Consider the following 47,817-nt stretch of genomic DNA (forward strand, 5'->3'; position numbering starts at 1 on the left):
CCGCCCACAACGCCCGAAACGGCGACCCCCGAACCCTCCACGCCCTCACCCAGGCCGGACACCGCCTCGGCCAAGGCTGCGCCATCCTCGCCAACCTCCTCGACCCCGCCGCCATCATCCTCGGCGGCTACTACACCGACCTCGCCCCCTGGCTCCTCCCACCCGCACGCACCACCGCCCGCGCCCACACCCACGCCCCACCCGAACACGACCTCATCCACCCCTCCACCCTCGGCCTCACCGCCGCCGCCAAAGGCGGAGCCGCCGCCGTCCTCACCGCACTCGAAGAAGGCCGCATCCCCCTCACCCCCGCCTGACCCCGCACACAAAAAACCCCGGGGCCACCACCCCGGGGAAACACACCACGCCCCCACCACAGCCGCCGCCGCGGCCCTCACCACACCACCATCAACCGGCCCCGGCGCTCACACCCCGCCACCCTCCCCCGAAGCCGCCGAACCCCCCTCCGCCCCACCGGCCACCAGCTCACACCACACCGTGTGCCCCCGCGGATGCGGCGGCACCGTCCCACCCATCCGCCCACCGCACAACGCACTCACGAACCCCAGCCCCCGCCCCGACTCCGCCTCGACCCCCAACGCCGCCCCCGACGCGATATGCGGCGCCGAACGCACCCCCGGCCGCGGACCCATGTCCCGCACCTCCAGGCACACACCCTCCACCGCCTGCCACAACGACGCCGTGAACACCCCGCCCGGCAACCCCGACCGCGAATGCCGTACCGCATTGGTGCCCAACTCGCTCGCACACAGCAACAGCGCCTCGGTCAGCGCCTCCGGATACCCGAAACCCCCCATCCGCAGATGCTGCGCCACCCAGTCACGCAACACCCCGATGCTCGCCGCCTGCCCCGCGAACGTCAGCTGATGGTCCGGCTCCCGCCGCCACACACCCGGACCCCCCGAATCCGAACGGGCCGTCAGCTCGTGCACGGTGTCGACTCCCCGGGGTTCATCAGGCGAGCGGGACGAACGGCCCCAGCGCGCGGCGGCGGAGGGCGGCCCACGGGCACACGGCCCCGCCGATCCCCGGAAACGCACGTCGACGCGGGGCTCGGGCACCAATATCGTCCAGCCACGAGGGCCGCGCAACCGGAATCGCGGAACTCGCGCCCCCCCGGGCCGCGACGGCCGCCCACAGGCCCGCTCCGCCCGGTGGACTACCCTCGTCCCCACACGGACGCGCACGGCGCAGGGAGGCGGCACGTGGCCCAGGAGGCCTGGAAGCGCAAGGAGTTGACCGTCGGCCAGGTGGCCGAGCGCAGCGGCGTGGCGGTGTCGGCCCTGCACTACTACGAGCGCGAGGGGCTGATCCACAGCCGGCGCACCGCGGGCAACCAGCGCCGCTACGCCCGCGACACGCTGCGCCGCCTCGCCTTCATCAAGGTCAGCCAGCGCGTGGGCATCCCGCTGGCACGGATCCGCACCGCCCTGGAGAGCCTGCCCGACGAGCGCACCCCCACTGTCGATGACTGGGCGCGCCTGTCCCAGCGGTGGCGCTCGGAACTCGACACACGCATCGACCAGCTGGTGCGCCTGCGCGACGACCTGAGCGACTGCATCGGCTGCGGCTGCCTGTCGCTGAGCAGGTGCGTCCTGTCCAACCCGCGCGACGAACTCGCCGAGGAGGGGCCGGGGCCGCGGCGCCTGCTCGCCCCGGGACTCAAGCACGACGAGGACGGCGAGCGCCAGGCCTGCTGATAGGGGAGGGGAACGGGCCCTCCACCCGGGGACGGACGGGACCACCAGGAACCCGGGACGCAGTGGGGTTACCGGGCTGGCCGCTTACCGGCCCGACCGATTCGATGGGCCCCCTAAGGCGGTACCGCCCTGTACGGCTCTGAGTCGGACTCTCGCGGGGGTTGTCGAGCGCTCTTCACAGGGTGAGGCGGGGCGCCCCGCGAAGCCCTGACCGAGGCCAGGAGGGCAGGCAGGGGGCACCTCCCGTCGCCACACCGACGGTATGTCCGCTATATCCGTTACACGCTCGGGAGCGCGCGCTTCAGAAGATGAGTGCGGCGTTAGCCGCACGATCTGGTTTTCGTTGTTGAGCGGAGTGGTTCTTTAAACCAACGCTGTCTTTACGACGTAGATTTTAGAGGGGGGAAGCGGCTCACGCCCCCTCCGATCCCCCCGACACGGCATCCCTGCGCACCCTCAGCGGGTGGTCGGCCGGCACCTCCACGATGTGCACCACCAGGCCGTCCGGGTCGCTCACCCGCATCTCGATCAGCCCCCACGGCTCCCGCCGCGGCTCGCGCATGATCACGCACCCGTGCTCCGACAGCTCCTGCTGAGTCCTGGTCGCGTCCTCCACCTGCAGCCACAGCTGCACCGCCTCCGGCTCCGGCCGCACCCGGGAACCCCCCGACAGCTCCAGGAACCCGCCGCCCAGGAAGAAGACCGTCCCCCACTCCCCTTCCCCGGTGGCGAACTCCCGGTAGACCGCCAGCCCCAGCACGTCCCGGTAGAACGCCAGGCTGCGCTCCATGTCGGTCGGCCTGATCACGAACCTGCTGCTCAGAACGTTCACCATGGACGCGACTCTAGGCCCCGTCCCCTCCTGGGCCCAGCGGCCACGGCGGCGTTCCCGGGCGGCGCCAATCTCCCCCGGCTAGCCGCGGCCGCGCATCGGCTCCAGCTTCGCCGCGTCCCGCACGCGCACCAGGCGCGTCGGACCCGGTCCCGGCGCCGGGGTGTACACGCGCACCAGGACGCCCGGCTCGGCCTCGGCCGCCGCCACCCAGCACATCCCGGTGGCCAGCACCACCGCCTCCACCGGGCGGCCGTCGACGGACAGCTCCGCCCGGGACCAGCGCGCGTCCTCGCCCAGCGACAGGGCGTCCCCGCCCTGCGGGTCGCGCATCCGGCGCTCCATCAGCGCCCGCTCGGCGCACAGTCCGCGCAGCGCGCGCTCCCCGGCCGCCTCCGGCCCGCCCCAGAGCCTCGTGGCGACCTCGACGTCCGGGCCGGTGTCCACCCCTTCGGGTGTGGAGCCGAAGTCGACCACCGCGCGCAGCGGCGTCCCGGCCACCGGGTCGGCCGTCACCGAGCTGACCCGCCCGGCCCGCTTCTCCCCCTCGGGCACGTACAGCGCGATCGCCGCGACCAGCCCCGCCGTGCCCTCGCCCTGACCGTCCGCACCGTCCGCCGTCTCCATCACCGGCGCATCCTACGGCGCCCGCCCGCGGCGCCGCCAATCCCCGGCACCGGCGCGGCCGCCCCTGCCCCCGCGGTACGCGGCGGGGACGCCGGGAGCCCACCGGAATCCGGCAAACTCTTCCAATGGCCATTGTCATGGTCTACGCTCGGGCGGCACACCGACCGACTCGTCGGTAACAAACCGTGCACCCCGACCCGCGCCCTCCCGCGGACGCCACCGAGGAGCCGACATGACCCCCCAACGGCACCAGCGCACCGTCGAATCCGCCGACGGCACCCTCCTCAACGTGGAGACCACCGGCCCCGACGACGGCCCCGTCCTCGTCCTGGTCCACGGCTGGACCTGCGCCACCCCCTTCTGGGCCCCCGTCGTCAACCGCCTCCCCCGCCACCTGCGCACCGTCATGTACGACCAGCGCGGCCACGGCGCCAGCGCCCGCCCCGCCACCGCGGCCGGGTACTCCGCCACCGCCCTCGCCGACGACCTGTGCGCCGTCCTGGAGGCCACCGTCCCCGCCGGCACCCCGGCCGTCCTCGCCGGGCACAGCATGGGCGGCATGACCATCATGTCGGCCTCCCGCCGCCCCGCCGTGCGCGACCGCGCCGCGGCCGCCGCCCTCATCAGCACCGGGAGCAGCCGCCTGCCCCACACCGCCACCGTGCTGCCCCTGGGCCCAGACGACAGCGCCCTCCGCGCCGCCGTCCACCGCGCCGCCCTCGGCGCCCCCCTGCCGCTGGGCCCACACACCCCCCTCACCCGCGCCGCCATCCGCTACATCACCATGGCCCCCGGCACCGACCGCCGCATGAAGCACTTCACCGCCCGCCTCGTCCACGCCATGCACCCCGCGGCCCGCGCCGGCTGGGGCAAGGTCCTGGGCACCCTCGAAGCCGACGAGGGCCTACGCGCCCTCGACGTGCCCACCACCGTCGTCCACGGCACCCACGACCGCCTCATCCCCTTCCCCCACGCCCCCCGCACCGCCGCACTCCTGCCCGACTGCCGCGCCCTCGTCGAGATCCCCGGCACCGGCCACATGACGCCCCTGGAGGCACCCGACCGCGTCGCCGACGTCCTCACCGACCTCGTCCGGACCCACCTGCCCGGCACCGCCGCCCCGGGCACCGGCGACGGCAAGGCGCCCCGCGGCACCAAGGCCGCCAAGGCCAAGCGCGCCCAGGAGGCCGGAGCATGAGCCGCACCCACCGCACCCTGCACGGCCGCACCGCCGTGGTCACCGGCGCCGCACGCGGCCTCGGCGCCCTCCTCGCCCGCAAGCTGGCCGACCAGGGCGTCCGCGTGGCCCTGGTCGGCCTCGAACCCGACGGGCTCAAGGCCGTCGCCGCCGACTGCGGCCCGCACGCCACCCACTGGGAGGCCGACGTCACCGACCGCGCGGCCCTCGCCGAGACCGCCCGCGCCGTCGAAGACCACCACGGCCGCGTCGACATCGTCGTCGCCAACGCAGGAATCGCCACCGGCGGCCCCTTCGGCGACACCGACCCCGACGCCTTCGACCGCGTCATCGAGGTCAACCTGATGGGAAGCATCGCCACCGCGCGCGCGTTCCTGCCCGCCCTGCGCCGCTCCAAGGGCCACCTGCTCCAGGTCGCCTCCCTGGCAGCACTCACCCCCGCCCCGCTCATGGCCGCCTACTGCACCGGCAAGGCCGGGGTCGAGGCCTTCATCCACTGCGTGCGCCCCGAGGAGTCCCTGCACGGCGTCACCGCGGGCGTGGCCTACCTCTCCTGGACCGACACCGACATGGTGCGCGGCGCCGACTCCGACCCGGCCCTGCGCGAACTGCGCTCCCGGCTCCCCTGGCCGCTCAACCTCACCCACCCCCTGGAGCCGGCCGCCGACCGGATCGTCGCCGGGATCGCCCGCCGGTCACCTCACGTCTACGGACAGGCGTGGCTGCGCGCCCTCCAAGGCGCCCGCGGCGCACTCCCCTCGGTGGTCGCCGCGTTCGGCCCCCGCGAGCTGCGCCGCCTCCAGGACCGCCTGGCCGCCGGAGCCGCCGACCGCGCCCACGCCGTCGGCGCCGGGGGCCGGGCCGACCTGGAGGCCCGCCGACGGCGCGCCGAACGCACCGGCTGAGCACCCGGCGCCCCACCGGCCGCGGGGTCCGGCCGGCCGCCCGCACCGCGTCCGGACCCCGCGCCTCACACCCCGGCGGCCTCGTCGCGCCCCTGGCAGGCCAGCGCGTCGGCCCGCTCGTTGCCCTCGTCGCCGGCGTGCCCCTTGACCCACCGCCAGTCCACCTCGAGCCGCCCCGCCGCCTCGTCCAGCCGCCGCCACAGGTCGGCGTTCTTCACCGGCTCCTTGGCGGAGGTGAGCCACCCGTTGCGCTTCCAGCCGTGCACCCACTTCGTGATCCCGTTGCGCACGTACGTACTGTCGGTGTGCAGCACCACCGGAACCGTCCGGGTCAGGCTCTCCAGCGCCATGATCGCCCCCATCAGCTCCATCCGGTTGTTCGTGGTCTCCCCCTCACCCCCGTACAGCTCCTTCACGTGGCGCCCGTACCGCAGCACCACGCCCCACCCTCCCGGCCCCGGATTGCCCTTGCACGCCCCGTCGGTGTAGGCCACCACCGCGCCGGGCATCTCGTTCATCGGCATGCCGCGCAATCTACCGCCGCGGCCGGAACGCCCCCAGGAGCACCATGCACCCCACCCCCCGATACCTCCCCGGCGAGATCCTCGGCGCCCTCTACCGCCGCAAGGGCCCCGTCATCATGGCGACCGCCGGGACCGCCCGCTACGCCTACCTCCTCGGCCCCGAGGCCAACCGCTTCGTCTTCGCCAACTCGCACCTGTTCCGATGGCGCGACGCCTTCGCCGCCCTCGTCCCCGTCGACGGCCCCACCTCGCTCATCGTCAGCGACGGCCCCGACCACCGGCGGCGCCGCCGCCTCGTCCAACCCGCCCTGAACCACCGCACCGTCCCCGCCTACATCCCCCGCATGGCCGCCGAGGCCGACCGCGCCATCGACGCCTGGCACCCGGGCGCGCACCGCGACGTCCACCGCGACATGCGCGCCGCCGTCCGCGCCTCCACGCTGCACTCCCTGTTCGGGCCGCGCCTGGCCGACGACGCCGACTTCTTCGGCGACCGCCTGCAGCCCCTCCTCGACCACGTCGACCGCCTCCCCCAGGCCGCCGAGCTCCACCGCCGCCTGGGCTCCCCCTCCTGGCGCCGCGCCCGCGCCGCCCGCGGCGAGGTCGACGCCCGCATCCACGCCGAGATCGCCCGCGCGCGCACCCGCGGCCCCGACCAGGACCCCGACGTCCTCTCCCGACTGGTCCACGGCCGCGACGCCGACGGCGCCGGCCTGTCCGACACCGAGGTCCGCGACCAGGTCGTCTCCCTGATCGCCGCGGGGTACGAGACGACCAGCGCCGCGATGGCGTGGGCCGTGCACGCCACCGCCACCGTGCCGGGCCTCTGGGACCGGGCCCGCGACGAGGCCCACGAGGTGCTCGGAGACGCTCCCCCGGACGCCGACACCCTCCCCCGCCTGGGGCTGCTGCGCGGAATCGTCGACGAGACGCTGCGCCTGTTCCCGCCCGCCGTCATCAGCGCGCGCTCGGTCGCCGAGGACTTCACCTTCCACGGGCGCCGCATCCGTGCCGGGACCATCCTGCTCTACAGCCCCTACGTCACCCACCGCCTGGGAGAGCTGTGGCCCCGGCCGCTGGAGTTCCTGCCCCGCCGGTGGGACCCGGCCGACCCGCTGTACCGGGCCCCCGCCCCCGACACCTACCTGCCGTTCTCCGCGGGGCCGCACCGCTGCATCGGCGCCCAGATGGCCACCACCGAGCTCACGGTGATGCTCACCCGGCTGGTGCAGCGCACACGGCTGCGCCCGCTCGTCGCGGACCCGCGTCCGGCCGGCTTCGCCTCCATGCGCCCCCGCGGCGGCCTCCCCGCCCGCATCATCGAGGTCAGGGCCCCGGCCACGGAGCACGCCCCGGCCTGAGCAGGGCCCGAGAGCGGCCTGAGACAGGCGCGCAGCGCGAGTGGCCGTCGGCGGAAGGGGTCGCCGACGGCCACAGGGGCCACAGGGGCTTCAGGGCCGCGCGGCGGCCGGGGCCGAAGCGGTGCCCGAGGGTGCCTCCATGGCCTGCACGGCGCGGAGCCGCCGTGCGCGCTCAGGCCCGCCGGAGATCTTGTGCAGCCGGTAGGACCCGGGGGCGCGGGCCTCGTCGGCCATGTGCCTGACGGTGCCCAGGCACACCTTCTCCTTGACCGTCGCCCCGAGGCGGCCGCGGATGTGGAGGCCGACCGCCACGTCGTGCCGGCGGGAGAACTGGAAGATCCCGCCCTGCCGCCCCAGGCTGATGCACTGCCCGGCGAACGCCTGGTTGAGCGGGGCGGGCCGCTCCCCGTCGATCCTGCCGAGCACCGTGTCGGCGGCGCGCGCCCCCAGCGGGAGCGCGGCCTGGCAGCTCATCCGCAGCGGCATCCCCGACGGCGCCGCGGAGTCCCCCGCGGCGACGATGCGCTCGTCGTCCACGCTCGTCAGGGTCTCGTCGGTGAGCAGGCGCCCGTCCTCGTCGGTGCTCAGCCCGCTGCGCGCGGCCAAGTCCGGCACGGCGAACCCGGCGGTCCAGACGGTCACCCGGCTCGGGACCTCCCGGCCGTCGTCGAGCCGGACGGCGTCGGCGGCGACCTCCACCACGGTGGCGCCGGGGCCCTGCAGCACCGTCACGCCGAGCTCGGCCATCCTCCGGGCGACCGTGCGGCGGCCGCGGCGGTGCAGGTAGGGGCCCATCACCTTGCCGCACACCAGGGTGACGCGCCGCCCCTGCTCGGCGAGTTCGGTGGCGGCCTCGATCCCGGTCGGGCCCGCCCCCACCACCGTCACCGGCGCGGACTCGGGCGCGTCCTGGAGCGCGGTGCGCAGCCGCTGCGCCTCCTCCAGGCTCGCCAGGGGGAGCGCGTACTCGGCGGCCCCAGGGACGTCCGGGGCGGCGCTGCCGCTGCCCACCGCGTACACCAGGCGGTCGTAGTCGACGGCGGCGCCGCCCGCCAGGGTGAGGCGGCACTCGGCGGCGTCGATCCTCTCGACGGTGCCGACCACCGTGCGCACGCCGGGGGCGAGGACGTCGCGGTAGTCCCGGAAGGCGTCGTACCCGCCCCCGGCGTGCTGGTGCAGGCGGATCCTCTCGACAAAGCCCGGACGCGGGTTGACCAGGGTCACGGCCACATCTTTCCGCCCGGCCAGCCGGTTGGCGGCCATGACGCCGGCATAGCCGCCGCCGATCACGACGGCCTGGGTCGTCTCGGTCATGGTGTCCTCCCTGTGCCTTAGGGGTTCGACCTCAAGACGCCGGGTGCCCGCCCCCTGTGACACCGCTGTGGGGCGCGCCACGTCCACGGTGAGCCGTCGCCGGACGCCTCTTCCCGAACGGGCCATGGAGGTGAGGGCGGCGTAGCCGCTCCATATGAATTGAACAGACGGAGGCCATTCCACCTACCGGCGGCCTTATAACGTAGATTCACGCCTGTCCCCCGCGCGCTGCACACCCCCGCCGGATGGGCGGTGTCCGCCATGGACCACATGGTCCAGGATGCTCCTGCGAACCTTTGGAAAGGCGGCAGTAATGCGCGTGCTGACATGGAACGTGTGGTGGCGTTTCGGCCCATGGGAGGAACGGCGCGAGGCCATCCTCGCGGTGTTGGGAGATCTGCGCCCCGATGTCATCGGCCTTCAGGAGATGTGGGCCCGCGGCGGGGAGAACCTCGCGGAATGGCTCGCGTCCCGGCTCGGCATGTACTGGACGTGGGCGGCATCCCGCGCGCCGGAGCGGTGGCAGGCCCGGATCGGGGACTCGACGGTGGACATCGGCAACGCCGTCCTGAGCCGCTGGCCCATCGCGGAGCAGGACAGGATGGAGCTTCCGGCGCACGAGGAGGACGATGACGGCCGCCTGGCGCTCTGCGCACGCATCGACGCCCCCGCACACCGGGTGCCGTTCTTCACCACCCACCTCACCTCGGCCATCGGCGCCTCCGCGACACGTTGCCGACAGGTCGAAGCGCTCGCCGCATTCGTCGCGGAGCACAGCCGTGGAACCGACTTCCCGCCCGTCGTCACGGGCGACTTCAACGCGTTCCCCGACTCCGACGAGGTACGACGGTTCGGCGGCTACAAGACGGCCCCCGCGGTCCCCGGCCAGGTCCTCCTCGACGCGTGGGAGTACGCGGATCCGGCACAGCCCTCAGCGACGTGGAACACGGCCAACCCGTTCGTCGCCTCCGGATTCGGACCCAGTGTCCGCATCGACTACATCCACACCGGCCCACCGGGCCCTCAAGGCCTCGGCTCCGTGAGCTCCGTCCGTCGCGTGGGCGACGAGCCCGTGGACGGCGTGTGGCCCTCCGATCACGCCGCCGTCCTCGCGGACCTGCGAGCACGCGGCCCGCGCCTTCCGTCGTGACGGACACCGCCCCCTAGGCTTGGGGGTCCTGGCCTCCCAGCACCGTTAGGACGCCCCCGTGCCCGCCCCGGCATCGCAGCCCACCGTGCGCCGCATGCGCACGCTCGCCCTCCTGGAATGGCTCAACGCCCTCGTCATCTTCCCCGCCGTGGCCTGGATCTGGCACATGCCCCCGTCGGCGCCCAACCTCGCCGGATTCGGGCTGCTGGTGCTGCTCCTCGTCGAAGGCGGCGCCTACTGGTGGCTCAAGTACCGCCAGCTCCTCACCGGCCGCCGCCTCCCCCACGGGCTTCCCGCCTTCCGCATGCTGCGCACCGCCAACCCCCTCCTCCTGGCCGCCGGGGCCGTCACGGTCGCCGCGGGGTCCGCCTCCGGCGCCCCGTGGACGCACACCTGGCCGGGCGCCGCGCTGTGGGTGTTCGCGGCCGTCGAGCACGCCAACTACTTCCATTGGCAGCTCTCCCAGGGCACCCGCGCCGACTGGAGGCGTCTGCGCCGCGCGAAACGGCTCCGCCCCTCCCACCTCGCCCTCGACCTGGCCCGGGACCGCGCCCGCCGGTGATCGCGGCACCGCCGGCCGTCACGGCAGCAGCAGCACCTTGCCCTTGCCGCCGCGCTCCTGGGCGGCCAGGACCGCCTCGCGCACCCGCTCCAATGGGAACGACGCCTGCACCCGGGACGCCGCCGCCCCCTCCAGGACCAGCCGCCCCGCCTCGTCCAGCGAATCCTGCACCTCGTCGCGCGGCGCGGTGTGCACCCAGTCGCGCAGGCGGAACAGCGCGATGCGCACGTCGGGACGCCTGCGGGCCAGGTCGCCCGCCAGCGGCAGGCCCGACAGCAGCCCGTAGTGCACCAGGCGCCCTCCCGACCGCAGGGACAGGGCGAGCCGCCCGCCCTCCTCTCCCCCGACCGCGTCGAAGGCCGCCTGGGGCCCACCCCCGGTGAGCCGCGCCAGCTCCTCCGTCCAGCCCGGCCGGTCGGTGGCCACGGCCCCCGCCCACTCCGGGCCCGAGACGGCCGGGCGCGAGGCGTCGCCGCGCACCAGCGCCACCGGCCGCACCCCGCGCCGGTGCAGCAGCCGCGCCAGCATGCCGCCGATCGCCGACCCGGCCGCGTTCACCGCGACCGGCCCCGCCCCCGGCCCCGCGGCGTAGGCCCGGACCATGCGCACCGCGGTCAGCGGGTTGATGTAGGACAGCGCCGCCTGCTCGTCGGTCAGCTCCGGCAGCGGGCGGAAGCACCAGCGGGCCTCGGCGGTCTTGACCTGCTGCCAGGCGCCGGGGCTCCCGATGGGCAGCACCCGCTCCCCCTCCCGCAGCCCCTCCACGCCGGGCCCCACGGCGCACACCCGTCCCACGCCCTCGAAGCCGGGGATGTGCGGCAGGGGCGTGCGGGAGGGGTAGGCCCCGGCGATGGTCACCAGGTCGGAGGGGTTGACAGCGGCCGCCGCCATGCGCACCTGCACCTCCCCCTCCCCCGGCGGGCGGGGGGTGTAGTCCTCCACTCCGACCGCCTCGGCGGCCGGGCCGAAGCGGGTGACGACGGCTCTGCGCACGCGATTCCCCTCCCCGGGGGCCCAGTGCCCCCCGGTGCTCGTAGTCCGCACCCCAACGTAACGACGGCCAAGGCCGATCGGGTACACAGGGAGTGGCCCCGCCGGTGCGCGGCCGGGCCGCGACCACGAACAGGGCGCCCCGGCCGGGCGCCCGGCCGGAGGATCCCGACCATGCGCCTACGCGTCCCCTTCTCCGACGTCGACATGCACGGCAACATGCACAACGGCCGGTACGTCGCCTACGCCGAGGACGCGGTCAACGAGTTCCTGCGCGAGGCCGGGCTCAGCGCCCTGTTCGACCCGGCGTCGTCCCGGGCGGCCTACCACGTCAAGAAGGTCGAGGTGGTCTACGAGCGGCCGCTGCGCTTCGGCGACCCCGCCGAGATCGCCGCGCACGTGGCGCGCATCGGGCGCACCAGCCTGACCTTCGCGGTGGTCGCCCGCAACGAGGAGGCCCCCGAGGGGGCGGCCGCCGCCCGCGCCGAGGTGGTGTGGGTGTGCGTCGACCCGAACACCCGGCGCCCGGTCCCGGTGCCCGAGCCCACCGCCGCCGCGCTGCGCGCCGCCTCCCGGCCGGAGGACGGCGGGGACGGCGCGCACGGCCGACCGGACTCCGCCACCGCCCAGGACGGGCAGGGGCGGCCGTGACGGCGCCCGCCGGCCCCGCGCCGGGCGCCGCGCCCGGAGAGCGGCCGAGCGCCGCCGAGGCGCCCGCCCCGGTGATCGAGCTGCACGGTGTCAGTGTCGGCTACGACGGGCGGACGGTGCTCAGCGGGCTCGACCTGCGCCTGGCCGAGCGGCGCATCGGCGTGATCGGGCAGAACGGGTCGGGCAAGAGCACGCTCGCACGGCTGCTGAACGGGCTGGTCGTGCCCGACGAGGGACGGGTGCTGGTCGACGGCCGCGACACCCGCACCGACGGGCGGCGGGTGCGCTCCGAGGTCGGCTTCGTCTTCCAGAACCCCGACAACCAGATCGTCTTCCCCATCGTCGCCGAGGACATGGCCTTCGGGCTGAAGAACCTGGGGCTGCCCAAGAAGGAGATCCCCGGGCGGGTGGCCGAGGCGCTGGAGTCCTTCGGCATCGGGCACCTGGCCGAGCGGCACAGCCACCTGCTCAGCGGCGGGGAGAAGCAGCTGGTGGCGCTGGCGTCGGTGATGGTGATGCGCCCGCGCACGGTGGTGTTCGACGAGCCCACCACGCTGCTGGACCTGAGGAACCGCAACCGCATCCGCGACGCGGTGGACGCCATGGCGCCCGCGGCCGTGGTGGTCACCCACGACCTGGAGCTGGTGTCCGGCTACGACCGCGTGCTGGTGGTGCATGAGGGCGGGATCGCCTTCGACGGGGCGCCCGGCGAGGCGGTGGCCTGGTACAGGGAGCACTGCTCGTGAACACCTCCCTGTACGTCCCGGGGGACACGCCCCTGCACCGGCTGCCCGCCGGGGCCAAGTTCGGCGTGCTGTTCGCCGCCGGGATCGGCCTGTTCCTGCTCGCGCACCCGGCGGTGCTGGGGGCGGCCGCGGCGGTGGCCGCCGCCCTGGTGCTGTCGGCGCGGGCCCCGCTGGGGGCGCTGCGGGCGCGGCTGCTGCCGGTCGGGGTGATGCTGGCGGTCCTGTTCGCCGCCACGGCGCTGCTGCAGGACGCGGGCACGGCGGTGGCCATGCTGCTGCGGCTCGCGGCGCTGATCCTGCTGGCGCTGGCGGTCACGCTGACCACCCGGCCGGCCGACCTGCTGGAGTTCTTCGAGCGGCTGACCGCCCCGCTGGCACGCGTGGGGGTGGCGAACCCCGAGCGCATCAGCCTGGGCGTGTCGCTGGTGCTGCGGTTCGTCCCCGAGGTCTTCCGCCGCTTCCAGGAGATCCGGGAGGCCCAGGCCGCCCGGGGCTTGAAGGCCAACCCCGTCGCGCTGCTCGTCCCGCTGATCGTGCGCACGCTCAAGGCCGCCGACGACGTGGCCGACGCGATCGACGCGCGCTGCTATCCGCCCCCGCGCCGCCCCTCGGGCGGCGCCCGCACCGAGGAGAACGCCACGTGAACCGCCGCCAGGAACGCGGGATCACCACCCGGGACGTCGTGCTGGTCGCCCTGTTCGCCGCGATCATCGTGGCGCTGGGCCTGGTCCCGCCGATCACCGTCGGCATCGTGCCGGTGCCCATCACCCTGCAGACGCTGGGGGTGATGCTGGCCGGGGCGGTGCTGGGGCCGGTGCGGGGCGCGCTGGCCTGCGGCCTGGTGGTGCTGCTGACCGCGGTCGGGCTGCCGGTGCTGGCCGGGGGCCGGGGCGGGCTGGGCGTGTTCGCCGGCCCGACCGGCGGCTACCTGGTGGGGTGGATCCCCGGGGCGCTGGTGACCGGGCTGATGGTGAAGTACTGGGCGGCGAAGCTGACCCGCGGGTGGGCCAAGGCCGGCGCGGTGCTGGCGGCGTGCGTGGCCGGCGGGATCGTCGTGGTGTACGCGCTGGGGATCCCGTGGCTGTCGGTGAGCAGCGGCCTGCCGCTGCGGGAGGCGGCGCTGGGCGGCATGGTGTTCGTGCCGGGCGACCTGATCAAGGCGGTGGCGGCGGCGCTGGTGGCGCACGGCGTGGCCCGGTCGTACAGCATGGAGCTGAAGTGAGCCGGGGCGCCCGCGCCCTGTCGGGGGCCGCGCCGTGCCGTTGAGTGCGCGCCTGCTGGAGCACGCCCGGTCGCGTCCTGAGCGGGAGGCCCTGGTCGTGGCCGGGGAGCGCGGCGGCTCCATCGGCTACGGCGAGCTCGCGCGTCGGGCGGTGGCCGTCTCCGCGGTGCTTCGCGAGGTGTCCGGCCGCCGCGACGGGCTGCTCGCCGTCGGCGTGGGGAATTCCCCGCTCTTCGCCGAGCTGTTCGCCGGGGCCACCGCCGGGCGCGGGCGCTGCGCGGTGCTCGATCCGGCGTGGCCGCGCGCACAGGCCGAGGAGGTGCTGCGGCGGCTGCGCCCGGACGCTGTGGCCGCGGACGGGGCGGGGGCGATCGCCGAGGCCGCCCGCGCGCTCGGGGTGCCGGTGCTGTCGGCACCGGGCGGCGGGGACGGGCGCGACCCGCGCCTGGAGGAGGCGCTCGGAGCCGCCCCGGAGGACGAACTGGTCCCCGGACCCGGCGAGGCGCCGTTCCTGGTCGGGTTCACCTCCGGCACCTCCGGGCCGCCCAAGGCGTTCCACCGGACGCGGGGGTCGTGGCGGGCGAGCCTGCGCCACGGGGGCGAGGTGTTCGGCGCCCACGCCGACGACCGCACGCTGGTCCCGGGCCCCCTCTCCCACGGGCTGGGGCTGTACGCCCTCACCGAGGCCCTGTACGAGGGCGCGTGCTGCATCACGCTTCCCGGGTTCGACGCCGACGCGGCCCGGCGGGCGCTCACCGGTCACCGCGCCACGCGGCTGGTGGTGGTGCCGACCATGCTGCGTGGTCTGGCCGACGGCGCCCCCGACGACGCCCCGGACAGGGGCGTGTTCACCGACGTCGAGTGCGTGGTCAGCAGCGGCGCCCGCCTGGACCCCTCGACCATGCGCCGGTCCATGTCCCTGTTCCCGCGCGCGCATGTGCGCGAGTACTACGGCGCTTCGGAGCTGAGCTTCGTCACCGTGCGCCACACGCCGCCCGGGGCCGACCCGGCCGCAGAGCCCGGGGCGGTGGGGCACCCCTTCCCCGGCGTCGATGTCCAGGTACGCGCGGACGACGGCACTCCCCTGCCTCCCGGCCGGACGGGCACGGTCTTCGTACGGGGACCGCTGGCCTCGTCCGGCTACCTCTGGGGCGACGACGGCCGCGCCTTCCGAACGGACGGCGCGTGGGCCACCGTCGGTGACCTGGGGCGGCTGTCCGAGGACGGGGAGCTGCACCTGGCGGGGCGCTCCGGCGGCATGGTGATCACCGGCGGCCACAACGTCTACCCCGGCGAGGTCGAAGAGGCGCTGGCCGGGCTGGAGGGCGTGGACGAGGCGGTGGTGCTCGGCCTGCCCGACGGCTATCTGGGGCAGGTGTTGGCGGCGGTGGTCTCCGGCCCCGGCGCCGAGGGCCTCACGCAGGCACGGCTGCGCGCGGACTGCGCGGCGCTGCTGCCCCGGTACAAGGTCCCGCGCCGCCTGTGGGCGGTCCGGGAATGGCCGCTCACCCGCAGCGGGAAGGTGTCCCGCGCCGTTCTGGAGGATTGGATCGCCCATGGTGACGCCCGGCTCGTCCCGCTCCCCGATGCCTGAGGACCGCCGCCCGGTGGTGCTCGCCGCGCTGCGCACCCCGGTGGGGCGCGCGGGCGGGACGCTGGCGCGGGTGCGCGCCGAGGACCTGCTGGCGCCGGTGCTGCGCGCGGTGCTGGCCGAGTCGGGGGCGGACCCCGGGGACATCGACGACGTGGTGGTCGGCAACGCCGCCGGGGGCGGTGGCAACGTCGCCCGGCTGGCCTCGCTGACCGCGGGCCTCCCGGTGGGGGTGCCCGGGGTCACCGTGGACCGCCAGTGCGGGTCGGGGCTCGAGGCCGTGATGCAGGCGGCACGGATGGTCGCGGCGGGGGCAGGGGACGCCTACCTGGCCGGCGGTGTGGAGAGCACGAGCACCGCGCCGTGGCGGGCCGAGCGCCCCGACCGGCCGACGGGCATGCCGCGCTTCTATGCGCGGGCGCGGTTCTCCCCTGAGGAGGTGGGCGACCCGGAGATGGGCGAGGCGGCGGAGAACGTCGCACGCGCCTTCGGGGTGACCCGGGAGCGGCAGGACGCGTTCGCGCTGCGCAGCCACCGGCGGGCGGTGGCTGCGGCCGCAGAGGGCAGGTTCGCGGCCGAGATCGTTCCCGTGCCCACGCGCGCGGGCAGGGTGGAGAGCACGGTCGAGCAGGATGAGTGCCCGCGCCCGGACACCTCGCCCGAGGCACTGGCGCGGCTGCGCCCGGTGTTCGCTGAGGACGGGACGGTGACGGCGGGCAATTCGTGCCCGTTGAACGACGGCGCGAGCGCGATGCTGGTGACGAGCGCGGCCCGCGCCCGCGCACTGGGGGCGCGCACGGCGCTGGGGTTCGTGGACGCGGCCTCGGCGGGCGTGGACCCGAACCTGTTGGGGATCGGCCCGGTGGAGTCGACGCGCCGCCTGGTGGAGCGGGTCCCGGGTCTGGACGTGCGGGCACCGAGGATCGAGTTCAACGAGGCCTTCGCCGCCCAGGTGCTGGCGAGCCTGGACGAACTGGGCATCGACGAGGAGGCGGTGAACCCGGACGGCGGGGCGATCGCCTTGGGCCACCCGTTCGGGGCGTCGGGGGCGATCCTGGTGACGCGCCTGTACAGCGCCCTGGTCCGCGAGGAATCGGCGGGTACGGGTGCGGGCGCGCAGGGGTTGGCGATGCTGGGCATCGCGGGCGGATTGGGGCTGACGGCCCTGTTCGAACACGTGGAGCTGTAGCTGTTCGATTCCTGGCCGAGCCGAAGGCCGCCAGGTCCCGGGGTTCGACCTCCGACTCATCCAGATCAGGGGCCCTGTCAACATCGTCGTCTGCCGGGCGTGCGCATGGTCACCGGGGATGGCAGCGACGGCCAGAGCAGGGCGGCTCCCGGGCCCTGCCTGCCGTCCGGCAGGCCCCCTCGCGGTTCAGATCGGCGGGCGGCTGAGCAGGTACCCCACTTGAGGGCCCCGCCCGGGCGGAAGACCCCCGAAGTGCAGGGGAGGAAAGCAGCGACGACGAAGGCCCACAGCCCTCCCGGCAGCGCTGTCGGCCGCAGCGCGTGTGCGTGGTCCCCGTGGTTGGCGGCGACGGCCCGAGCAAGGCGGCTCCCGGGCCCTGCCTGCCGTCCGGCAGGCCCCTCGCGGTCCGGGTGGGCGGTGCGGCGGGCGGGGTTCGCGCTCTCCGTCGCCCGGGGCGTCCTCCGGACCCGCCCGGCGAACCCCAGCAGACTCGTGACCTGCACGAACACTCCGCGTTAAGGGCGGGGAGGGGCGGGAAGCGCGCTCCGCGACACTCGCCAAGACCCCGGAGCGACGAACACGGCGACACCAGAACGGGATTCGGGAACAAGATGCCCGGTTCATCCCTGTTTGTGTGGACCGGGTCGCCACCCGGGGCGTCGGCACGGCCACCCGGCCGCGCACTCACGGGGCACGATAGGCCGATATCGACTACACACGGTGATGCCGGGGCCTGTAAACGGCCCCGGTGTACTGTTTAGGGGCCTTCTGGAACCGAATCCCGTTCTGGTGTCGCGATGACCGCACACCCGCACAGCCCGCGGAGCCACTTCGGGCGTCGAACAGGGCGCCGGAGGAGCCCGGCGCCCTCCGAGCCGGGCAAACCGGGCACCGTGCCGGTATCGGCTCGGCCAGAACCCGCTTTCCGGGCGCCTCGGGCATCCCGGGGCAACTTGGGTGGTGAAACCGACACCTGATCAGCCCAAAAGCGTCGATTTCACGACGCAGGATGCCCGGACCCCTCTACCACTGTCTCGTATGCCCGGTATGCGCCGCTCGGACGGCCCTCCCTGCGATGATCTCGACGGAAGTGCTGTCAAAACCACCGAAATGACAGCACCCTTGTCGAGATCATCGCCGGGCAGGGGCGCACTGCGGGGGTGGGGCGCCACGGGCGCGGGCGAGCGCCCGACCTCCTCACCGCGCCGACTACCCGGACCGCGAGGGACCCGCCGCTCGGCAGACGGGGCCCGGGAACCGCCCGGCTGTCGCCGTCGCCGCCACCAACGCTGACCACGCACACACACCGCTCCCGACAGTACTGCGGCACGGGCCGCCGACCTGCGTCGTTGCTGGTCCTACGGTCCACCGGTCGGCCGGGGTCCGTGAGCGGGCTCCGGTCGTGTCCGGTGGAACGGTGCGTTTCCGCCCCCTGACCGGCACGACCGTTGCCTCCCCGCCCAGGGGGCCGGTGCGGCTTCGGACTCGTCGGCTTCTCGGGCGGCGCTTCGCGGCCTCAGTAGGTGGTCACCAGGGGATCTCCCCGTCGTCGTTGAAGAACCCCCCGGAAGGCCCGTCGTCGGGGAGGGTGGCCAGGCGGACGCCGATCGCCGCCCCCTGCTGCGGCGTGCGCACGCCCCGGTGGCCGTTGAGGTCGGTGGCGGTGAAGCCCGGGCAGGCGGCGTTCACCAGGATCCCGGTTCCCTCCAGCTCCTTGGCGTACTGGACGGTCACGGCGTTCAGGAACGTCTTGGACGGGGCGTAGGCGATGGAGATCGGCCCCGTCTCGGCGCCCGGAGTGGACTGGTTCGTCAACGAGCCCACGCCACTGGAGATGTTCACGATCCTCGGCGCCCGCGAGCGGCGCAGCAGCGGGAGCAGCGCGTTGGTCATCCGGATGACGCCGATGACGTTGGTCTCCACCACCGACCGCACCATGTCCAGGTCGGCGGAGGTGGGCGTCTGCCCCGCCATGCCCCCGGTCACGGCCGCGTTGTTGACGAGCACGTCCAGCCGCCCGGCGCGCCGTTCGATCAGCTCGGCCGCGGCCTCGGCGTCCGCGTCGTCGGTGACGTCGAGCGGCACGCCGAAGGCGTCGGCGCCGTCCGCCCGCAGCTTCTCCACGGCCCGCTCGCGCCGCCCGGCGTCGCGGGCGCCGACGCCCACGCTCCACCCGAGCGCCCCGAGCCCGGCCGCGATCTCGTACCCGATCCCCTTGTTCGCGCCGGTCACCAGCGCGACGGTCTGTTCTGTCCCCTGTTCGGTCATGGGCCCGATCCTCGCCCCGGAGCCCGGCGGGGTTCCAACACCGATCGGGTGGGCTCCGATACCGCACGGGTATCGGAGCCGGTCGCCTCGGATACGGTGGCGGCGTGGAGACGCGGGAGATGCGCTATTTCGTCGCCGTGGCCGAGGAACTGCACTTCGGGCGTGCGGCCGAACGGCTCGGGATCGCCCAGCCGCCGTTGTCGAGGGCGATCCAGCGGCTCGAACGGCGCCTCGGCGCGGCGCTGCTGGAGCGGTCGGGGCGCAGGGTGTCCCTCACCGCGGCCGGGGCGGTGCTGCTGGAGGAGGGGCGGGCCGCACTGGCGGCGGTCGAGGCGGCCGAGCGCCGCACCCTCCGCACCGCGCGGGCCGCCGCCGGCCGACCCGCCCTGGTCCTGGCCACCAAGGCGGGGGCGACCGGCGACCTGCTGGCGGCGCTCCTGGACACCTATGGCGCCGACCCCGACGCGGTCCCCGTCGACGTGGTGCTGTGCGGGATCGGCGAACAGGCGCGGCTGCTGCGCGACGGTACGGCTGACGTGGCACTGCTGCACCGGCCGTTCGACGGCACGGCCGGGTTCGACACCGAGGACCTGCGCACGGAGGGCCAGGTCGCAGTGGTCCCGGCGGGCCACCCCATCGCCGACCGCCCGTCCGTGACGACGGCCGACCTGGAGGCCCTGCCGGACCTGCCGCTGCCGCGCTGGCCCCTCCCGGACGGCTCGTACCCGCCGGGGCCGGGCCCCGAGGTGCGCGAGCCCACGCAGCTGCTGCAGTTCATCAGGCTCGGGCGTGCGGCGGCGATCCTGCCGGAGTCGGTCCGGTGCCAGCTGGTCGACGCGCTGGACGCCGTGCCGGTGGTCGATGCGCCTCGTGTGACGACGGTGATCGCCTGGCCCGCGCACAGCCGCTCCCCCGCCGTCGCCGGGCTGGTGCGGGCGGCGACGCGGCTGTCGGAGCCCCAGCCGTCGGTCTGAGGACCGGCCCACCGCGACCTGCAAGGGGCAGCCCTGGGCCCGCTTTCGCCCCGGAGTGGTGGAACCCTCCTCGACCGCGAACGCCTGTGGTGGGCGGCCGGTCGCACCCGCAGGCGGTCCGCTTGTCGGGACCCGACGCCGGACCGACCCCCGCCCCAGAGGCGTCCCCCTTGGGCTGACCTGGTCGGGCGATGGCTGCTCCGCGCAAGTTCCATCCAGCCGGGTCCGCCCGATGGTCATGGCCCTTGGGCGAACCCGGCCCGTCCTCGGATCGTGTTCCGTCGGGTGCCGGAACCCTCCTCGGTCGCGACCGCCCTCGGCGGGCGGCCGGTCGAGCCCTCCACGTCGGGTCGGTGCCGTCCAGGCCCCGTCACCGACGGGACGACCCGGCCGCCCCCGCCTCCTACCTCGCCCCCTACCGCTTGGGGGACCACGGGAGCAGGGCCTTGCCCACCTCCTTGGCCAGCGGCCCGCCCAGGCGCGCCAGCTCCGTGCAGCCCTCCTCCCCCAGGGCCGCGTACGGCGCGGCGGCCAACCGGTCGGTGGCGGCCTCCAGCTCCTTCCGGTGCTGGGCCCCCTCCTCGGTCAGGGCCAGCTCGTCCTTGCGCACCAGGCCCTTGTCCCGGAGCCGCTCGACCGCCGCGTCCCACTCCTCCTCGGGCCAGGCGCGGCTGACCGTCAGGAACTTCACCGGAAGGTTCCCCACCGCCGCGTGCGCGACCAGCGCCTCCAGGCCGCTCGTGCCCTGCGTCATCAGCAGGGCGATGTGCCCGTCGCCCCGGAACTCGCGCAGCAGGGTCTGGGCGTGCCACAGCACCAGGTGCGGCTCCTCGGGCCAGGGGAGGGAGGCGTGGGCGGCGAACAGCGGGCGGCCCTCCGGCCGCTCCGCCGCGGCCTCGGCGGCGGTGCGGGCCAGCTCGGCCGCCCGCCGCACCTCCGGGGAGTCCACCCGGTCGCCCAGGACGCGCCGCAGCGCCGCGTCCATTCCGTCCAGCCGCGCGCGCAGGTAAGCCTCCGGGGAGGCGGCCTCCCAGACCGCGGGCACCGCCTGGCGCACCAGGTCCGGACAGAAGTTGTAGAAGGTCGCGATGACGACCTCCGCCGGGACGGCGCCCATCGGTGCGGCGCGCCCGCCGAAGTAGGAGTACCGGGGGTGGGCGCCCAGCTCCTCGTAGTTCTTCTGGACCTCCGGGGCGAAGTAGGCACCGGAGTGGTAGCTCTCCAGGGACGCCCACGCCTTGCGGGCCAAGGCCGGGTCGATCCCGTGCGTGGCGTTGCTCATCAGGCCGCCTTTCCCGCGCCTGCCGGGGCGCAGAGGGGTTTCGGAAGGGCGCTCCGACCCTACCGAGCGGCGTTCGGGGAACGGCCCAGGGGTCGGGACGATCCGACTTTCGGCCGACGCCGACGCGGGCGCGTCGGTCCGCCGTCGCACGGGCCCATACCGACGCCCGATGCCCGACGGCGTCGCGCGTTCCTAGCGTCGGTGCCATGTCCGCTCCATCACCTGTGCCCGGCCCGAAGGAACCACGCGACCCGCGGAACGGCGGGCGGGACGACGCCCCCTCCCCGCGCGGGCCGGTCCGCGCCTCCGAGCGCGCGCTGGCGCCCGACCTCGCCCGAGGCGCGATGCTGCTGCTGATCGTCCTCTCCAACACCGCCTTCCACCTGTGGGCCGCCGAGCACGGCCCCTCCGGGTGGCACCCGGTCGACGGCACGCCCCTGGACGGCGCCGTGCAGTTCGCCATGATCACCGCGCTGGACCTGCGCGCCTACCCGCTGTTCGCGTTCCTCTTCGGCTACGGGATGATGCGCCTGTACGAGCGGCAGGTCGCCCACGGCGCCTCCGGACGCGCGGCGTCGCTGCTGCTGACGCGCCGGAGCCTGTGGATGGTCGCCTTCGGCGCCGTCCACGCCTCCCTGCTCATGGCCGGGGACATCGTCGGCGCCTACGGCGTCACCGGGCTGGCCCTGGCGTGGCTGCTGATGCGCCGCTCCGACCGCGTCCTGCTGGGCGTGGCCGCGGTGCTCGCGCTGATCGCCGCCGTCCCCGCCGTGCAGGGCCTGTGGGCCCTCGCCTCCGAGGGGCTGACCGGGATCACGTCGACGGTGCCGCCGGAGGCCCCCTCGACCCACTTCTATGCCGCGGGTGAGGCCGACTGGGCCGCCGCCGCCCGGACCCGCATCACCACCTGGCTGTTCGTCACCGCCGCCGGGTCCCTGCTGGGCGTGACCAGCGTGGCGGCGATGGCGACCGGGATGTGGGCCGCGCGCCGCCGGGTGCTGGAGGAGCCCGGCCGCCACCTTCGGCTGCTGCGCTGGACGGCGGCCGTGGGCGTGCCGGTCGGCTGGCTGGGCGGGCTGCCGTCGGCGCTGGTGCACGTCGGCGTCCTGCGGGCCGCCCCGGCGGCGATCGCCGAGGAGGGTCCGCTGCCCGCGCTGCAGTCGGCCACCGGGCTCGTGTGCGGGCTGGGGTACGCGGCGCTGTTCACCCTGCTGGCGCACCTGATCGCGGCGCGCGGCGGCCCCGGGCGGGCGGCCGGGGCGGTCGCCGCGCTCGGCAAGCGGTCGCTGTCGGGCTACATGGCGCACTCGCTGCTGTTCGCCCCCGTGCTCGCCGCGTGGGGGCTGGGGCTGGGCGCCCATCTGGGGAGCGCGTCGATGGCGCTGTTCGCCACGGGGGTCTGGCTGGTCACGGTGGCGGCCGCCTACAGCCTGGAGCGCGCGGGAAGGCCCGGCCCGGCCGAGGCGCTGCTGCGCCGCCTCACCTACGGGCGCCCGGTCCGCGCGGGTGCGGGTGCGGGTGCGCGCGGCCGGGTGTGACGCGGCGGCGCCCCGGGCGCGACGACTCTCACACCGCTGATCCCGGCGAAACGGAAGCGCGCCACGTGTGAAGGGTGTTGGCTGGGCCAGGGGCGTCTCGTGCCCCATCATCCGACGACCCGAGAAAGGGAGCGCCTTGCCCATCGCACTGCTCGCCCTGGCCCTGGGAGGCTTCGGGATCGGCACCACCGAGTTCGTGGCCATGGGCATCCTGCCCGAGGTCGCCGAGGACTACGGCGTCTCGATCCCCACCGCCGGGTACATGATCTCCGGGTACGCCCTCGGGGTCGTGATCGGCGCGCCGGTCCTGGCGGCCGTGGGGGCGCGGGTGGACCGCAAGCACCTGCTCATGGCGCTGATGGGCGCCTTCACCCTCGGCAACCTCGCCTCGGCGCTGGCCCCGAACTTCGAGTTCCTGCTCGCGGCGCGCTTCCTGACCGCCCTGCCGCACGGCACCTTCTTCGGCGTCGGCGCGGTCGTCGCCGCCTCCCTGGTGCCGGTCACCAAGCGCGCTCAGGCCGTGTCGCTGATGATCGCCGGCCTGACCGTGGCCAACATCGTGGGCGTCCCCCTGGGCACCGCCGTCTCGCACGCCTTCGGCTGGCGCGCCACCTACCTGCTGGTGACGGCCGTGGGCGTGGTGACGCTGCTGGCGCTCGCCGCCTGGGTTCCCTCGCAGAAGCCGCACCCGGGCACGTCGGTCCGCGCCGAGCTGGGCGCCCTCAAGCGCGGGCAGGTGTGGCTGGCCCTGGCGGTGGGGGCGGTCGGCTTCGGCGGCATGTTCGCCTCCTACAGCTACATCTCGCCGATGATGACCGACGTCGCGGGGTTCGGCGCGGGCGCGGTCACCCTGATCCTGGCGGTGTACGGCGTGGGCATGACCCTGGGCAACCTGGTCGGCGGCCGGGCCGCGGACCGCTGGTCCCTGATGCCGACGATGTACGTGTGCATGGCCGCGATCGCCGCCGTGCTGCTGCTGATGCACGCGGTCGCCTCCTACAAGGCGCCCGCGGTGGCGGCGGTGTTCCTGCTGGGCTTCGCCGGGAGCGCGCTGATCCCGTCGCTGCAGATGCGGCTGATGAACGCCGCCTCGGACGCGCCGACGCTGGCGGCCGCGCTCAACCACGCGGCGCTGAACATCGCCAATGCGGCCGGCGCCTGGCTGGGCGGGCTGGTCATCGCCGCCGGGTACGGCTACACGGCGCCGAACCTGATGGGCGCGGGCCTGGCGGTGGTCGGCCTGGGCCTGGCGCTGGTGTCGGGCCTGCTGGACCGGCGCTCGCCCGGCGGGGGCCCAGGCGCGGGCGCCGTGCGGGGCGCCGCCGAGCCCGCGCACGCGCACTGAGGCGGTCCCCGCCGCCGGGGCCCGGCCCGCCGACGGGGTCACGACCTGCGACGCCGAATGCGCTGACAGCGTCTTTGGAGTGAGGTCGCTTCCATCCGCCCCGGTCGGACCGCCCCGTGTCGGCCCTGGGACGGGGCCCGGCCCGCCTCTGAGGGCGAGACCGGCGTCCTGCCCTCGGCGGAACACCGTCCTCGTCCGTCCCTTCGCCCGCGTCTCCGGACCGGCTCAACCGACCTCGGTCAGCAGGGAGGGGTCGTTGTTGCGCGGCGAGCCGACCGCCCCGCCCACGCGCCGGGGCACCAGGTGCGGTTCGGGCACGGCGTCGAGGATCTCCCGCACCCGCTCCTTGGCGGTGGCCTCAGGGTCGAGCCAGTCGCCCACCATGTCCATCGGCAGCACGACCGGGGCGCGGTCGTGGATGCGGCCCAGGGAGTCGGAGGCCGGGCGGGTGAGGACGGTGCAGGTCCACACCCAGCGGTCCGGGTCGTCCCCGCCGATGTCGGGGTCGGCCCACCGCTCGTAGAGGCCGGCGAAGGCCAGCGCCTCCTCATCGGGCCCGTGCAGGTAGTAGGGCACCTTGCCGCCGCCGGTCTTCTGCCACTCGTAGTAGCCGTCGGCCGGGAGCACGCACCTGCGCTTCGTGGCGGCCGCCCGGAAGGCGGGCTTGTCGGTGACGGTCTCGGAGCGGGCGTTGATCAGCCGGGACGCCATCTTCCTGTCCTTGGCCCACACCGGCAGCAGCCCCCAACGCACGTTGCGCATCTCGCGCACGGCCGCCCCGCCGTCGCCGCCCGCATCCTCGCGCACGATCCGCACGTGCTGCGTGGGGGCGATGTTGTACGAGGGGGCCAGGGCCTCACCGACGCGCCGCTCCACGTCGAAGAGCAGTCGCAGTTCATGGTCGTTCCGCGCGCTGACGTAGCGTCCGCACATCGTCCTGCCGCCCCTTCGTCGCACGGGTCACTGGGGACCGGGAGGCGAAGGGTACCCCCTGGCACCGACGCGCCCGCGCCACCGCGCCCCGCAGGCGTGTCCGGCGCCGGGCTCGGCCGCCCCGAGCGGACCTCGGCACCCTCTTCGCACGTACGGGGCGCGCCGCCGCTCGGGGCCGTCGCACCGCCCCACCAGGGGGCCGCCGGCGCGCGTCCGGAAGCGGACGCCACCGGCTGTGCGCGCCGCATCCGGGGTAGGGCCCACCACGCCCCTCCCCGGCGCCGCGGCGCCGGGTCCCGAAAGCCTTCCAGGAGGACCTGGACCCCATGTCCGCGCACGAGCAGAACACCGGCACCGCCGACGGGAAGCCGCCGCTCCTCGACGGCCCCGACTTCAAGCCCGACTCCCCCGCCCGCTTCGCCGAACTGCGCGAGCGCGGCCCCATCCACCCGGCCCGATTCACCAACGGGACCGAAGGGTGGGTGGTGGTCGAACACGAGCTGGCGCGCAGCGCCCTGAACCACCCCGGGCTGCTCAAGGACCCCGCCTTCGCCAAGGTCCGGCCCGCCACCTACCGCCCCGGCACCGGGTTCGCCGGGAACATGCTCATGGCCGACCCGCCCGACCACACGCGCCTGCGCAAGTTGGTGTCCGGTGCGTTCACCCCGCGCAGCACCGAGCGCCTGAAGCCGCGCATCGAGCAGATCTGCCGCGCCCTGCTGGACCGCATCGCCCCTCTGGGCCGCGCCGACCTGGTCCTGGACTACACCCGCCCGCTGCCGATGACGGTCATCTCCGAGCTGCTGGGGGTGCCCGAGGAGCGCCGCGACGACTTCCAGGAGTGGTCCAACCAGGCCATGGGCGTCACCGGCGGCGACCGGATCGAGGGCGGGATCATGCTCAACCGCTACCTGGGCGAGCTGCTGGAGGACAAGCGCCGCTCCCCCGACGACGCCCTGCTCAGCGCGCTGATCTCGGTCCACGACGAGCAGGACGGGCGCCTGTCCGACGATGAGCTGCTGGGCACCGCCGTGCTGCTGGTGATCGCCGGGCACGAGACCACGGTCAACCTGCTGGGCAACGCCCTGGCGGTGCTGCTGCGCCGCCCCGACCAGGCCGACCGGCTGCGCGAGGAGCCGGACCTGCTGCCGGGCGCGGTCGAGGAGTTCCTGCGCACCGAGGCGCCGGTGGAGCTGACGCCGGCCCGGTTCGCCGCCGAGGACATGGAGCTGGGCGGGCAGCACGTGGCCAAGGGCGACGCGGTGCTGGTCGCCCTCGGGTCGGCCAACATGGACGCCGACGGCGCGGAGGCCGACGTGGCCCGCAAGGACGCGCGCCACCTGAGCTTCGGGCACGGCGTGCACTACTGCCTGGGGGCGCCGCTGGCCCGCGCCGAGGCGGTGATCGGGCTGCGCGAGCTGCTGACGCGCTTCCCGGACATGGCCCCCGAGGAGGCTGACGCGGAGCCGCCCAGGATCCCCGAGGGCATCATGCGGGGGCCGCTGAGCCTCCCGGTGCGGTTCACGCCCGAATCCGGCGCCTGAGCGGGTCCTGACCGGTTCCCCGCTTCCCCGCCCGCGCGCGCCGTGGGCGGGGTAGGCTCCGGCCTCTGGGCCTCGGCCCGATGGGGCCCGACAAGGCCGGAACAAGCCCGAACCGAGTGGGATTGGTGGGTCGGATGGGTGTCGCCGACGCGTCGCTGGTGGAGATCGTTCCCGGGGCGCACGCCTGGGTGCAGCCCGAGGGCGGCTGGTGGGTGAACAACGCCGGGCTGGTCGCGGCCGAGGACGGGTCGCGGGCCATGGTGGTCGACACCTGCGTGTCCTCCGCGCGCACGCTGCGTTTCCTTGAGGCCGCGGCCGAGGCCACCGGCGGCGCGCCCGTGCGGATGGCGGTCAACACCCACCAGCACGGCGACCACACCTACGGTAACCACCTGCTGCCCGGCGGGACGGTGATCGCCGCCCAGGAGAAGGCGCGCGACGCCATCGTGGAGGACCCCTTCTTCGACGACGTGCCGCGGGTGTGGGAGCCGATGCCCGACTGGTCGGACGCGGTGCGGCGCCCGCCGGAGCTGACCTTCCGCGAGGAGCTGACCCTGCACGTGGGCGGGGTGCGGGCCGAGGTGCGCCACCCGGGGTACACCGCACACACGCCCGGGGACGCGGTGGTGTGGCTGCCCGAGCAGCGGGTGCTCTACGCCGGTGACCTGGTCTTCAACCGGGTGACGCCGCTGATCTTCATGGGGTCGCTGGAGGGGGCGCGCCGGGCGGTGGAGTGGTTGGACGGCTTCGGCGCCGACCACTTGGTCCCAGGGCACGGGGCGCTGCTGGAAGGGGCCGGGATCGCCGGTGCCCTGGCCGAGCAGGAGCGGTACTACGCGTTCGTGGCGCGGACGGCCGAGCGGGGGCGCAAGGACGGCATCGGGCCGTTGGAGGCGGCGCGCGGGGCCGACCTGGGCGAGTTCGCGTCCTGGCCGGACGCCGAGCGGATCGTGCTGAACCTGCACCGCGCCTACGCGGACGCGGAGGGGCGGGAGATGGACATGGTCGCGGCGTTCACCGACACCCTGGCCTTCACCGGTGGGCCGTTGCCGTGCGACGCGTGAGAGGGTCGGCCGGGGCGTGGCCCCGGCCGAAGGGCGCCGGTCCGGTCGTCGACGCGGTCAACGCGCCCTTCTGCGGCGGATCTCCTTCAGGTCGATGTCGATCGGAAACGGGCTGGACGCCGTGAATCGGTCGTGGTGGATCCCGGCAACAACATAGGCCCGTGTCTCTGGGTCGAATTCGTAGGCGTAGACGACAGCCGAATCGCTGTCGGCCTCCTCGATGCGCCAGAAATGGGGGATTCCGGCTCGGGCGTACTTTGCCGGTTTCGTCTCACGGTCACGGTCTTCCGAATCCGGGGAGACAGCTTCGATGACGAGGAGAACCTCCTCGGGAAGGTAATAGGTGTCCGGCTCCTTACGCAGGAACGCCTCTTCGCGCACGACGAGCACATCAGGCTCGGGCACCTGGCGGAAGCCGACCTTCAACGCCATCTCCCGATCGGCTCGCCACCCCTCGGGCGCCTGGGCGTCGAGTTCGACCCAAAAGCGGCCAACGACACCAGAATGCCATTTCCTCTGCGGACTCACGAAGATCAGACTTCCATCGATCAGCTCGGTGTGCGGCGGAAGTCCGGACATCCGCAGAAAATCGTCCGCCGAAAACCCCTCGGGCGGCGGGATGACCCAGTCCGGCAGCGGTGCTGTGTCGGGCCGCGGTGCTGTCATGAGTCCAGCTTACCGGGGGATCCTCCTCGCGCACCTCTGTTCGGCGAAGTGGGTTTCAGGGAGGGAGCGTCACCGACGTAGGTGCCACCGCACCCCTCAGAGGAGGGTTCGGGACGCCCGCAAGGAGCCAATGAGACCTGTCCGAGTGCCACCGGGCGCCATCGGCCCAGCCACTGGACCGGAAAGCGGGCACCCGGAACCCGATTGGCCCAGGATCGGCGGTGTGACCTGGATCGCCGTCCGTTGCCGAGTACCCCCGTTCGAAGGGGGTCAAACCGGCCCTCACCGCCTTCCGGCGCCCGCCCCGGTCACTCCCCCAGGTTCGCCACGACCTCCTGGATCCCCTGCCAGGCCGTCTCCATGTCCGGGGTGCGCGTGTGCGGCGTCCGGAACCAGTCCGTGTAGACCGCGGCCTCGTCCAGGTCCCACCTGAGCCGGTACAGCTCCAGCGCGGCGGGGTCGGGGCGACGGCCCGCCGCCTCCGCGTAGCGCTCCAGGTCCTTGGGCCCCCGCACCACCGACCACAGGTCCCGTTCGGGCACCGCCAGCGCGCAGGTGTCCCAGTCGATCAGGAGGCGCCGCTCCCCCTGGTGCAATATGTTGCCCTGGTGCGGCTCGCCGTGGGTGAGCACCGCCCCGGCTCCGCTCCCGCGCACCCGCCGCACCAGCGCGTCGAACTCCTCCAAACGCCGCCGGAGCAGCGGAGCCGCGTCGGCCAGTAGGCCCCGCAACGGCTCGGAGAACGGCCCCTCCTCCCAGGGGCGCCCCGTCTCGTCGAGCGCTTTCTCCAGGCGGCCGCGCAGCGGCGGGTCCAGCGGGGCCCGCGGCGCCCCGGCGGGCGGCGCGGCGCCGTGCAGGGTGGCGAGCAGGTCGATGACGCGCCCGCGCTCCTGCTCCGAAGGCTCCGTCGTGTAGTCCCCGGCCTCGCCCGCTTCCAGCGGAAAGACGCTGAGCGCGTGCCGCCGGTCCAGGTCGAGCACGGTCTCCCCGGAGGCGGTGCGCAGTGGGGCGACGACGAAGTCCAGGCCCACGTCGCACAGCCGGGCGGCGGTGTCCATGGCGGCGCGCAGGCCCTCCCGGGCCGCTCGGACGCCGACCCCGCAGTGCGGCTTGGCCGACAGGTCGGCGACGCTGAGGAACCATGCGCCTCCGTCCGCCCCGGCGGCGCGCCAGTGGTGGTCGCCGAACCCCACGGGGACGTAGTCCAGTTCGGCGGTGTCGATGCCCCAGTGCTTCAGGGCGTCGGTGATCAGGGCGTCGTGCACGTCGGGCGGCCGGTGTTCCATGGCCCGGACGCTAACAACGCCCCCGGCCGCCGCGCATCGGCTTTTCCGGGCGGCCCGTCGCCGCCTCCGGCTCAGGGCGCCCGGTGGCGCCGATCGGTCCGGCGGAGGGCCCTACGGCCCCGCTCGGCTACGCACCGCACACGACCCGTTCGCGACCTGCGCCGTCGTAAGCGAAACGCACATGGGCCCCATTGGCCGCATGCGGCCACATGAGCCCCTCTGTCGTCCACCACCTGCGGGCCCTCCTCACGAGGCGCGATCAATCCGCGAACACAAAACGGATATTTCGTGACTCAATTCGGCACTCCTTCACGTTCCGTCATAAGGAAACCTTCCGGCCGTTTAGATCACGGACCGTGACGCACTGGTGCACTCCTCGCGATTGACCTAAATTCCCTCATCGTTCGGTGCACGTCCACCGGATGCCGGTACCGCGCCGCCCCACACGGCGCGGACGGGAGGGGACTGCCCGCCGCGCCCCCGCTCGGCGCAGGCCCGCCCGCACGGATCCCCCACAACTGGAAAGGCACACGCGTTGCCGCACTTCCCCCGCACATCCCCCACGCTGCGCCTGTTCGCAGGCGCGGCCCTGGCGCTCGGCCTGCTCCCCGCCACCGCCGCGGCGGCCCAGGCCGACTCCCCCGCTACCGCCGCTCCTCCCGAGCAGATCGACGCCATGGAGCGCGACCTCGGCCTGACCGAGGCCGAGGCCCTCGACCTGCTGGACGCCGAGGCGCAGGCCCGCGCCACCGAGGCCGAACTGCGCGATGAGCTGGGCGGCGACTTCGGCGGCGCCGTCTTCGACATCGACACCCGGGCCCTGACGGTCCAGGTGACCGACGCCGGGGCGGCGGGCACCGTCCGCGCCGCCGGCGCCGAGCCGCAGGTCGTCGACCGCGGCGAGGACGGCCTCGGCGAGGTGATGGACGCCCTGGACTCCGCCGCCGACCGGGCCGGGCCCACGATCCACGGCTGGTACGCCGACACCGCCGCCGACGTGGTGGTCGTCGCGGCCGCCGCCGGTGAGGCCGGCGCCGCCGAGGAGTTCGCCGAGGCGGCGGGCGTCCCCGCCGACGCGGTGCGCGTCGAGGAGGAGGCCGCGGCGCCGCGGCCCCTCGCCGACATCGTCGGCGGCACGCCGTACTACTTCGAGCAGGCCGACGGCTGGTACGTCTGCTCGGTCGGCATCCCCGTCGAAGGCGGCTACGTGACCGCCGGGCACTGCGGCGAGGCCGGGAGCAGCACCTGGCAGGAGGCCCCCGGCACCACGCGGACCGGCACGGTCGCCGAGTCGGTCTTCCCCGGCCAGGACGCGGCCTGGGTGCGCACCGAACCCGGCTTCACGCCCGTGCCGCGGGTCAGCGACCACAGCGGCGGCACGGTGACGGTGACCGGCTCCCAGGAGGCCGCGGTGGGCGCGTCGGTGTGCCGCTCCGGCCAGACCACCGGCTGGCACTGCGGGACCGTCCAGGCCAAGGACCGGACCGTCAACTACGCCGAGGGGGCCGTGCACGGGCTGACCCAGACCAGCGCCTGCGCCGAGGGCGGCGACTCCGGCGGCTCGTGGCTGAGCGGGACCCAGGCCCAGGGCGTGACCTCCGGGGGCTCGGGCGACTGCACCTCCGGCGGGACGACCTACTTCCAGCCGCTCGCCCCGATCCTGTCGCAGTGGAACCTGACCCTGCTCACGGGATGACCCCACCGACGGGGACGGCCCACCGCTGAGGGGCCGTCCCTCTCCGAGAGTCCCCGTCGGGGACCGGCCCCTTCTCCGGTCCCCGGCGGGGCCTTCACGCGCCCGGGGTGCCGCCCGGACCGCCTGAGGCGCGTGGCGCGCCCACGGACCGCGCGCCCCGAGCCCGGCGCCCCCGATTTCCGGCTTTGGCTACGCAATGTATGCGATACCGCTGTGACCTGCGGCGTTACACGTGAAACCCCGGTTGGACAGATTGACCTGATCCGGTCATTCCACCCCGGCCCGATCCCCGGCGCGCCCGCGGCGCCGCTACCCCCGGTGACCGGCCCATGCACCGGAATCGGCGTTTCCTCCGCTTCCGTAGGCGCCCCCTCACCCTTCGCTTTCAGGAAACCGTCCTTCCGGTTCCTTCACGGAACGTGACTCCTCGCCCCGATTCCTCTCTTTCCGCTAGATTCCTGACCGGTTCGATGCAATTGCATCTGAAACCCGCCCCCTCGGGGGCGCCTCCGGCGTGCCGTCCGCCCACCGGCCGGCCCCGGCAGGCCGCATTGGACCACCCCCGAAGGCGTCCGCCCAGGACGGGCTCCGCACGGGCCGGGACCGTCCCCCGGCCCCGTGCGGAGCCTGATTCCCCGCACCCCTCCGCCCGCACCGCTCCGGGCGGGTGCAGAGGAACCGGGGCATAGCGGCCGCGTGACACAGCGCCGCGCGAATGCAACTCTCCGCAACCTTTGCGCCGCGCCGTGCCCGGGCGCTGGACTTGGACGACCGCGGCGGGACGGAACCCGCCGACGGAGGGGCACCACCCTCCCCGGAGCGCCTTCCGCTCCCTGGTGCCCCACCGACAAGCGGCATACGCCCGCAGCGGCAGCGGCCCGGGAGGGACGTCCCCCTCTCGGGCCGCGCGGAGCACGGGCGTTCTGAAGGACCGGTGCGGCCCCGCCCCGAGCGGCCGCATCCGTACGGCTGCGGGCACGGCGCGGTGGCGCTAGTGTGCCTGCCGTGGACTCTGTGGAGCAGGACCGGAACGCCCACGCGCCGACCCTGGGGGCACGGGAGCACGCATGGGCCAAGACCCTGTGGGACTTCCACACCGCCCCCGCCGCCGACGATGTGAAGGGCGACATCATCCTCGCCCTGGGAAGCCACGACGTACGCGTGGCCCACCACGCGGCCCGCCTCTGGCACCGGGGCGCCGCACCGCTCGTGGTGTTCTCCGGCGACCGGGGGCGCCGTACCGGCGGCGGCGACGGGCACGCACGGTGGGCGCGCCCGGAGGCCGAGGTGTTCGCCGAGGCCTCGGGACTGCCGCCGGAGGCGGTCCTGCTGGAGGACCGGGCCACCAACACCGGGGAGAACTTCGGCTGCGCCCGCCTGCTGTGCCGGGAGCGGGGCATCCGGGTGCGCACGGCCGTGGCCACCGCCAAGCCCTACATGGCCCGCCGCGCGCTGGCCGCCGCCGCGGTCCACTGGCCGGAGGCCGAGTGGGAGTTCCACGCCTTCGGCGGCGGCTACGAGGGCTACACCGACGACGCGCACCTACCCGAGGAGCTGGTGGCGTTCCTCGTCGGCGACCTGCAGCGCCTGGCGGTCTACCCCGGCCGGGGGTGGAGCACCCCGGTCGACATTCCGCCGGAGGTGCGCGCGGCCCACAGGGGCCTGGTGGAGGCCGGCTTCACTTCCCACCTGCTCTCTGACGCACCCGCGCTCCTCTGACGACCGCCGGGCGGCGACGGCCCAGCAGGCACCTGCCCTTCCGTTGCCGCCGAACCGCACCGGCCATCCGTACGCCTGGCGGACGACAGCGCCGCCGTACGGGCCGCTGCCCCCTCCTCGCCCCCGCACCGCCTGCCGCTTCGGGGCTCCCGCGTCCCTCAGGCGCCGTTTTTGTCACCGGGAGCCGGTAGAAATACACCATCGCCGATCGAGGACCGGCCCGGCACAGCCGTTCCGGACCGCCCATCGGCGCTCCCGAACATGCCCTCCCCCCGAGAAGGTGATGCCGTGGCACCCCACGACCCCGGACCGGCGAGCGTGCTGTCGATGGTCCCGACCGTCTACGGCCGCAAGCTCAACAAGGTCCCCTACGTCGAACTCGCCGACGGGCGGGTCCAGGGGGTGGTGTCCAGCGGATCGGCCGGTGAGCGCGTCTACGTGTCCTCCGTGTCCGCCGCCCCCCACACCCTGAGCTGCGCGACCAACAACAACCGCCCCTGCGGCGGGCTCGGCGGCCGCGCCTGCAAGCACATCGGCTCCCTCATCGCCGAGGCCTCCCGCCACTACGGCGCCGAACGGGTCGCCGCCTACCTGCGCGTGGACGGCGGCAAGAGCACCGAGGACGCGCTCGCCGACCTGCAGGGCCCGGTGTCGAGGGAGTCCACCGGCGTGGTCTTCACCCGCTTCCTGCGCTACCTGTCCTACCTGGAGTACCCGGGCGCCACCGCCCCCGTCCCGGAACTGCACTGGTTCCCGGCGGGGAGGTTCAACTGATGCTCCCCGCCCCCCTGACCGGGCTCCTCGCCTCCACCCCGCCCGGGGTCGACGAGGCCCTGGAGCTCACCGACGGCCTGGACGCTGTCCTCACCGACGGCCTGGCCCGCCCCGGCGCCGACGGCGCCCGCGCGCTGGAGGACCTCGCCGCGGCCACCGGCTCCTCCCCCCTCGCCGCCCCGGTGCGCGAGGCCGTGTCCTCCGTGGGCGCGGGGCCGGTCCCGGCCGCCTCCCTGGCCGCGCTCGCCGGTGCCCGCACCGCCCTGACCGGGGCCGTGCACGACGCCCTCCTGGGCGCACTGGACACCGCTCTGGGCCGCACCCGCGACGAGGCGGGCGCCCCCGCGGCGCCCTCCCCCGAGCCCGCCCCCGAGCTGGAGGGCGCCCGCTCCTGGCTCACCGAGCTGGCCGTGGCCGGGTGGCGCGGCGTCGACCGCGACCTGGCCGCCGGGGCCGACGCCGCCCTCACCCCCCTACTGGAGGACCCGTCCCGGCGGCGGCTGGCGGTGCTGCTCGACGGGCTCGGCGCCGAGCTGCGCGCCCACTGCCCCCTCCCCGGCGACCAGGACCCCCCGGCCCGCCGCTGGGGCGACCTGTGGGCCCGCGCGGTGCTGCTCGCCCAGGACGCCTTCCCCGCCTGGCCCGGCGCCCCCGCCCAGGAGGCCTCCGGCCGGCTGCTGCCGCTGGGCGCCGACGTCCACCAGCACCCCACCGCCTTCCAGGTCCAGGTCCACGCGCTCCTGGAGCCCTCCGACGGCGGCCCCGTCCGCCTGGTGCGGACCTCGGTGTCGGCGCTCAAGGTCGATGTGCTCACCCGCGAATCGGTGTGGGGCCTGCTGTCCGAGCACACGGCGCTGCTCGGCGCGCTCGCCGAGCACCGCGCCCTGGACATCGAGGGCATGCCCCTGCTCGACGGCGGCGACCTGATCTGGCACGACGACCGGGCCCACAAGGGAGGGCCCGCCGACCGGTTCGCCGCCGCCCGGCTGCACCTGGCCGGCGCCGCCGCCCCGGCCGTGCCCGCCCTGGAGCGGCACCCCGCGCGGATCGCCGAGCCGGTGCTGCTGGAGGGGTATGCGGCCAAGAAGACCACCAAGCCCGCCCTCGCCCTGGAGCTGGACCTGGACGGCGCCCGGCTGCCGGTGTCGCTGCTGCGCAGGCCCGACAGCTCCTCGCTCGACGTGAGGGCCGCGGCGGGCTCCGGCGCCTGCATCGGGCTGATGCGCTGGGACGCCGGGCGGTGGTCGGTGCAGATGCTCGGCGTCGCGGCCAAGAAGGACCCGGCCGACCAGACGCACACCGCCGACTGGGCGATGGGCCCCACCGACCCCAAGTTCGCCACGGCGCTGAGGAACTCCGACCCGCTGGGCACGCTCCGCGAGCGCGCCGGGAAGCTGCTGAGGAAGTGAGCATGGCCGAAGCAGAGACCGGGCCGCCGCCTCCCGGGGAACCCGGCGGCCCCGACCCGCACCGGAACCGCCGCCAGGTGCTGTACTGGCGCCTGCTCGCCCGCCTGTCCGGCGCCGAGGAGCAGCCCGCCCTGGAGTCGGCGGGCGTGGCCGCGGCCGAGGCCGCCGGCCTCCCCCCGGCCGTGATGGACCCCGGGGTGAGCGTGGACTCCCTGGTGCAGCGCTTCCCCGAGCTGGCCGCCGAACTGCAGGGGCTCTCCGAGGTCGCCGGGGCAGGGGCCGAGGGCGCGTCCGCCCTGGGCGCGCCGGTGGGTGATCAGGAGGTGCGCCGCGCCGCGCTGATGTCCAAGCTCCTGCTCAACGTGTTCTCCACCGGATCGGGCGATGTCACCGCCGAGCAGCTGTCGTCCTGGCAGTCCGACGCCGGGTGGCTGGAGCAGGCCTACGGCCACGCCCCCGGGTCGATGCGCGGGCGCCCGCGGGCGGGCGGCCTGGCCGGGACGCTGGGCGAGCTGGAGGGCGACCTGGTGCGCCGGATGCGGCTGCGCGAGGTCCTGGCCGACGACGCCCTGGCCTCCCGCCTCACCCCGAGCATGTCGCTCATCGAGCAGCTGCTCCGGGACAAGTCGAACCTGTCGGGCACCGCCCTGGCCAACGCCAAGGCGCTCATCCGGCGCTACGTCGACGAGGTGGCCGAGGTGCTGCGTACCCAGGTGGCGCAGGCCAGCGCGGGGACCGTGGACCGCTCGGTGCCGCCCAAGCGCGTCTTCCGCAACCTGGACCTGCAGCGCACGATCTGGAAGAACCTGCCCAACTGGAGCCCCGACGACCAGAGGCTCTACGTGGACCGGCTGTACTACCGCCACACCTCCAAGCGGATCGAGCCCGCCCGGCTCATCGTGGTGGTCGACCAGTCGGGGTCGATGGTGGACTCGATGGTCAACTGCACCATCCTGGCCTCCATCTTCGCCGGCCTGCCCAAGGTCGACGTGCACCTGGTCGCCTACGACACCCGCGCCCTGGACCTCACCCCCTGGGTGCACGACCCCTTCGAGACGCTGCTGCGCACGCAGCTGGGCGGCGGCACCGACGGCACGGCGGCCCTGGAGCACGTCCGCCCCAAGATCGCCGACCCCCGAAACACCGTCGTGGTGTGGATCTCGGACTTCTACGAGTGGAACGAGCGCACGGTGTTCGGCGGGATGGAGTCCCTGCACCGCTCCGGCGTGCGCTTCATCCCCGTGGGGTCGGTGACCAGCGGCGGCCGCCAGAGCGTCAACCCGTGGTTCCGCCAGCGCTTCAAGGACATGGGAACCCCCGTGCTCTCCGGGCACGTCAAGAAGCTCGTTCACGAACTCAAGAACTTTCTCGGCTAGGAGTGGACCCCCGAATGACCGACCAGATGCTGCGCGCCCCCGCCGAGGTCGAGTACGCAGAGGAACTGGCCTGGCTGGAGTCGGTGGACGACGGCCCCAAGCCGTTCACCTGGCGGCTGAGCCCCAAGATGGTGCGCGCCTTCGTGCTGGGCTCCGAGCCCGGGGACGGCCTGGACCGCGAGATCTCCCAGAAGTGGTTCGGCGACCGCACGTTCGTCGAGCGCGCCATCGTCACCCTGGCCTCCGACCGCGGCCTGCTGCTCATCGGCGACCCCGGCACCGGCAAGAGCTGGCTGGCCGAGCTGTTGTCCGCGGCGGTCTGCGGCGACTCCACCCTGGTGGTGCAGGGCACCGCCGGCACCACCGAGGACCACATCAAGTACTCCTGGAACGTGTCCATGGTCATCGCCAAGGGCCAGTCCCGGGAGGCGCTGATCCCCTCGCCGATCATGACCGCCATGGAGCGCGGCGCCGTCGGCCGCTTCGAGGAGCTGACCCGCTCCACCAGCGACGTGCAGGACGCCCTCATCTCCATCCTGTCGGAGAAGTACGTGTCCATCCCCGAGCTCAACGAGGACAACACCGTCTTCGCCAGGCCCGGCTTCGCGATCATCGCCACCGCCAACAGCCGGGACAAGGGCGTCAACGACCTGTCCTCGGCGCTGAAGCGGCGCTTCAACTTCGTGAAGATCCCGGTGGTGTCCAACCGGCGCAGCGAGGCCGAGATCGTCCGCTTCCGCACCACCGAGCTGCTGCGCAGGCACGACATCTCCCTGGAGGTGCCGCCCTCGCTGCTGGACGTGCTGCTGCAGAGCTTCACCGACCTGCGGGCCGCCTCGGCGTCGGCCGCCAGCGACGACGAGCGCCTGGAGTCGGCGCTGTCCACCGCCGAGCAGATCGGCGTGCTGGAGGACGCCATCCTGCACAGCCACTTCTTCGGCGACAGCACGCTGCGCGCCGGGACGCTGGCCGGGTCCCTGGTGGGCTCGCTGGCCCGGCGCACCCCCGAGGACCTGGCCATCCTGAACAAGTTCTGGCACGGCGTGGTCGAGCCGCGCGGCACCGACGAGGGCGGGTCGGGCCCGTGGCAGGAGTTCCTGGAGGGCGGCAAGCAGGCGATCGAGGCCCTGTCGTGAGCACGCCCACCACCGAAGGCGGCGCCCCGGCGGGCGCCGCCCCCTTCTCCCCGCTGCGCGAGCGGCTGCGGGAGGCCGCCGAGGAGTTCGCCGGGGCGCCGGGCGCGGCCGCCGACATCCTGGCCGGGATGGTCGACGACGTGGACCGGGCGCTGCGCGAGCCGGTGGAGGTCTTCCCCGTCGCCCACCACTCCCCCGCCGCGGCCCTGGCCATGGCGCGCCGCCTGCGGGAGAAGCGGCCCACGACCGTCTTCGTCGAGCTGTGCGAGGACCTGGTGCCGCTCCTGGACGAGCTGCGCAACTGCAAGCTGCCCGTGGCGCTGCAGGCCTTCGCCTCCGAGCCGCAGGACCTGCCCTCCAAGGGCGGGCCGCTGAGCGTGGTCGCGCCCGTCACCGAGGCCTCCGCCGAGTACCAGGCCATCGCCTACGCCCTGGAGACCCCGGGGGTGGAGCTGGTGGCGGTGGACCGCTCGGTCGACCTGGTCTTCCAATGGGACGCCGCCCGCGAGGGCGGCGGGCAGGCCGGACCGGAAGGCGGGGACGCCGGGGACTCCGGCGACGGCGCCGCCGAGGCGGCGGGGATGCACGGCGGCGCGGTGGGCGTGGAGATCGGCGACCTGCGCCCGCGCTTCGCCGACCTGGAGGAGCACCTGCTGCACCGCGGCCGGGTGCGCCACTGGTCGGAGTGGTGGGACCAGTACGTCGAGCAGCCCCTGGCCCGCGCCGACCACGACACCTACCGGCAGGTCATGGTGGCGATCGGCGGGCTGTTCCGCCGCCTGTCGCCGCGCAACGCCCGCCTCGCCGTGGACGAGGACCGCGAGCGGCACATGTGGCGGCGCATCCGCGAGCACCTGGCCGCCACCGGCACCGACCCGGCCGACACGGTGTTCGTGTGCGGCGCCTTCCACGCCGCCAGCCCGGTGGCGGAGGCCTCCTCCACCGCGGGCGACGGGGACTTCACCATCCCGCCGCCGACGGGCACCGACTGGCTGTACGGGCTCATCCCCTCCAGCAACTCGGCCATCGAGGCCCAGTTCGGCCTGGCACAGGGGGCGGTGTCGGTGGCCTCGGCCACCTGGGCCAAGCACGTGTCGGCGCGGTCGGTGCGGCCGTTCCGCCTCAAGGGCCAGAAGGGCAAGGGGGCGGCGGGCAAGCGGTCGGCCGCGCCCGCCGCGGCGGGGCCCACCGCCCCCGACCCCGGTCGGCTGTCGGGGTTCCTGTCCGCGCCGCCGGAGCTGGACCCGCTCGACGAGGCCGAGCTGCGCACCTGGTGCGTGGACCTGGTGCGGCTGGCCCGGCGCAACGGCTACGCCTCCAGCACCGCCGACGCCATCGCGGTCTATGAGACCTCGGTGCTGCTGGCGGGCATGCGCGACCGGGCCCGCCCCACCCCCTACGACTTCCAGGACGCGGCGGTCACCTGCATCGAGAAGGACACCGTGCCGGGCCGCCGGGACGTGCGGCGGCTGTGCGAGATCCTGCTCGGCGGGGACCGGGTGGGCTCGGTGGGCTACCACTCGATGCCGCCGCTGGCCAAGGACGTGGCCGACCGCCTGGAGCCGCTCGGGGTGGACCTGGGCAAGCGCACCGTGCAGCGCATCCTGGTCGACCTGCGGGCCGAACCGGAGCTGGCGCCGGCGTCCATGCTGCTGTGGCGGCTGCGGCGGCTCCTGGGCGGTGCGGTGCGGCCCATCGCCGGGGCGTGCGCCCTGGGCGACCGGTCGGTACAGGAGAGCTGGGACGTCTCGCTCGGCCGCGACCAGCGCTCGCTGATCGAGCTGGGGTACGAGGGCGTCACCGTCGAGCAGGTGCTCGAACAGAGGCTGCGGCGCGCGGCCTGGGACCCCAAGGCCACCGCCGCCTCGGTACTGGAGGCGGCCGAGGACGCCATCGTGCTGCTGGACTCCCCGGCCCTGGTGTCCGACCTGGGGCGGCGGGCGGTCGAGGTGCTGGCCTCCGAGCGCACCGCCGACGGCGCCCCGGAGGTGCTGCGCCGCTTCCGGGCGCTGGTGGCGTACTTCCGCGGCACCGGCACCGGGCTCCCGGCCTGGTGCGAGGAGTTCGTGAAGGCGGGGTACGCGCACTACTGCACCCTGCTGCCGCGGGCCTTCGCCGAGGAGGACGCGGACGTCGGGCAGGTGGCGGCGATGCTGTCGTTCCTGTTCTCCCTGGAGAGCACGGCGCTGGCGCTGGGGTGCGACCGGGACCAGCTGGAGCTGGCCGTGGCGCAGTCGCACCCGGAGGACGCCGCCAAGGTGGCGCTGCTGTGGGCGGCCCGCCACCGGCTGGGGGCGCTGTCCCGGGACGAGCTGCGGGCGCGCTGCGCCGAGCTGCTGGGCAACCCGCTGGTGGTGCCGTCGTACCCGCGCTACCTGAGCGGGTTCGCCCAGGCGCTGGGGCCGGTGCCCGAGCTGGCGCCGTTCGTGGTGGAGGCGGTGTCCGAGGCGTTCGCGCGGCTGCCCGACCCGGTGCTGCTGCCGTGGCTGCCGGTGCTGGTGGAGACGCTGCGCAAGGACGCGGGGTCGATGATGCCGTCGCTGGTGCGCGAGGCCGGCCGCACGTTCCCGGGCAGGCTGGGGGCGCTGGACGCCTGGACGCCGCCGTGGGCCCAGGGGCCGGCCGCAGACGGGGCCGCGGAGGCGCCGTCCGGGTCCGGGGGCGGAGGCCCCGCCGCCGAGATGCTGGACCGCCACCGGGCGTCCGGCGACGCCGTGGCGGCGGTCCTGGGGGCCGAGGGCACGTGGTCGAGCCCGGACGCCGGGGCGGGCGGGTCCGCCTCCCCCGCGGCGGGTGAGGCGGCCGCCCTGGTCGAGCGCCATCCGGGGGCAGCGGCGGCGGTGGCCGCGGTCATCGCATCGCCGTAGCCCGAGCGCACACCTGGTGGAGGGAACGCCGGGGCCCGGGGGCAGCGCCCCCGGGCCCCGGCGCCTCCGGCACGGCGTCCGGGGGAGGTCCGGTCCGCCCCGGCGCCCGTGGCCTCCTGCGGATCGGCGCCAGGGCGCAGTCCACGCCGTCCACGCCTCCCTCGCGGTGCGCTCGGGCGGGCGGTTCATTCAGCGGTCGCCCGGGAATGCCCTCATGCGTCGTCGAACTCGGGGACGCCGTAGGTGCCGACCGACACGCCCGTCTGGCGCACCTCGCCGCCGCCGTCGTCGTAGAAGCAGGTGGCGTCCTCCACCGCGGCCTCGGGTTCGGCGCGGACCACGTCGTCCATGTCGCACAGCACCTTCTCGGCGCCGGTGCTGTAGCGGAGCTGCTCCTGCACCGCCTCGCGCACCACCGGCCCCTCGGGCATGTCCTGCTGGTACTGCACGATGAAGCCCGAGGACTCGATGTCGACCGAGTAGTCGAACTCCTCGCCCATGAACGTGACCGTGCAGGTCGCCGACTCGCCCTCGTCGCCGGCGATGTCGGGGCAGGTGTACTCGGCGTCGGGGTCGGCCGTCTGGGCGAAGGAGGAGATCCTCTCCAGGGCCTCGAAGGCGATGCGCTCGTTGAGCGGGGCGTCGTCGGCGGGCTCGTCGGGCAGGTCGGCCTCATCGAGCTCCGGCCGCTCCTCGGGGACCTCGCCCTGCTCCAGCTCACCGGGCGGCTGGGCCCCGGTGGCGCTGGAGGACTCCTCCTCGGCCGCCGCGGCCTGCCCGGTGGAGGGGGCGGGGTCGGGCGCCCCGCCCCCTCCCGCGCACGCGGTCAGGGCGAGCAGGGCGCCGGCGGCGGTCGGAACGAGGGCGAAGCGGGGGGTCCGCACTGCTTCCGCAAGCATCGTCGGGGACATTCCTTACCGTGGGGTCGTCGGCGGCGGGGCCCGACCGCGCACGGGAACACGGTGGCGGAGCCGCCGGGAGGGGATCTCCGACACATGATGCCATCGTTCGGCCGCGCTCCGCCTTCGTCTCCGGCCCGCGGGCGCCGGGGGCCGCCGCGCCCGCGGTCAGTCCCGGCGGCCGATGCCCTCCTCGCGCAGCTTGGCGGCGGTGGCCTCGCGGCGCGCGAACACGTCGGCGGACATCTCGTTCATCTGCTTGAGGACCTTCTTGCGCGGGCGCGCGGCCAGCCGGTCGATGTAGAGCCGCCCGTAGGTGTGGTCGGTCTCGTGCTGAAGGCAGCGGGCGAAGTACCCGGTGCCCTCGATCTCCACCGGCGCGCCGTCCTTGTCGAAGCCGGTCACCCTGGCGTACTCGGCGCGCGGCAGCTCGGCGTGCGGCCCGGGGACCGACAGGCAGCCCTCGTTCTCCACGACCAGGGCGGCCCCGGCCCCGCGCTCGGCCAGCACCGGGTTCACCACGTGGCCGACGTGGCGCACCCCGTCGTCGTCGGGGCAGTCGTAGACGAACAGCCGCAGGTCCTCGCCGACCTGGTTGCCGGCCAGGCCGACCCCCTCGGCGGCGTACATGGTCAGGAACATGTCGTCGATGAGCTCCGACAGCTCGGCGCCGCCGAACATGGCCGGGTCCACGTCCCGGTTCACCCGGTGCAGGACCTCGTCGCCGACGACGGTGATGGGGCGCACACGGCCGCGGGCGGCCTCGGGGGCCGTCGCCGGGAAGTCGTCGACGGGCTCGCCCTGCACGCGCACCCGGGTGTCGACGGGGTGCTCGGGGGTGGACTGCTCGGACATGCGCTGCTCGCTCTTTTCCACGTCGCCTGATGGCCGGGGTGCGCAGGGGGTCGCCCACCGCCGCGCAGACCTTCGCAAAATAGCATAAATTCCCAGGTCATGTGCGCGGCGCGGGGCACCGGGAGACGGCCTCGGCGCAGGTCCCGAGCAACGGCCGCCCGCCAATATCATCATCGAATGGAGCAACTCGCCGGGAAGCAGGGAACGTGGAGCTTCGACGACGGCAAGGTCGTCATCCGATACGCCTCCGGGTGGCTCGCACCCGCCCTGCACAAGGCGCTCGGGCGCTCCGAGGTGCCCATGGCGGCCATCGCCGGGGTGGAATTCAACGCGCGCCGGAGCGGTGCCAAGAAAAAGGGCTGGGAGCTGCGGCTGCGCCTGCACGACCGCACCGACCCCTACACTTTCGTCGGCGCCGCCCTTTCCCGCGATGAGCCCTTCCTGCTGACCGGCGACGCCAAGCAGGAACTGGTGGCCGAATACCACGCCGACCAGATCCGCTTCGCCGCCGAGCAGGCGGGGCCGCCCGCTCCCGGCACCGCGACCGCCCTGGTGGCGCCGCTTCCGCTGCACATCCAGGTGCACGAGGGCACGGCGGCCTTCGACGGCTCGTCGCTGAGCCTGCAGTGGGCGGGGAACGCCTCTGGGCCCAAGCGGGCGCGCCAGCGCATGGAGTACCCGCTGGAGTCGATCGAGAAGGTGGAGTGGGTCCCCTCCGACGGGTGGGAGTACGGCCTGCTGCGGGTGGTCGAGCGCGGCGGCGGCGACCGCAAGGCCGTCAAGCCCGCCAAGGACCTGGCGTGCCTGCTGTTCGACGAGGGGGCCGAGCAGGGCAGGGCGCTGCTGATGGCGGCGACCGTGACGGCGTACCTGTGGGCCGCCGAGGACGCCGGGCGGACGGCGGCGCCCCAGGTGGCCGCCGCGCCCGAGGGCGGCGCGCTCCCCGCCCCCGCGGCCGAGGACGGCGACGACCCCGACCCGCAGAGCCGGGTGATCTATGCCCGCATCCGCGAACTGGGGCGCCTGCACGCCGAGGGGCTGCTGACCGACGAGGAGTTCAGCGCCAAGAAGGCCGAACTGCTGGACCGGCTGTGAGGCCACGAGCCCCCGGCCCCCGACACTGGGGACCGGGGGCTCGTGGCCGGGGGGGGCGCCGGCCGCGCCTCACTTCAGGGCCGCGACCGCCTCGACCTCGACGAGCTGGTCGTCGTAGCCCAGCGCCGCCACGCCCAGCAGGGTCGCGGGGGCGTCGTGCTCACCGAAGGAGGCCCGGACCACGTCCCAGGCCTCGACGAGGTCCTCCTGCCGGGAGGAGGCCACGTACACGGTGTACTTCACCACGTCGGTCAAAGCCGCCCCGGCCTCGTCCAGGGCGGCCTCCAGGTTGGTGACGCAGCGGCGCGCCTGGGCCTGGAAGTCGCCGGGGGCGACGGTGGAGCCGTCCGTGTCCAGGGGGCAGGCCCCCGCGGTGTAGACGGTGCGCGCGGTGGTGACCGCCGCATAGGCGTAGTCGATGTCGTCGGTGAGTCGGTCGCTGGATCGGATCAGGTCGATGTGTTCGCTCATCGCGCCCGATCCTAGAAGGCGGACGGGGCGCCGCCCCAGCGGTTTTCCGCGCGGCCGGGGCCTCGGCTCCGGGCCCCGGTCCCGGCCGCTCAGCGGTACCAGCCGTTGCCCTGGGTGAAGCACCGCACGAGGTAGTCGCGGAGAGAGACCACCGCCAGGCGGCGGCGGTCGGTCTCGTGGTCCCATACGACGATGCCGGGGCCGTAGTCGGTGTGCACGTAGGCGAACTGGGGGCCCATATCGCTGTCCCCGAAGAAGATCATCTCGTCGAAGGGGGCGTAGAGCTCCACGTAGTCGGGCTCGGAGCGCATGGCGAGATTGTCCTCGACGAGCCGCTCGGCGTTCCACACCACGGCGTCGCCGTACTCGTTGTACACGCCGTCCATCTCCCGCAGCAGGGAGGCCAGCTCGAAGGGCAGGGGAAGGGACAGCGCCTTCTCCACCTCGGAGAGCATCGCCTCGTCCGCCGGGGCCGCGGGTTCGGCCTCGGGATGAAGTTCACCGATCAGTTCACGCCACACATGGTGAATCATCACAGGTCGGACCCGCACGCGGGAAACCGGCGGGCGCGAGTCCCCCGAATCCCTCCGAGGATCGGGCGATTCGCCCCCTTCGCCGGGGTGTGCGGTGTGTCCTGTGTCGCTCCGGCGCGCCGAGGAGGCCCAGGCGGATGCGCCACCCCCTCCATGTGGAATAGGGTGGCCCCGCCCTCCGTTGGAGGGGGTGCGGGCCGGTGCGGTAGAAAGTGTCCCCCGGGCTCCATTCATTGCCTTCGCGGAATACCGCGTCGGGCGCCCTCGGGCGACCCGGCGGCCTTCGGAGCCGCGTTGCGCCCTGCGCCGTGAGGCGACCGCCGTACCGGCCCGCACATACAGACCACCCCGTCCATCGGGCGGGGTCTTCTCATGTCCGGGGGCTCGTGGCGGGCCGCGCGCCCGGCCCGGCCTTCGGACGTGGACGCCCTGACGCCCGGCGGCGATGGTGCCCCGCCGAGTGGCGTCGATCTCGCCGACTGTAACCGGCCCTGTCCGACGGCCGGAGGCCGCTCCGCGAAGGGCGGGTCCCAGGGGCCGGTCTCGCCCCAGGGCCGTCACCGGCGAGCCGACCCGGGCGGACGGGGACGACACCGCTCCAAGGCACACGCCCCCCGGCGGCCCCCTCGCCCTGGCCCGACGAAGATCCGGCCGCGTCCGCTGGAGCAGGCCCTCCAGGTCAGCCCACGCACCACTGGTGCCCCGCCGAGTGGGCGGCCGAAGGCCGCCTCGCCGAAAGGTGGGGTACCGGCCAAGGCCTCGAAGACGGGCCGGTCCCGTTCCGTGGCCGTCACCGGCGGGCCGACCTGGGCGGATGGAGATTACACCACTCCAAGGGACACGGCCCACGGCCCACGCGTCACCCCGCCGGTCGACACGCCCCCTCCACAGCGGGTCGGGCGCCCCCGTTTCCACCTCCCGGTCCGGTTACGTACGCGAATCACCCGACTCCGAAGGGTCACGGGCCCTGTACGCCTCCTGCGGCTGAATGGGACCGCCACGGCAGCCGTCCCAGAGGAGGAACGACCATGTCCCCGGCCCGACGCTTCCCCGACCGCCTCGGCCCCGCCCGCCGCGCGGGCGCCGCCCTGGCGGGCGCGGCGCTGGCCCTCGCGCTCTCCCCCGCCCCCGCCCAGGCCCAGACCTACCCCGGGTTCACCGTCAGCCGCTACGTCCCGCTCAGCGGCTCGGAGTCCGACATCTCCGGCGCCCGCGCGGCCGGGTGCGCGGAGGGCGAGGGCGGCCGCAGCGGCCCGCGGGTGCTGTTCTTCGGCACCCAGGAGGCCGGCGGCGACCTGCGCCAGCCGGGCACCAGCGCCGGGAGCCGCACCCCGCGCGTGCGCGCGGACCGGGCGGTGCAGGCCGCGGAGGCCTGGGCCGACGGCTTCGAGGAATGCGCCTCCGGGGGCGCCGAGGCCGAGCTGGCCCTCGGCGTGAACAACAAGTCCGACGGGAAGGCGTCGGGGTCCGGGGCCGGGTCGGCGTGGGCCGACGTGGTCGACCGGGCCGCCGCGCGCATCTCCGGGGGCAGGGTGTCGGTGGCGGGGGCGGTGGACGCCGAGCCTGAGTGGTCGTCGGCGTCCTGGGCTCGGGCGTGGGTGGACGCCTACACCTCGGGGTCCTCCACCCGCCTGTACGCGGCCAACTCCGCGGGCGGGTGCCCGCAGTACGGGTCGTCTTCGACCGGGTGCAACAACGGCTGGAGGCTGTCGGACGTGCACTACGTGTCGTCCGGGGCGTCGGACCGGATCCAGGCCGTGCCCCAGATCTACCGGACCGACGGGATCCAGGCCCGCCAGTGGGCGGCGGTCAGCGCCTGGGGCGCGGACCGGGGCAAGGGGCCGGTGCGCTTCGCGGGGTCGATGTCGCAGCGCATCGCCTGCAAGCAGCGCGGCGGGTGCGAGCGGACCGACAACACGGCCAAGGCGGCGTGGACGCAGCTGCGCGAGGAGCTGAACGCCCACCCGGAGACCCGCATCGGCGACCTGCCGTACGCGACCGACGTGCGGTGGCCGTAGGCGACCTCTCCGGCTCCGCCGTCGCCGGGCCGGCCGGGCGCCGCCCGGCGGCGGCTGGGCCCCACGTCAATAGGCCAGTTCGGCCACTACGCCGCGGTGGTCGCTGCCCGGGACGTCGTGCACGGCGGCGGACCGGGCCCGCATGTCCCGGTAGAGGACGTGGTCCAGGCGCACCATCGGGGCCGATGCGGGCCAGGTGAAGCCGGGCCCCCACCCGGCGGTGCGCTGGGCCTCGCCGAATCCGTCGAAGGCCTCCATGGCGCGGTCCGTGGCGGCGGTGTTCATGTCGCCCGCGACCACCACGGGCCCGGCTCCTTCGGCGTCGGCGTCGGAGGCCAGGGCCTGCAGGGAGCCGTTGCGCTCGCCGACGGCCCTGGGGCGCAGCGAGGCGACGTGGCCGACGAGCACCGCGACGTCGCCGCCGGGGGCGTGGACGGTCGCCCGGAGCCCGCGGGACATCCCCATCGCGACCTCGAGCGGCGCGGTCCCGTCGACGGGGTGGCGGCTCCACAGGCCCACGGTCCCCTGGCGGATCCATGTCCCGTCCGCGCCCAGCGCGGCGGAGGCGCATTCGACGGGACCGGCGAGCTCCTCGACGGCCACCACGTCGGCGCCCCATCCGGACACCTCTCTCAGGGCCCCGCAGGGGTCGGGGTTGTCGGCGCCGACGTTGAGGGTGGCCACGGTCAAGCGGCCCGAACCCGTATCCGCCCCGCCTCCCGCGCCCAGGCCGGGGACGTAGGCGGGGACGAACAGCAGCGCCCACACCAGCGAGGCGGCACCGACCGCCGCGGCGCCCGCGCGCGAGCGGAGCAGAAGGGCCCCGACGGCGGCGGGAAGGATGAGCAGCCCGACCCATGGCAGGCCGGAGTCGAGGAACACACCGAAGTCCCCGGGGATGAGCAGGCGCCCGGCCAGCAGGAGCGCCACCAGTGCTCCCGTCCCGACGAGGACCGCATCACGGACGCGAAGACGCTTGCGGCGTGATCGTGAGTGTGTTCGCTCGCTCATGGGCCCCATCCTGGGTTCCGTTGCTAAGAGCCGCATGAGAACGGCGGCTTGGGGAGTGAGAGTTCGGTCGCACCCGCCGCGTTCGGCGGCCGAGGAGGAAGGAAGGCGGGAAACGGCCACGTCCACGTCCGAGCCCGGCCAGGCACCGGTGGCCATCGCCCGCAGCGCGGAACGGTCATCACGTTCATCCCGAGGGGATGGACTTCGGAGGGCCCAGGCGGCGGGCATCGCCACGCGAGGCCCCACCGGAGAGCGGATGGCAAGGGCGGGACGGCACAGCAGGTACCCCGCTCAAGGACCCCGGCCGGGCGCCGGGCTGGCGGAGTGCAGTGTTGAGGGCGGCGACGACGAAGGTCGGCGGCCCGCGGCGCAGCGCTGTCGGGCGTGGCGCGTGTGCATGGTCACTGTGGAGGGCGGCAACGGCGACGGGGCGGTTCCCCGGCCCTGCCTTCCGTCCGGCGGGCCCCTCGCGGTC

43 protein-coding genes are annotated in these 47,817 nt (G+C 74.7%); 27 read left to right on the plus strand and 16 right to left on the minus strand.

What is annotated here, in order from left to right:
• Positions 1-317 (plus strand): ROK family protein (locus tag O4J56_RS16995; protein WP_270686879.1); only part of this gene is annotated, 317 nt, incomplete at its 5' end.
• Positions 318-425: 108 nt separating this feature from the next.
• On the opposite strand, the gene O4J56_RS17000 is transcribed toward O4J56_RS16995, so the two are convergent.
• Positions 426-953: an ATP-binding protein gene (locus O4J56_RS17000; RefSeq protein ID WP_270686881.1), complete on the minus strand. Its 528-nt coding sequence runs from the start codon at positions 951-953 to the stop codon at positions 426-428.
• Between the two features lie 273 nt (positions 954-1,226).
• Here O4J56_RS17000 and soxR point away from each other — a divergent pair, with 273 nt between their 5' ends.
• The gene (soxR, locus tag O4J56_RS17005; protein ID WP_270686883.1) at positions 1,227-1,721 is read left to right on the plus strand and encodes a redox-sensitive transcriptional activator SoxR; all 495 of its coding nucleotides are present in this window, start codon (positions 1,227-1,229) and stop codon (positions 1,719-1,721) included.
• Positions 1,722-2,133: 412 nt separating this feature from the next.
• On the opposite strand, the gene O4J56_RS17010 is transcribed toward soxR, so the two are convergent.
• The gene (locus O4J56_RS17010; RefSeq protein WP_270686884.1) at positions 2,134-2,556 is read right to left on the minus strand and encodes a VOC family protein; all 423 of its coding nucleotides are present in this window, start codon (positions 2,554-2,556) and stop codon (positions 2,134-2,136) included.
• 78 nt (positions 2,557-2,634) lie between these two features.
• Complete coding sequence (locus tag O4J56_RS17015; protein WP_270686940.1) at positions 2,635-3,180, minus strand: hypothetical protein; 546 nt, start codon at positions 3,178-3,180, stop codon at positions 2,635-2,637.
• A gap of 232 nt (positions 3,181-3,412) precedes the next feature.
• Here O4J56_RS17015 and O4J56_RS17020 point away from each other — a divergent pair, with 232 nt between their 5' ends.
• Complete coding sequence (locus tag O4J56_RS17020) at positions 3,413-4,378, plus strand: alpha/beta fold hydrolase (RefSeq protein ID WP_270686885.1); 966 nt, start codon at positions 3,413-3,415, stop codon at positions 4,376-4,378.
• Positions 4,375-5,283, plus strand: a complete 909-nt coding sequence (locus O4J56_RS17025) for an SDR family oxidoreductase (protein WP_270686886.1) — start codon at positions 4,375-4,377, stop codon at positions 5,281-5,283. The genes O4J56_RS17020 and O4J56_RS17025 overlap by 4 nt, the downstream gene beginning before the upstream one ends.
• 65 nt (positions 5,284-5,348) lie before the next feature.
• Here the strand turns inward: O4J56_RS17025 and rnhA are convergent, their stop codons facing one another.
• Entirely contained in the window at positions 5,349-5,807 is a 459-nt protein-coding gene (rnhA, locus tag O4J56_RS17030; RefSeq protein WP_270686887.1) for a ribonuclease HI, read from the minus strand.
• 44 nt (positions 5,808-5,851) lie between these two features.
• Between rnhA and O4J56_RS17035 the strand changes: the two genes are divergently transcribed.
• Positions 5,852-7,168, plus strand: a complete 1,317-nt coding sequence (locus tag O4J56_RS17035) for a cytochrome P450 (protein ID WP_270686889.1) — start codon at positions 5,852-5,854, stop codon at positions 7,166-7,168.
• A 90-nt stretch (positions 7,169-7,258) separates the two neighbouring features.
• Here the strand turns inward: O4J56_RS17035 and O4J56_RS17040 are convergent, their stop codons facing one another.
• Positions 7,259-8,482, minus strand: a complete 1,224-nt coding sequence (locus tag O4J56_RS17040; RefSeq protein WP_270686891.1) for an NAD(P)/FAD-dependent oxidoreductase — start codon at positions 8,480-8,482, stop codon at positions 7,259-7,261.
• A 313-nt stretch (positions 8,483-8,795) separates the two neighbouring features.
• On the opposite strand from O4J56_RS17040, the gene O4J56_RS17045 reads away from it, so the two are divergent.
• Positions 8,796-9,632 carry an endonuclease/exonuclease/phosphatase family protein gene (locus O4J56_RS17045; protein WP_270686893.1) on the plus strand — a complete coding sequence of 279 codons (837 nt, stop codon included), beginning with the start codon at positions 8,796-8,798 and terminating at the stop codon, positions 9,630-9,632.
• 94 nt (positions 9,633-9,726) lie between these two features.
• Entirely contained in the window at positions 9,727-10,194 is a 468-nt protein-coding gene (locus O4J56_RS17050; RefSeq protein ID WP_270686894.1) for a hypothetical protein, read from the plus strand.
• 18 nt (positions 10,195-10,212) lie between these two features.
• Here the strand turns inward: O4J56_RS17050 and O4J56_RS17055 are convergent, their stop codons facing one another.
• The gene (locus O4J56_RS17055) at positions 10,213-11,187 is read right to left on the minus strand and encodes a zinc-dependent alcohol dehydrogenase family protein (RefSeq protein ID WP_270686895.1); all 975 of its coding nucleotides are present in this window, start codon (positions 11,185-11,187) and stop codon (positions 10,213-10,215) included.
• A gap of 171 nt (positions 11,188-11,358) precedes the next feature.
• On the opposite strand from O4J56_RS17055, the gene O4J56_RS17060 reads away from it, so the two are divergent.
• From O4J56_RS17060 to O4J56_RS17085, 6 genes are read left to right on the plus strand one after another with little or no spacing between them, the layout of a single operon-like run.
• Positions 11,359-11,835 (plus strand): acyl-CoA thioesterase, encoded by a 477-nt coding sequence (locus O4J56_RS17060; protein ID WP_270686896.1) that lies wholly within the window; start codon positions 11,359-11,361, stop codon positions 11,833-11,835.
• Entirely contained in the window at positions 11,832-12,581 is a 750-nt protein-coding gene (locus O4J56_RS17065) for an energy-coupling factor ABC transporter ATP-binding protein (protein WP_270686897.1), read from the plus strand. The genes O4J56_RS17060 and O4J56_RS17065 overlap by 4 nt, the downstream gene beginning before the upstream one ends.
• Positions 12,578-13,225 carry an energy-coupling factor transporter transmembrane component T family protein gene (locus tag O4J56_RS17070; protein WP_270686898.1) on the plus strand — a complete coding sequence of 216 codons (648 nt, stop codon included), beginning with the start codon at positions 12,578-12,580 and terminating at the stop codon, positions 13,223-13,225. The genes O4J56_RS17065 and O4J56_RS17070 overlap by 4 nt, the downstream gene beginning before the upstream one ends.
• Positions 13,222-13,803: a biotin transporter BioY gene (locus O4J56_RS17075; protein ID WP_270686899.1), complete on the plus strand. Its 582-nt coding sequence runs from the start codon at positions 13,222-13,224 to the stop codon at positions 13,801-13,803. The genes O4J56_RS17070 and O4J56_RS17075 overlap by 4 nt, the downstream gene beginning before the upstream one ends.
• A gap of 34 nt (positions 13,804-13,837) precedes the next feature.
• Positions 13,838-15,397 carry a class I adenylate-forming enzyme family protein gene (locus O4J56_RS17080; protein WP_270686900.1) on the plus strand — a complete coding sequence of 520 codons (1,560 nt, stop codon included), beginning with the start codon at positions 13,838-13,840 and terminating at the stop codon, positions 15,395-15,397.
• Complete coding sequence (locus tag O4J56_RS17085) at positions 15,360-16,583, plus strand: thiolase family protein (RefSeq protein WP_270686901.1); 1,224 nt, start codon at positions 15,360-15,362, stop codon at positions 16,581-16,583. Before O4J56_RS17080 ends, O4J56_RS17085 begins: the two co-directional genes overlap by 38 nt.
• A gap of 1,527 nt (positions 16,584-18,110) precedes the next feature.
• On the opposite strand, the gene O4J56_RS17090 is transcribed toward O4J56_RS17085, so the two are convergent.
• Entirely contained in the window at positions 18,111-18,851 is a 741-nt protein-coding gene (locus O4J56_RS17090) for an SDR family oxidoreductase (RefSeq protein ID WP_270686902.1), read from the minus strand.
• A 104-nt stretch (positions 18,852-18,955) separates the two neighbouring features.
• Between O4J56_RS17090 and O4J56_RS17095 the strand changes: the two genes are divergently transcribed.
• A complete protein-coding gene (locus O4J56_RS17095; protein WP_270686903.1) occupies positions 18,956-19,825 on the plus strand; it encodes a LysR family transcriptional regulator in 870 nt (289 codons plus the stop codon).
• Between the two features lie 415 nt (positions 19,826-20,240).
• Here the strand turns inward: O4J56_RS17095 and O4J56_RS17100 are convergent, their stop codons facing one another.
• Positions 20,241-21,107 (minus strand): SCO6745 family protein, encoded by an 867-nt coding sequence (locus O4J56_RS17100; RefSeq protein WP_270686904.1) that lies wholly within the window; start codon positions 21,105-21,107, stop codon positions 20,241-20,243.
• 206 nt (positions 21,108-21,313) lie between these two features.
• On the opposite strand from O4J56_RS17100, the gene O4J56_RS17105 reads away from it, so the two are divergent.
• Together O4J56_RS17105 and O4J56_RS17110 are read left to right on the plus strand one after the other, a co-directional pair.
• Positions 21,314-22,645 carry a DUF418 domain-containing protein gene (locus tag O4J56_RS17105; RefSeq protein ID WP_270686906.1) on the plus strand — a complete coding sequence of 444 codons (1,332 nt, stop codon included), beginning with the start codon at positions 21,314-21,316 and terminating at the stop codon, positions 22,643-22,645.
• Between the two features lie 136 nt (positions 22,646-22,781).
• Positions 22,782-23,990, plus strand: a complete 1,209-nt coding sequence (locus O4J56_RS17110) for an MFS transporter (RefSeq protein ID WP_270686908.1) — start codon at positions 22,782-22,784, stop codon at positions 23,988-23,990.
• A gap of 225 nt (positions 23,991-24,215) precedes the next feature.
• On the opposite strand, the gene O4J56_RS17115 is transcribed toward O4J56_RS17110, so the two are convergent.
• Positions 24,216-24,923: an SOS response-associated peptidase gene (locus O4J56_RS17115; protein ID WP_270686910.1), complete on the minus strand. Its 708-nt coding sequence runs from the start codon at positions 24,921-24,923 to the stop codon at positions 24,216-24,218.
• 326 nt (positions 24,924-25,249) lie between these two features.
• On the opposite strand from O4J56_RS17115, the gene O4J56_RS17120 reads away from it, so the two are divergent.
• Together O4J56_RS17120 and O4J56_RS17125 are read left to right on the plus strand one after the other, a co-directional pair.
• Positions 25,250-26,467 carry a cytochrome P450 family protein gene (locus tag O4J56_RS17120; protein WP_270686911.1) on the plus strand — a complete coding sequence of 406 codons (1,218 nt, stop codon included), beginning with the start codon at positions 25,250-25,252 and terminating at the stop codon, positions 26,465-26,467.
• Positions 26,468-26,601: 134 nt separating this feature from the next.
• Positions 26,602-27,531: an MBL fold metallo-hydrolase gene (locus O4J56_RS17125; protein WP_270686912.1), complete on the plus strand. Its 930-nt coding sequence runs from the start codon at positions 26,602-26,604 to the stop codon at positions 27,529-27,531.
• A 57-nt stretch (positions 27,532-27,588) separates the two neighbouring features.
• Here O4J56_RS17125 and O4J56_RS17130 read toward each other — a convergent pair whose 3' ends face one another.
• Both O4J56_RS17130 and O4J56_RS17135 read right to left on the minus strand, forming a co-directional pair.
• A complete protein-coding gene (locus O4J56_RS17130; protein ID WP_270686913.1) occupies positions 27,589-28,197 on the minus strand; it encodes a Uma2 family endonuclease in 609 nt (202 codons plus the stop codon).
• A 308-nt stretch (positions 28,198-28,505) separates the two neighbouring features.
• Entirely contained in the window at positions 28,506-29,483 is a 978-nt protein-coding gene (locus O4J56_RS17135; RefSeq protein WP_270686915.1) for a phosphotransferase, read from the minus strand.
• A gap of 535 nt (positions 29,484-30,018) precedes the next feature.
• Between O4J56_RS17135 and O4J56_RS17140 the strand changes: the two genes are divergently transcribed.
• From O4J56_RS17140 to O4J56_RS17170, 7 genes are all read left to right on the plus strand, one after another.
• Positions 30,019-31,179 carry a S1 family peptidase gene (locus O4J56_RS17140; RefSeq protein WP_270686916.1) on the plus strand — a complete coding sequence of 387 codons (1,161 nt, stop codon included), beginning with the start codon at positions 30,019-30,021 and terminating at the stop codon, positions 31,177-31,179.
• A 1,005-nt stretch (positions 31,180-32,184) separates the two neighbouring features.
• Positions 32,185-32,898 carry a YdcF family protein gene (locus O4J56_RS17145; RefSeq protein WP_270686917.1) on the plus strand — a complete coding sequence of 238 codons (714 nt, stop codon included), beginning with the start codon at positions 32,185-32,187 and terminating at the stop codon, positions 32,896-32,898.
• 327 nt (positions 32,899-33,225) lie between these two features.
• Positions 33,226-33,672 carry a hypothetical protein gene (locus O4J56_RS17150; RefSeq protein ID WP_408639131.1) on the plus strand — a complete coding sequence of 149 codons (447 nt, stop codon included), beginning with the start codon at positions 33,226-33,228 and terminating at the stop codon, positions 33,670-33,672.
• Positions 33,672-35,081, plus strand: coding sequence for a hypothetical protein (locus O4J56_RS17155; protein ID WP_270686921.1), 1,410 nt, complete (start codon positions 33,672-33,674; stop codon positions 35,079-35,081). Before O4J56_RS17150 ends, O4J56_RS17155 begins: the two co-directional genes overlap by 1 nt.
• Positions 35,082-35,083: 2 nt before the next feature.
• Positions 35,084-36,457, plus strand: coding sequence for a vWA domain-containing protein (locus O4J56_RS17160; RefSeq protein WP_270686923.1), 1,374 nt, complete (start codon positions 35,084-35,086; stop codon positions 36,455-36,457).
• Positions 36,458-36,471: 14 nt separating this feature from the next.
• On the plus strand, positions 36,472-37,593 hold the full coding sequence (locus O4J56_RS17165) for an ATP-binding protein (protein WP_270686925.1): 1,122 nt from the start codon (positions 36,472-36,474) through the stop codon (positions 37,591-37,593).
• The gene (locus O4J56_RS17170) at positions 37,590-40,460 is read left to right on the plus strand and encodes a DUF5682 family protein (protein WP_270686926.1); all 2,871 of its coding nucleotides are present in this window, start codon (positions 37,590-37,592) and stop codon (positions 40,458-40,460) included. The genes O4J56_RS17165 and O4J56_RS17170 overlap by 4 nt, the downstream gene beginning before the upstream one ends.
• 212 nt (positions 40,461-40,672) lie before the next feature.
• Here O4J56_RS17170 and O4J56_RS17175 read toward each other — a convergent pair whose 3' ends face one another.
• Both O4J56_RS17175 and def read right to left on the minus strand, forming a co-directional pair.
• Complete coding sequence (locus O4J56_RS17175; RefSeq protein ID WP_270686928.1) at positions 40,673-41,359, minus strand: hypothetical protein; 687 nt, start codon at positions 41,357-41,359, stop codon at positions 40,673-40,675.
• Between the two features lie 168 nt (positions 41,360-41,527).
• A complete protein-coding gene (def, locus tag O4J56_RS17180) occupies positions 41,528-42,214 on the minus strand; it encodes a peptide deformylase (RefSeq protein WP_270686930.1) in 687 nt (228 codons plus the stop codon).
• A 177-nt stretch (positions 42,215-42,391) separates the two neighbouring features.
• Between def and O4J56_RS17185 the strand changes: the two genes are divergently transcribed.
• The gene (locus O4J56_RS17185; protein ID WP_270686932.1) at positions 42,392-43,309 is read left to right on the plus strand and encodes a DUF4429 domain-containing protein; all 918 of its coding nucleotides are present in this window, start codon (positions 42,392-42,394) and stop codon (positions 43,307-43,309) included.
• 69 nt (positions 43,310-43,378) lie between these two features.
• On the opposite strand, the gene O4J56_RS17190 is transcribed toward O4J56_RS17185, so the two are convergent.
• Both O4J56_RS17190 and O4J56_RS17195 read right to left on the minus strand, forming a co-directional pair.
• Positions 43,379-43,780 (minus strand): RidA family protein, encoded by a 402-nt coding sequence (locus O4J56_RS17190; RefSeq protein ID WP_270686933.1) that lies wholly within the window; start codon positions 43,778-43,780, stop codon positions 43,379-43,381.
• An 89-nt stretch (positions 43,781-43,869) separates the two neighbouring features.
• Positions 43,870-44,313, minus strand: coding sequence for an SMI1/KNR4 family protein (locus O4J56_RS17195; RefSeq protein ID WP_270686935.1), 444 nt, complete (start codon positions 44,311-44,313; stop codon positions 43,870-43,872).
• Positions 44,314-45,341: 1,028 nt separating this feature from the next.
• On the opposite strand from O4J56_RS17195, the gene O4J56_RS17200 reads away from it, so the two are divergent.
• The gene (locus tag O4J56_RS17200) at positions 45,342-46,331 is read left to right on the plus strand and encodes a hypothetical protein (protein WP_270686937.1); all 990 of its coding nucleotides are present in this window, start codon (positions 45,342-45,344) and stop codon (positions 46,329-46,331) included.
• Between the two features lie 66 nt (positions 46,332-46,397).
• Here O4J56_RS17200 and O4J56_RS17205 read toward each other — a convergent pair whose 3' ends face one another.
• The gene (locus O4J56_RS17205) at positions 46,398-47,342 is read right to left on the minus strand and encodes an endonuclease/exonuclease/phosphatase family protein (protein WP_270686939.1); all 945 of its coding nucleotides are present in this window, start codon (positions 47,340-47,342) and stop codon (positions 46,398-46,400) included.
• Positions 47,343-47,817 lie beyond the last annotated feature (475 nt).

Origin of the sequence: Nocardiopsis endophytica (assembly GCF_027706725.1) — a bacterium.
Taxonomy (GTDB): domain Bacteria; phylum Actinomycetota; class Actinomycetes; order Streptosporangiales; family Streptosporangiaceae; genus Nocardiopsis_A; species Nocardiopsis_A endophytica.

Bases quoted from the DNA above. Each gene is read 5' to 3' on its own strand.
- O4J56_RS17010 (WP_270686884.1), bottom strand. From the start codon at position 2,556: ATGGTGAACGTTCTGAGCAGCAGGTTCGTGATCAGGCCGACCGACATG.
- O4J56_RS17015 (WP_270686940.1), bottom strand. From the start codon at position 3,180: ATGGAGACGGCGGACGGTGCGGACGGTCAGGGCGAGGGCACGGCGGGG.
- O4J56_RS17020 (WP_270686885.1), top strand. From the start codon at position 3,413: ATGACCCCCCAACGGCACCAGCGCACCGTCGAATCCGCCGACGGCACC.
- O4J56_RS17025 (WP_270686886.1), top strand. From the start codon at position 4,375: ATGAGCCGCACCCACCGCACCCTGCACGGCCGCACCGCCGTGGTCACC.
- rnhA (WP_270686887.1), bottom strand. From the start codon at position 5,807: ATGCCGATGAACGAGATGCCCGGCGCGGTGGTGGCCTACACCGACGGG.
- O4J56_RS17035 (WP_270686889.1), top strand. From the start codon at position 5,852: ATGCACCCCACCCCCCGATACCTCCCCGGCGAGATCCTCGGCGCCCTC.
- O4J56_RS17040 (WP_270686891.1), bottom strand. From the start codon at position 8,482: ATGACCGAGACGACCCAGGCCGTCGTGATCGGCGGCGGCTATGCCGGC.
- O4J56_RS17045 (WP_270686893.1), top strand. From the start codon at position 8,796: ATGCGCGTGCTGACATGGAACGTGTGGTGGCGTTTCGGCCCATGGGAG.
- O4J56_RS17050 (WP_270686894.1), top strand. From the start codon at position 9,727: ATGCGCACGCTCGCCCTCCTGGAATGGCTCAACGCCCTCGTCATCTTC.
- O4J56_RS17060 (WP_270686896.1), top strand. From the start codon at position 11,359: ATGCGCCTACGCGTCCCCTTCTCCGACGTCGACATGCACGGCAACATG.
- O4J56_RS17085 (WP_270686901.1), top strand. From the start codon at position 15,360: ATGGTGACGCCCGGCTCGTCCCGCTCCCCGATGCCTGAGGACCGCCGC.
- O4J56_RS17090 (WP_270686902.1), bottom strand. From the start codon at position 18,851: ATGACCGAACAGGGGACAGAACAGACCGTCGCGCTGGTGACCGGCGCG.
- O4J56_RS17100 (WP_270686904.1), bottom strand. From the start codon at position 21,107: ATGAGCAACGCCACGCACGGGATCGACCCGGCCTTGGCCCGCAAGGCG.
- O4J56_RS17105 (WP_270686906.1), top strand. From the start codon at position 21,314: ATGTCCGCTCCATCACCTGTGCCCGGCCCGAAGGAACCACGCGACCCG.
- O4J56_RS17115 (WP_270686910.1), bottom strand. From the start codon at position 24,923: ATGTGCGGACGCTACGTCAGCGCGCGGAACGACCATGAACTGCGACTG.
- O4J56_RS17120 (WP_270686911.1), top strand. From the start codon at position 25,250: ATGTCCGCGCACGAGCAGAACACCGGCACCGCCGACGGGAAGCCGCCG.
- O4J56_RS17125 (WP_270686912.1), top strand. From the start codon at position 26,602: ATGGGTGTCGCCGACGCGTCGCTGGTGGAGATCGTTCCCGGGGCGCAC.
- O4J56_RS17130 (WP_270686913.1), bottom strand. From the start codon at position 28,197: ATGACAGCACCGCGGCCCGACACAGCACCGCTGCCGGACTGGGTCATC.
- O4J56_RS17135 (WP_270686915.1), bottom strand. From the start codon at position 29,483: ATGGAACACCGGCCGCCCGACGTGCACGACGCCCTGATCACCGACGCC.
- O4J56_RS17150 (WP_408639131.1), top strand. From the start codon at position 33,226: ATGGTCCCGACCGTCTACGGCCGCAAGCTCAACAAGGTCCCCTACGTC.
- O4J56_RS17155 (WP_270686921.1), top strand. From the start codon at position 33,672: ATGCTCCCCGCCCCCCTGACCGGGCTCCTCGCCTCCACCCCGCCCGGG.
- O4J56_RS17160 (WP_270686923.1), top strand. From the start codon at position 35,084: ATGGCCGAAGCAGAGACCGGGCCGCCGCCTCCCGGGGAACCCGGCGGC.
- O4J56_RS17165 (WP_270686925.1), top strand. From the start codon at position 36,472: ATGACCGACCAGATGCTGCGCGCCCCCGCCGAGGTCGAGTACGCAGAG.
- O4J56_RS17175 (WP_270686928.1), bottom strand. From the start codon at position 41,359: ATGCTTGCGGAAGCAGTGCGGACCCCCCGCTTCGCCCTCGTTCCGACC.
- def (WP_270686930.1), bottom strand. From the start codon at position 42,214: ATGTCCGAGCAGTCCACCCCCGAGCACCCCGTCGACACCCGGGTGCGC.
- O4J56_RS17185 (WP_270686932.1), top strand. From the start codon at position 42,392: ATGGAGCAACTCGCCGGGAAGCAGGGAACGTGGAGCTTCGACGACGGC.
- O4J56_RS17190 (WP_270686933.1), bottom strand. From the start codon at position 43,780: ATGAGCGAACACATCGACCTGATCCGATCCAGCGACCGACTCACCGAC.
- O4J56_RS17195 (WP_270686935.1), bottom strand. From the start codon at position 44,313: ATGATTCACCATGTGTGGCGTGAACTGATCGGTGAACTTCATCCCGAG.
- O4J56_RS17200 (WP_270686937.1), top strand. From the start codon at position 45,342: ATGTCCCCGGCCCGACGCTTCCCCGACCGCCTCGGCCCCGCCCGCCGC.
- O4J56_RS17205 (WP_270686939.1), bottom strand. From the start codon at position 47,342: ATGAGCGAGCGAACACACTCACGATCACGCCGCAAGCGTCTTCGCGTC.